The organism is Corynebacterium timonense (assembly GCF_900105305.1).
GTDB classification, from domain to species: domain Bacteria; phylum Actinomycetota; class Actinomycetes; order Mycobacteriales; family Mycobacteriaceae; genus Corynebacterium; species Corynebacterium timonense.
On the sequence record NZ_LT629765.1, the window covers coordinates 1254618 to 1311365 of the forward strand.

Below are 56748 nucleotides of genomic sequence, written 5' to 3' on the forward strand. Positions count from 1 at the left end.
GTCGAGAACGAGGGTGTCGGGGTCGAGGACGGCGACGCAGGCGAAGGCCAGGCGGCGCGTTTGCCCGCCCGAAAGAGTGGCAGGGTTGCGCTCGGACAGATTGGCGAGCCCCGTGACCTCCAGGAGTGCGCGGGCCCGCCGCTGCATCTCGGCGCGCCCGACGCCGCGCTGCTCCAAACCCACGCAGACCTCCTCGACGACGGTCTCGCGCAGGAAGCTCACGTGCGCGGCCGCGTCCTGGCGCAGCACGGCGACGCGCGGGACGCGCTCGTGCAGCGTGCGCGCGAGCAGGCTCAGGCCAGAGCCGGACTCGCCGACGACTTGGACAAGGCGCCCGGCGCGCTCCAGAGGCGTCAGGTCCACGCAACCACCGCCACGGCGCACACGGGGGCGAGCCAGCGCAGCGCCTTCTGGGCGGGGGAATCGGCCGCGGGCCGCAGCACCGTGCGCGAGCCGGGCAGGTCGTATCCGGCGGTTTCCAGGGCCATCCCCCGGCTCGCCCCGCCGGAAAGTAGCTCCGCGAGCACCGGCAGCACCACGTGCGGCACGACCGTGCGCACACCGATGCGGCGCCCGCGCAGCCGGTTGGCCTCCCGCACTACCGTGGCCGTGCGCGCGCCCTGAGGAAGCAGTTGCAGCGCCGACCCCGCGATGTAGGCCAGGCGGTTGCCCCCGGGCGCGACCTGCAGAGCCTTGACCAGCTCGGGGATGCGCACGAAGGCCATCGCGGCGATCACGCACGACATGAGCGCGACGAAGCGCACCGCAAGTTCCCCGGCGACGGCGAGGCCGTCGGCCGTCACAAGCGGCGCGATGCGCTCGCTGCCGTAGGGGGCATGGATAAGCGCCATGGACAGCCCCGCCGGCACGCTCAGCGCCGCCACGGCCGCGATCACGCTCGCGCTTTTGGCCTTGACGGTGCCTAGGGCAAGCGCCACGGCGGCCACCGCGGCGGAGAATGCGGGATGGTTGACGCCCATGACCGCGATCCAGCCCGAGGCCGCCAGCGACAACACCGTCAACGGGTTCACGGGGTGGGGCTTTCCTCCAGCGGGGCGAAGGAGCGCACCATCCGCTTCGGCATCGCCTTCAGCGCGCCGAAGACGATGAGCATGACCACGATCTTGTCCAGCGGGTCGGAGATGAAGGACTGGAAGGTCACCGACTCGAGCAGCGAGGCGCCCATCTCGCGGAAGAGCGTGACCACGGCGCCGGTGCCCACGCCCGCGGTTCCGCCGTAGACGAAGGCGGCCACCGGCGCGGCGACCATACCGCCCACGAGGCCGAGCAGCGCCCCGTAGAGCGCTACGAAACCGACGTTGCGGAAGGCGGCGAGCTTGTGGATGAACACCCCCGCCAAGAACCCGATCAGCGCGGCGCCGGCGGCAAACGGCAGCGCCGCCGGGTTGAGCAGGCCCCACACCACGTTGTTGAGCGCTCCCGTGGCCATCCCTGCGACCGGCCCGGCCAGCGCGGCGACGAGCACGGTGCCGATGGTGTCCAGGTACAGCGGAATGCCGATCGAGCCGACGATCTGGCCGACGACAGAGTTGATGATCATCGCGATGGGGATCAGGCCAATCGTGCGCGCGGGAAGAACGGGCAGGGTCGCGGCCAGCACGAGAATGGTCCCCACCCCGTAGCCGGCAAGCGTAATGAGGCCCTCGCGGGAGTCCGTCACCGACTCCCACCCGGTCGGGCGGACGACGACCAGGTAGAGCCAGGTGGCAACAATGATGGCCGCGCCGACGCTGACCAGCGCGGTGCGGGCGGGCGTCCACCGGTGCGCGGCAGAATTGGCATGTGACATCGGTCTACTCCTACAAACACGTCTACGGACACGTCGAACACCCGCCTATGTCACCTCGGCGGGCAGGAACGCCCACAGCCTAGCAGGGCCGGGCTAGTCCTCCGCCCGCGCGTGGCGCACGGCGTCGAGCCCCCCGGAGAAGAAGCGCGCGTGCACCTCGCAGGCGCGGCCGAAATCGGCCCACGCCGCGTCCACGTCAGCGCGCGTCACCACCTCCGCGTTCGGCTCCCGGCCCCACACGTCGCGCAGGTCGGCCACGGTGGTCCCGCGCATGAGCTCGGAGTCAGCATCGACGTCCACGGCGGTCACGGTGGCGTCGTACGGCACCGCCCCGAGCGCGACCTGGCACGTGAGCAGGTCGTGGATCTGCGCGCGGTAGCCCTCCCCGACCTCCTCGTGGAACTCGAAGTAGAAGCGCACGATGTCCGGCAAATGCTCAGCGATGGGGGCAGGGCCAAGCTTGTCGACGACCCCCTCAAGCGCCTCCGGTTCCAGCAGCATCTTCTCTGTCACCCCCAGCGAACACACGGTGACGGGAGACGTCGCGGCGGCGAAGACCTCCTTCGCCGCGTGCGGGTCAACCCACACGTTCCACTCGGCCGTTGGGGTGGTATTGCCGGGGTAATGGAACGCCCCGCCCATGACGGTAATGTGCGTCAGTTTGGCGAAGTGCTGCGGGTGCGCGCGGCGAAAGGCTGCGAGGTTGGTCAGCGGCCCGGTGACAATCAGGTGCAGGTCGTCGGTTCCGCGCTCGATGGCATCGACCCAGAGGGTGTCCCAATCGCTCTCCACGTAGCGCTCGGGCGCGCTGGCGTAGCCCAGGCCAGTCTCCCCGTGGGTCTCCGGGGTGGTGGTCAGCTCGTAGACGAGGGGCTCGGGCACGCCGGCGGCGATAGGGATGGTCCGCAGCCCGCAGAGCCCGAGCACCCACGCTGCGTTCACCGCGCATTGGGCGGCCTCGACGTTTCCGGAGGTCGTGGTCACGGCCTCCAGCTCGATGCGGCCCTCGTGGTGGGCGGCGGTGAGGTAGATGAGCGCCAGGGTGTCGTCGATACCCGGGTCGCAGTCGAAGAGGACGCGCATTCTTACTCCTTTGCAGCTTCAGCGCGGAGGGCGCTCGTTTCGGTACCGCGCGCAAGCCAAAGGGCCAGCGCACTGACGGCGATGACACCACAGGAACCGAAGGCCGCGGCGAATCCGACCGTCTCGGCGAGCATACCGGCAGCGATCGGGGCGACGATTGCGCCCGCGTCCTGCGTCATCTGGAACGTGGACAGCACCTTACCCGCCGAGCGGTCGTTGCCAATGATGTCCGCCAGCGTCGCCTGCTGAGCCGGGTTCATCAGCCCGCCGCCGATCCCCGCGAGGATAGAGGCGATGATGAGCGACCAAAAAGTTGTCGCAAAACCCATCAGACCGGTGAACACCGCAATGGCCACGAGGCCCGCGACGATGAGCGGCTTGCGCCCCACCTTATCGGCAAGCACCCCGGAAAACTGCAGTGTCACCGCGGTGCCGACGGCGAAGGCCGTCAGCGCCAGACCAGAGGCGGCCTCGCCGTGCGCGAACACGCTCGCCGCGAACAAGGGAAGCACGCCGACGCGTACCCCGAGGTTCGCCCACCCGTTGGTGAACCCAGACGCCAGCGCGGCCTGGTAGGTCGGCATCCCCAGCGCCTCCCGCAGCGGCATCGGGGGCAGCTGCGGCGGCAGGACCGCCCGCCGCGACGAGCGCGCAGTGCCCGCCCACACGACGACCACCGCGAGCACGAGGAGGATGCCGTAGATGGCGAAGGGAAGGCGAAAGCCCAAAAAGGACAGCGCCGCGCCGATGAGCGGGCCGAAGATGTTTCCCAGCAGGAACGACGAGGCGTACATCGCGTTGGCGCGGCCCCGAATCCGCGGGGGCGTCACGCGCACGATGAGCGCCTGGGCCGACAGCGTGAACATCGTCGAGCCGAAGCCGGCAATGAAGCGCAGCGCAAAGATGTGCCAGTACGCCTGGGCGAAGGCCACCATGAACGTCGACACAGCGACGATGAGCAGCCCCGCGAGGTAGACGGGACGCGAGCCGAGCTTGTCCACGAGCAGGCCAGCGCCGGGCGCGCCGATGAGCCTGGCCGCGGCGAAGACGGACACGACCGCGCCCGCCGCGGCCAGAGAGACGCCGAAACTCGCGCTGAACTGCGGAAGAATTGGGGCGATAAAGCCGTAACCCAACGCGATGACGAACGCGGCGGCCGCCAGCACGTGAATCGCGCCGGGGATGCGGGGCCGAGGGGCAACCGAAGATTCTGCAGTGTCCATGTCGCCTCTACCCTAGCCCCTGACCACAAGGAACCCATCTATAGAACACGTGTTCTATAGATTCGAACGCGATGTCGAATCTGCTTCCTATATTCATGGCCATGACACAGCACCTGATCCACACCATGTCCACCGCCCACGCCACGACCCTGAACGCCCTGCGCAGCATCATTCGGCACCCACGCTCCCTCGCCCGCCCACACGCCTCATGGCGCCCACCCACCACAGCGCTGCCCCCAGTCGCCGGCTCGGAGCGCCTCACCGTGTCCGTCACCCGACGCCGCGTCGGGCCCCGCGCCCGCGCCCGCATCCGCGGTTACGGCGAAACCCACACCCCCGCCTACATCATCGAGCTCCGCCTGACAGACGCCTCCGGCCTGCGCGCCGACCCCCACATCACCGAGGCGTGGGTGCGCGCCCTCGTCCCCGCCGACCACATCGCCGCCGTGCACGAGATCCCCGGCCCCCGCGCCACCAGCTACGTCTGGCTCACCGACGCCGCCTATACCCCCGTGCGCTCACCCTCCTCCATGTTCGAAGGGCTGCAGGCCGCGTAAGGCCGCTCGCGCCTACACTTCGTCGATGTCGGAGGGCTCGCGCGCAGGGTCGAGGTCGGTATCGGTGTCGCGGCTCGCGGAGGCGTCCTCGGGTAGATCGTCGTCCACGTCGGGGCCATCGTCCTCGCCGAAGATGTCGTAGACGTCGGGTTCGTCGACATCGTCCTCGACAGGCAGCAGCTGCGACTCCCAGTCCTCGGCCTGGTCGGCGGCGAGAGACAGGACGTCGAAAAGCCTGTCGAAGTCCTCGAACGTGCCCAAGTGGAGCACCTCGGCCTCCGAGACGGCCTCGTCGTGGATGGTCTCGAACAAGCGGGCGCGGTCCTCGTCCGTCAGCTCGGCGTCACCGTCGGACTCCCACAGCTCGCCGATGGCGTCGTCCATCAGCTCGTCGTAATTGTCCGACAGCGCTACGAACGACACCGCAGCACGCGGCGCCCCGTCGACGACCTCTACGAGGACCTGCAGCTCCGCACTCTCGCCGACCTCGGCGCGGACCAGCTGGCTGTTCACGGAGTCCTGGAAAAACTCGAGGTCGGCGATGCGCTCGTCGGTCCCCTCGAGCAGGTCGCGCAGGACGGTGACGACTTCGTCGGTGGCGATGTGCTCGGCGACGGTAGTCACCGCGGCCTCCGCCGAAAACACCACGGAGACGAGGACGGCCTCGAACTCGTCATCGTCTTCGTCCACGTCGGCCGCAGCGATGTAGACGTTGGCGGCCGGCAGGTGCGGGTCGATTTCGACAAACTGGATTTCCACGTCCGCCGTGATCGGGACGAACATGGTTTCGTCGTGCACTCGCGATTCGATTCCCTCACGGTCAAGCGCGGCGGCGATGTCCTCGAAAAAGCTCATGGCGCACCAAAGTCCTTCCAAGTGGTGGGGCTGACGGTCAGCGTTCGACCCGCCCCAGCCTAGCTACGAAGCCAATCTTTTGCTCGCACCGAAAGCTCGCACGGACAGCCTCCCCCAAGACTGCTCGACCACACCTAGTCTTCGTCTTCGTCCGAGAACGTGGCCAGCGACTCCACGAGGTCCTGGCGGTTATTGCCCCACTCACGCATATCAAACTGCTCCCACGCCCGGCGCTTGGCCGCTTTCGGGTCAAACTCCACCCAGAACTTCTCGCGGAACACCGCCGTCGCCCGGCCCGGTTTGTCGTCGCTGCGGAAGCCGTACACGGGCCACTCCTCGCCCGGCGCGCCGGAGTGGAAGAAGGAGCCCCAATGGTGCTGCATAATACGACTAATGTCGCCGAGCCCCTCGCGCGAGCTGAAACGGTCGATCTGCGAGGCACGCGTGGTCAGCGGGGCGTTAAACACCGCCTCGAGGTCCGAGGTGTGCATGGCCCCCAGCCCAAGTCGCCGCTTGGTCGCCGAGGCGTAGTCGAAGCGGTACATCCACGTCGAGGCCGCGCGCCGGTGCTCGGTGGCCAGCGTCACCGACGGCGCCCAGAACACGGCGTCCGCGATGAGCTCAGCAAAGTCCGCGCGCTCCTCGGCGCCGCCGTAGGCGCTGAGGACAACATCCGCATTGTCTTCGTCGAAAACGTTCAGCGCCCGGCGCGCGGCGCGGGTGCGCGACTTCGTCGTCTGGTACAGCACCTTGGCAAAGCTCGCCTCGTCAGAGTTGGTGCCGATGATGAGGGGAACAGGCGCTTGCGTTCCCTCCTCGAAGGCGTCGAGCGGGTGGACGGGCAACGTCGTGCCGTCCGCCGTGGGCATGAACGCGGTGTTGAACTGGGCGGCCTCCCGGCCGTTGAACAGCATGGATTGCCCCACCCGCACGAGCTGGCGAGCATCTTCGCGGCGCAGGTCGGCGAGGGTTGTGGTGCGGGGCATCCCCATGTCGTCGAGAAGCGTGCGCACCCACATCGCGGCCTGAAGGCGCGTGTGGACGCTAGCAACCGGCGCCGACTGCGCGATGCAGCGGTGGAAGAGCCCGCGCGCGGCGGGGGCGACCATCAGGTGCACGACGGCAGCCCCGCCCGCGGACTCCCCCATGATGGTCACGCTGCCGGGGTCACCGCCGAAGTTCGCGATGTTGTCCTGGACCCACCTCAGCGACAAGATCTGATCGAGCATCCCCGGGTTGGCCACGCAATCGCCGCCGAGTGAATGAAAATCCAGGTAGCCCAGCACCCCGAGCCGGAAATTCACCGAGACGTAGACGACATCCGTGGACACGGCCAGGTTGTGGCCCTGCAGGACGCGCTCGTGGCTAGCACCGGTAACAAAGGTGCCGCCGTGGAAGAACACAACGACCGGCAGCACGTCATCGGTGTCGGGGCGGACGATGTCGACGGTGAGGCAGTCCTCGGTGCCGATCACGGGGTCTTTCCAGCTGAAGGCCCCCTGCAGCGCCGGCTCCCCGTACTCTCTGGCGTCTCGCACCCCCGCCCACGGCTCAGGCGGGCGGGGCGCGCGGAAGCGGTGCTCCCCCGCGGTGTCGGCGCCGTAGGGGATGCCGCGCCAGGTGCGCACACCTGTGGTCTCGTCGACAATGCCGCGGACCTCCCCTGCCGCCGTGCGGGCGACGGGGCGAGAGGTTGACTCCATGCCGTCCACATTAGCGAGCAGTTACGATGTGGTCTCGGCAGAAAGCGCGCGGGAATCAAACCGCGCCGGCGGGCGCTACACACGTCAGGTACGCGCTGCCGCGGCCCTGCGCTCGGCAGCGAGCGGCCACTGAGGCGCCAAGAACGGGCGCCGGAGATAAGGAGAAGCGATGGTTTTCAGGTTTGGGACGCGGTCCGGCCCCGCCACGGCGGAGGGGGCGGAAACGCAGCGCATCATCACCGACGCGCTCAACTCGGACGCCGCTGCGCTCGAGGAGGAGGCCGGTCCGCTGGGTCGGGCGCTCATCGCGGCCGTCGATAAGGCGGCGCAGCTGCAGTCGGCCCCCATCCGCGCCTACGTCGAGTGGGTGCGCCGCTCGCACCCCGAGGCCACCCCCGCGCAGGTCCAGGCGATCGTGGACAAGCACTTCCGCACCGCCGTCTCCAGCACCGGGGCCGGCGTCGGGGCGGCCGCGGCCGTACCGGGCATCGGCTTCGTCACAGGGGGCGTGACGGTCGCCGGGGAGTCCGTCCTCTTCCTCGACATCGCGGCGTTCTACACCATGGCCAGCGCCCACCTGCGCGGGGTGGACATCACCGATCCTCAGCGCCGCCGGGCCGTCGTGCTCGTGGCCCTGACCGGGGCGAAAGGGGTTGCCGTCGTTGACGCGCTGCTTGGCGACGACACACGCGGCGTCCCCGCCGCAGCCACCCTGTCGCGCTTTTCCGGCCCGCGCCTGGCGGAGGCGAATAGCATTCTCACCCGCGTCGCTCTGAGGTCTCTGCGCAAGCGCCTCAGCCGGGCGTGGCTGGGCAAGATCCTCCCCCTCGGCATCGGCGTCGTCGCCGGGGTGGCCGCGAACCGGAAGCTCGCAGCGCGGATTATCGACACCGTCTCCCCCAGCCTGGGCCCACTGCCCCCGCGCTTCCTCGAGGCGCTGCCCGCGCCCGCTGCCGACGAGGAGGGCGCCGCCGGGCACCAGGGGCACGCCGAGACCGGCTCCCGCGGCTTCCTCCGCTTCGTGCGCAAGGCCGCGGGGAAGAACCGGGGGAAGGAACCTGGACAGGACGCGCCGCGCAAAGGGCTGATGCGCCGTTGACGCTAAACCCAGCCCCCGGCGCGTGCTGCTGGCCGAGGCGTTCGGGGCGAACCGTGCCCCGGCAACGCTCGCCTGCGTGACCGCCCTCGTCGCCGCCGTGGCCCAGGTCGCCCTGCCCTCGTTGACCGGGCGCGCCGTCGACGTCGCCTCCGGCGCGGCCGACGGCTCTATCACCCGAATAGCGTGGACCATGGTGGGCATCGCCCTGGCCACCTACGCTCTCAACTGGATGCGCCGCTACTCGGCCGGGTTGTTGGCCACGCGCAGCCAGCACGGCGTGCGCGTGGGTATCCTGCGCACCCTCCAGCGCCTCGACGGGCCGGGACAGGACGACATTGTCACCGGCCAGGTCGTCTCGCGCTCGATCACGGACCTCAACCAGTTCCACATGGTGCTGGCCACCCTGCCGCTTTTTGTCACCCGCACCGCGCAGCTGGCCTTCACCCTCGCCGTCATGTTCGCGATGGACGTCGGCTTAAGCCTGCTCGCGCTGGCGCTTCTGCCCCTCATTCTGTGGGAGGCGAACCGCTCGCGCCGCGCGTTGTACGCCGCGACCTGGGTGAACCAGCAGTCGGCGGCCGATCTCGCCGAGCACGTCGAGCACACGGTCTCGGGTGTAAGGGTGGTCAAGGCATTCGGGCGCGAGGAACGCGCCATCGACGAGCTCGACCGGCTGAGCCGCCACCTCTACGCCACGAAGATGCGCACGGCGAAGCTCACGGCGCGTTTCCAGCCTGTGCTCGCGCAGCTGCCGAAGATCGCTCTCGTGATCACCATCGTCGCCGGCGGTCTCACCGCGATGTCCGGGGCGATCTCCCTCGGCGGCTTCGTCGCGTTTACCACCTACCTCGTCTCCATGACGGGGCTGATGAGCATGCTCACCAACCAGTACGTGCGCCTGCAAATGGGGATGAGCTCCGTCGACCGCCTCGGGGAGGTCCTCACACTGCGCCCCGGTCGCACCGAGCCCGCCGACCCCGCCGCGGCGCCGGCCGGCCCGGTGGGGCTCCGCTTTCGCGACGTCACCTTCGACACCGGCGGCCATCGCGTCCTCGACGGCTTCGACCTCGAGGTCCACCCGGGCGAGTTCGTCGCCCTCGTCGGCCCCGCCGGCGCGGGCAAGTCCATGGCGGTGCAGCTCGCCGGGGGGTTCTACGAGCCCAGCGAGGGCAGCATCGCGCTTCTCGACGCCCACCTGCGCCCCACCGAGTACTCCCGCCTGCCTACGGCGGGCATCCGCGGCCAGGTCACCTGCGTCTTCGACGAATCCTTCCTCTTTTCTTCCACGGTGCGCGAGAACATCGCGATGGGCGCGCCCGGCGGCGAGGCCACGGACGAGCAGGTGCGCGAGGCGGCCCGCCTCGCCCGCGCCGACGAGTTCATCGAGCGCCTGCCGGAGGGCTACGACACCGTCGTCGGCGAGCGCGGCATGACCCTCTCGGGCGGGCAGCGCCAGCGCGTCGCGCTCGCCCGGGCGCTGCTGTCGCGCCCCGGCGTGCTCGTGCTTGACGACGCCACCAGCGCCATCGACGCCGAAAACGAGGCGACGATCCTGTCCAACCTGCGCGCCACCCTCGCCGACGTCGCCGTCATCGCGGTGGCGCACCGCCAGTCCACCGTCGACCACGCCGACCGCGTCGTGGTGGTCGAGTCCGGCCGCGCCGTCGTCGACGCGCCCCGCGACGAGGCCACCGCGAGCGCCGAGTACCGCGCCCTCATGTCCCCGGCTCACGCGCCCTCCCCCACCGCCGAGCCCTCCCGCGGCGCCCTCTGGCCGGACGTGGAGGCCCCCGAGCGCGAGCGCGTGCTGGCCTCCGCGCCGGGCATGGGCCGCGGCGGCGCCATCACCGCCACCCCGCAGCTGCGGCGCCAGGTGGCGGCACTGCCGGCCGCGACGGAGGAGCCCCGCGTCGACGCCGCACCGCTGCGCGCGCCGCGCCGCCCGTTCCGCATCGCCGAGCTGTTTGCCGACGTGAAATGGCTGATCACCGCGACCGCGGCGCTGCTTGTCGTGGGCGTGCTGGCGGACCTCGCCTTCCCCACGCTCGTGCGCACCAGCATCGACCTCGGCATCGAGCAGGGAGAGCCCGGCGTCGTCTGGCGTGTCGGCGCGCTCGCCCTCGCCGTGGTGGCCGCCGCGTGGGCGAGCGAGGCCGCCATGACCGTGCTCAGCGCCCGCTCCGGCGAGCGTCTGCTCTACGGTCTGCGGCTGCGCAGCTACGCGCACCTGCAGCACCTCGGGCTTGCCTACTTCGAGCGCCACCTGTCGGGGCGGATCATGACGCGGATGACCACGGACATCGACACCCTGTCCAGCTTCTTGCAGACCGGCCTCGCCCAGGCCATCGTCTCGGTGGCCACGCTCGTCGGCGTGTGCGTCATGCTCGTAGCCACTGACCCCCAGCTCACGCTTGTCGCGCTCGCCGCGGTGCCCGTCATCGTCGCTGCGACGGTGGTCTTCCGCATGCTGTCGAAGCGGTGGTATGCCGCCTCCCGCGCCCAGATCTCGGCCGTCAACGGCGAGTTCGCCGAGCTCATCGGCGGGATCCGCCCCACCCAGATGCACCTGGGGGAACAGGCGGCCCAGGCCGGCTTCGAGAGCGCTTCCGACACGTACCGGCGCTACCGGATGCGCTCGACGACCCTGCTGGCCACCTATTTTCCCGGCATGCAGGCCATCGCGCAGATCATGACAGCCGTGGTCGTTGCCGTCGGCGGCGCCAGGGTGGCCCAGGGCGACCTGTCCGTCGGCGTCCTCGTCGCCTTCACCATGTATTTAGGCCAGCTGTACGGCCCCATCCAGCAGCTCGGCCAGATCTTCGACTCCTGGCAGCAGGCGACGATCTCCTTTGGCCGCATCACCGAGCTGCTGGAAACGCGCGCGAGCGTCCCCGACACCGGGACGGACCCCGGCGCCGCCCGCGCCGCGGCGGGCGAGCTCGCTTTCGAGGACGTCACCTTCGGCTACGACCCGGCCCAGCCGGTGCTCAGCGGCGTCGACCTCACCCTGCGCGCCGGCGACACCGTGGCTCTGGTGGGCCCGACCGGGGCGGGCAAGTCGACCGTCGTCAAGCTTCTTGCTCGCTTGTACGACCCCCTGACCGGCACCGTGCGCGCCGCCGGTCACAACATCGCGGGCTTTCCGCTTGCCGAGTGGCGTCGCGCCGTCGCCCAGGTACCGCAGGAGACCTACCTCTTCCCCGGCACCGTGGCCGACAACATCGCCTACGGCGTCGACGACGCGAGCGACGCAGACGTCGAGGCGGCCGTGCGGCGCATCGGGGCGCTGGGGACCATCGCCACGATCCCCGGGGGCTTCAACCACCCCGTCGGCGAGCGCGGCCGGGGCTTAAGTTCCGGGCAGCGTCAGATCATCGCGCTCGCCCGCGCCGAAATGCTCGAGCCCGACCTCATGCTTCTCGACGAAGCCACCGCGACGCTCGACCCCGCCACGGAGAAGGCAGTCCTCGACGCGACCGACCACGCCACCGCGAAACGCACTGCCGTCGTGGTCGCTCACCGGCTTGCGACAGCGGCGCGGGCCGACCGCATCCTCGTCATTGATGAAGGACGTATTATAGAGGACGGTTCCCACGGGGCCCTCCTCGAGCGGGGCGGAGCGTACGCCCGGGCATGGTCCATCAACCGCTAATGGGGGTGGGCCGCGCGAGCACCGCACGAAAACCGGGAGTGAGTTAGCGCTCATTCCCGGACCGCAATTAGAGTCGACTAAGTTACCGCTTGACACCACCCGAGAAGAGAGGCGAGCACCTGCCGTGAGCAGCGACATAACCTTCGGCCAGAATGACTGGCTGGTAGACGAGATGTTCCAGCAGTACAAGGAGGATCCCGGCTCCGTAGACAAGGAGTGGCGCGACCTCTTCGACAAGGAAGGCTCGCCCGCCTCCGCCACGGGCTCTGCCGCGGCCCAGCCCGCCGGCGGGCGCGGCGCGGCAAACGACAAGGCAGCGGCGTCCGGCACGGCCCCTGCCCAGGCAAAAACCGATGCCGACCTCGCCGCCTCCACCGCCGCGCCGAGCCAGGACGGGCGCGAGACCAAGGTGGACCAGGCCGCCAAGAAGGCGGAGAAGAAGCGCCCGACCGCGGTGGCGAAGCCCAAGGTCTCCCCCATGGAGAAGGCCGCCTCCGCCACCGTCGAGCCGGGCGAGATCCAGCTCAAGGGCGCGCTTCGGGCGATTGCCAAGAACATGAACGAGTCTCTGAGCATCCCCACCGCGACCACGGTGCGGGACATGCCGGTCAAGCTCATGTTCGAAAACCGCGCCCTAGTCAACGACCACCTCAAGCGCACCCGCGGCGGCAAGATCTCCTTTACCCACATCCTGGGTTACGCGATCGTCCAGTCCACCAAGCTGCACCCGGACATGAACAAGAGCTACCGCGAGGACGGCAAGAAGTCCTTCGCTGTACAGCCGGAGCACATCAACCTCGGCCTCGCCATCGACCTGCCCCAGAAGGACGGCTCGCGTTCCCTCGTGGTCGCCGCCATCAAGGGCTGCGAGACCATGGCCTTCAACGAGTTCGTCGACGCCTACGAGGACATCGTCGACCGCGCCCGCGTGGGCAAGCTCTCCATCGAAGACTTCCAAGGCGTGACCATCCAGCTGACCAACCCGGGCGGCATTGGCACCCGCCACTCTATCCCGCGCCTGACCACCGGGCAGGGCACCATCGTCGGCGTGGGCGCCATGGACTACCCGGCGGAGTTCGCCGGCGCATCCGAGGACCGCCTCGCGGAGCTCGGCGTGGGCAAACTCGTCACCGTGACCTCCACCTACGACCACCGCGTCATCCAGGGCGCGGAGTCCGGCGAGTTCCTCCGCGACATCTCGCAGCTGCTTATCGACGACACCTTCTGGGACGAGATCTTCTCCTCCCTGGAGATCCCCTTCTCCCCGCTGCGCTGGGCACAGGACTTGCCCAACACGGGCATTAACAAGGACACCCGAGTCATGCAGCTCATCGAGGCGTACCGCTCGCGCGGCCACCTCGTCGCGGACACCAACCCGCTGCGCTGGGAGCAGCCCGGCCTGCCCAAACCCGACTCCCGTGACCTCCTCATGGAGACCCACGGCCTGACCATCTGGGACCTCGACCGCACCTTCCACGTCGGCGGCTTCGGCGGCAAGGAAACCATGACCCTGCGCGAGGTTCTCTCCCGCCTGCGCGCCGCCTACACGCTGCACGTCGGCGCCGAGTACACCCACATCCTCGACCGCGACGAGCGCGAGTGGCTGCGCGACCGCATGGAGGCCGGCATGCCCAAGCCGACCAACGCGGAGCAGAAGTACATCCTGCAGAAGCTCAACGCCGCCGAGGCGTTCGAGAGCTTCCTGCAGACGAAGTACCTGGGCCAGAAGCGCTTCTCCCTCGAGGGTGCGGAAACCCTCATCCCGCTCATGGACGCGGTCATCGACACTGCCGCCGGCCAGGGCCTCGACGAAGTCGTCATCGGCATGCCGCACCGCGGCCGCCTGAACGTGTTGTTCAACATCGTGGGCAAGCCGGTTGCCACGATCTTCAACGAGTTCGAGGGCAACATGCAGTCCGCCCAGCAGGGCGGCTCCGGCGACGTGAAGTACCACCTGGGCTTCCAGGGCGAGCACATCCAGATGTTCGGCGACGGCGAGATCAAGGTCTCGCTCGCGGCCAACCCCTCCCACCTCGAGGCCGTCGACCCCGTGCTCGTGGGCATCGCCCGCGCCAAGGACGACCACCTCAAGCACACAGAGGGCCGCACCGACCACCCGGTCATGCCGCTCATGCTGCACGGCGACGCCTCCTTCACCGGCCTCGGCGTTGTCCAGGAGACGCTCAACATCTCGAACCTCAAGGGCTACTCCGTCGGCGGCACCGTCCACATCGTGGTGAACAACCAGATCGGCTTCACCACCACGCCGGACTCCGGCCGCTCGACCTACTACGCCACGGACTTGGCCAAGGGCTTCGACTGCCCCGTCTTCCACGTCAACGGCGACGACCCGGAGGCCGCCGCGTGGGTCGCCCAGCTCGCCGCGGAGTACCGCCGTGAGTTTGGCAAGGACGTCTTCATCGACCTCATCTGCTACCGCCTGCGCGGCCACAACGAGGCCGACGACCCGACGGTGACCCAGCCGCGCATGTACGAGCAGATCCAGTCCCACCCCTCGGTGCGTACCCGCTACACCAACGACCTCATCGGCCGCGGCGATCTGACCAAGGAAGAAGCCGAGATCGCGGCGCGGGACTTCCACGACCAGCTCGACTCCGTCTTCTCCGACGTCAAGGCGAACGAGGGCAAGCCGAGCGAGCAGACCGGCATTACCGAGGCACAGAAGCTCACCCGCGGTCTGGACACCAACATCTCCGAAGAGACCTTCAAGCGGCTTGCCGCCACCTACGGCAACCTGCCGGAGGGCTTCACCCCGAACAAGCGCCTGAGCTCCGTGCTGAAAAAGCGCGGCGGTTCTTTCGAGGACGGCGACATCGATTGGGGCTGGGGCGAGCTGCTCGCCTTCGGTTCCCTGGCGGAGGAAGGCAAGTACGTCCGCCTCGCCGGCGAGGACTCGCAGCGCGGCACCTTCACCCAGCGCCACGCTGTCCTCTACGACCCGGAGACGAACGAGGCCTACAACCCCCTCGACGCCAACGCCGTCGACGCGGGAAACGACGGCCGCTTCGAGGTGTACAACTCCGCGCTGACGGAGTTCGCCGGCATGGGCTTCGAGTACGGCTACACTGTGGGCAACAACGACGCCGTCGTCGCCTGGGAGGCCCAGTTTGGTGACTTCGCCAACGGCGCCCAGACGATCATCGACGAGTACGTCTCCTCCGGTGAGACCAAGTGGGGCGAGCTGTCCTCCCTCATCGCCCTGCTGCCGCACGGCTACGAGGGCCAGGGCCCGGACCACTCCTCCGCGCGCATCGAGCGCTTCCTACAGCTCGTCGCCGAGGGGTCCATGACCATCGCCCAGCCGTCCACCCCGGCGAACCACTTCCATCTCCTGCGCCGCCAAGCGCTCGGCGAGATGAAGCGCCCGCTCATCGTCTTCACCCCGAAGTCGATGCTGCGCAACAAGGCCGCGACGTCCCAGCCGGCCGACTTCATCGAGGTCAACCGCTTCCAGTCCGTCATCGACGACCCGAACTTTGTCGAGCGCGGCAACAAGAAGATCTCCGGCGCCGACCACTCCAAGGTGAAGACGATCCTGCTGTGCTCCGGCAAGATCTACTGGGAGCTGGACAAGCGCCGCGAGAAGGATGGGCGCGACGACGTCGCCATCATCCGCGTGGAGATGCTCCACCCGATCCCCTTCAACCGCCTCTCCGACGCGTTTGCCAACTACCCCAACGCGACGCAGATCCGGTGGGTCCAGGACGAGCCGGCCAACCAGGGCGCGTGGCCGTTCTACAACGAGCACTTGCGCAACTTCGTCGAGGACATGCCCGAGATGGTGCGCGTGTCCCGCCGCTCGCAGTCCACGACGGCGACCGGCGTGGCCAAGGTCCACCAGATGGAGGAGAAGCAGCTGCTTGACGAGGCCTTCGCCGAGTAGTAGCCCAGCGAAAAGGGGCCGGCCCGCACTCGCGCGGGACGGCCCCTTTTTTTCGCTCTGTTGTTAACGCTTCACCGCGCCCCCCGGCCGGCCGCTACACCGCCGGCGGCTGGTTCGCCTCTGTGGCGGTGCCGACAGACGGGCGGTCAGAGACCCTGATGCCCATGTACTCCTGCAGCCACTCGGCCACGGCCTCCTGCGGCTCGGTCCCTCCCGCGACATTCTCGGCCATCTCCGCGACGTCATCGGTGTCCAAAGCGCGGGTGGCGGAGTTGATTCCCTGCCTCTCTCCCCTGGTGAATAGCGCCTTCTGAAAGACGGGGATGATGTTTTCGGGCAGGGCGCCCTCGTGCGAGCCACCGCAGCCCTCGGCGGGCGAGGGGTCGACCGTCATCACATGCCCGGGCATGACCCCCACAGCGGCAGCGTACGTCTCTTCCGAGGGAGTCGACTCCCCGTCCGCCTCGTCAGCCAGCTGGGCGCGAAGTTCCTCTGCGCCCCGGGCGTCGAAGTGCCGAAGCGCCGTACCGGTACAGGTAACGGCGAAGCTCACCTCGCCCCAGCCGAGTTCGTCGGCCGGCGTCAATGCGACCACATCCGCCTGACGCCCCTGCGAGAGCAGGAGCTGCTGGTAGATCTCCCCCAAGACGAGCTGTTCGGGAGAGCGTGGCTCGACCCCGATCGTGACGGCCGGGCGATCATCCGCCGCCGACACGACGGCGATACCGTCGGCGATGAGGCTGACGCCCACGGCGAAAACCACCGAGGCGGCAGCCACGCCCGCCGCGGCGAGCCACCGAGGCTGAGTCATAGGAGTCGTTCCTTTCGCGGGTGTTCTAATTCTCGTTCCCCGCGTCTCGTGGTGCGGCGGGGGTGCCAAAGCCCATCTGGGCGATGGCGTCGCGGGCCCGCGGGGCGGTCGAGGGCTCGCACAGCACGTCGTAGCGGCCAGCAACGATCGTGGTCGCCGAGGAGAAGTCGCGCTTGCCCCCGGACACGCCGTAGCTGATGGCGGCGAAAATCAGGCCGAAGATCGCGCCGATGAGCAGCGACCACAACAGAACCGCCCAGCCAGTGCCCGGGATGGAGAAGATGGCGAAGATCAGGCCGATCAAAAGACCCAGCCAGGCGCCCGCCAGGGCGCCGCCGCCGAGCACGCGCGGCCAGGTCAGTCGGCCGGTGACGCTTTCCACCTGGATGAGGTCGACGCCGACGATGGCGAGGTCCTCGACCGGGAACTCCTGGTCAGACAGGCCGTCGACGGCACGCTGTGCCTCGGCGTAAGTGGTAAAGCTCCCGACCGGCCAGCCGGCGGGGCGCTCAACCGCGACCTGGGGGGCATTGCCACGTGCGGATCCTGCGGGTTGTGTCATGAACGTTCACGTCCTTTGTCGTATCTTTGAGTGGTTTCCTGGGCGCATTCCCGGGCGCATTCCCGTCGCGCCCACCCCTCCACGATACTCGTGGTGGTGGCAGTCAGGGGCCGAGGGGCGGACGGGCCTATACTGTCGGTGATGTCTACGACCCCAGTAATCACCGAAGATCGGGTCCGCGAGGCACTCAGCCGCGTGGAGGACCCAGAAATTGGTAAGCCCATTACCGAGCTCGATATGGTCGAATCCGTCTCCGTTGACGGCAACGACGTGTCGGTCGGCGTGTACCTCACTATCGCGGGCTGCCCAATGCGCGACACGATTCAGTCGAACGTGCGCGCGGTACTCGAGGAGCTCGACGGCGTGGGCACCGTGACCGTGGACTTGCACACAATGAGCGACGAGCAGCGCCGCGCTCTTGCCATGAAGCTGCGCGGGGCGCAGTCCACGCCCGTCATCCCGTTCGCCGACCCTGACACGCGCACGCGCGTGTACGCCGTGGCCTCCGGCAAAGGCGGTGTGGGCAAATCCTCCGTCACCGTCAACCTCGCCACCGCGCTGGCGGCGCAAGGCCTGAGCGTGGGCATCCTCGACGCCGACATCTACGGCCACTCGGTGCCCGGGATGATGGGGGCTGCCGACGCCACGGCGACCGTCGTCGACGACATGATTATGCCGCCGATCGCCCACAACGTGCGCCACATCTCTGTGGGCCAGTTCGTCGAGGGCAACGCCCCGATCGTCTGGCGCGGTCCGATGCTCACCCGCGCGATCCAGCAGTTTCTTTCCGACGTCTACTGGGGCGACCTCGACGTCCTGTTCATGGACCTGCCGCCGGGAACCGGCGACGTCGCCATCACGGTGGCGCAGCTTGTGCCTAACGCCGAGCTCATCGTCGTCACCACCCCCCAGGCTGCGGCCGCCGAGGTCGCCGAGCGGGCCGGAACAATCTCCCAGCAGACGGGGCAGCGCATCGCGGGCGTCGTGGAAAACATGGCGGGCATGGTCATGCCCGACGGCTCCGTGGTGAATGTCTTCGGCGAGGGCGGCGGAGAGCACGTTGCCACGCGGCTCACCGCCCTGACGGACAACGACACGGTCCCCCTGCTCGGCTCCGTTCCCCTCGACCCCGTCCTGCGCGAGCACGGCGACGCCGGCACGCCCGTTGCGGTCTCCGACCCGCACTCGCCCGCCGGCGCGGCGCTCAACGAGATCGCCGCGAAGCTCAAGGTCCGCCGCGAGTCGCTGGCGGGCAAAAGCCTCAACCTCGGAGTCAGCCGCTAGGTGATATCCGCCCAAGAGAACCCCCCGCTGGGCGCCTCGCCACCGTCGTCACGCGGTTGCGAGGGCTGAGGCTGCGGGGGTGTCGGGGGCTTCGGCGCGGGGCGCGGACCCGACGGACGCTCCGGCGCGGGAGACGGAGCCGACACGGGCTCGTCGTCCGGGTCTTCGAACAACACTTTGGTGATCGCCCGCCGCGGGCCGAGGGCTGCGTACTCGGTAACCGTGCCGAAGGGCTTACGGAACTCCTCGAACTCCTCGAAGGCGCCGTCGAGCTCCATCTCCCGCTTCGCATTGTTGATGGCCTTACGCGCGGCGTAGATCGCTGCGCGAACGTCCCGCACCACCCCAGGAAGGCGCTCGGGGCCGATCACGATGAGGCCGATGATGAGGACGAAGAAGATTTCGCCCCACCCAATACTGGAAAACACGGCTTACACTCTACCTGTGACGGCCTACCCGTGACGGCCTACCCGTGACGGCGCAGCGCGCGAAGGGCGGCGCCGACGACGTCGTTGACGATCTCGGCGCCGCGGCTCGTGTCCCGCTGGGTCTCGTCGTCGGGCTCAAGTTCGCTGACGTGGCTGAGCCGCTCCACGAGGGTGCGGGGGGCGCGCAGTGTCTCGTCCCCCCGGCAGGTGCGCAGGCGCGCGGCCGCGGCGCGCTGGATGTCGATGTCGCGGCGGCATTCCGCGCACTCGGCGATGTGAGCGTGTGCGCGCCGCTCGGCGGACGGAGACAACTCCCCGTCGGCGAAGGCGGCGATCGCTTCCGTGCTGAGGTGCTCGGTGGAGAAAAAACGCGGTTGTCCCGCGCCCCCGGCTGACGCCCCCGTCTGCTCGGCCACGATGACAGCGCCTCCTTTCTCCACGGCGTACCTAAAGGCTTACGTAAGCCTTACTTTCTCTCCCTTTATACTCCGCTGGGCGGCGGAAGCGGGGCGGCGCGCTTAACGCACGCGGATGAGCTCGTGGGCGCTAACGTCCTCGCGGGCCTGAGCTTCGAGGTTTTCGCGCAGCTGAGTGCGGCCGCGATGGATCCTAGAGCGCACCGTGCCCATCTTCACGCCCAGCGTTTCGGCGATTTCCTCGTAGGTCATCCCGACGACGTCGCACAACACGACGGCGACGCGGAAGTCGGGGCTGAGGTCGTCGAGCGCCCGCTGCAGCGCCGGGTCCAAGTTGGAGGCGGTATAGGCCTGCTCCGGCGTCATGTCGGTGCCGGGGACGCGCTCGTAATCCTCGGGCAGGGCTTCCATGCGGATCTTCGCGCGGTGGCGAACCATATCCAAGAAGAGGTTGGTGGTGATCCGGTGCAGCCACCCCTCGAAGGTTCCCGGCTGGTAGTTCTTCAGGCTGCGGAACACGCGCATGAACGTCTCCTGCGTCAAGTCCTCCGCGTCGTGCTGGTTGCCCGACAGCCGGAACGCGAGGCGGTAGACGCTATCGGCGTGCTCGGCGACGAGCTCCGCCCACGAGGGCATCTCTGCCTCACCGGCGTCGAACGCGGCTGTCCCGCGCAGCGGGGCGTCGGAGCTGTCGGCGGCGTCAGCGGCGTCGGGGTGGTGCGGGGACGGGCGGCGGGCATCGTATGCTCGGTGTGCTCGGGGTGCTCGGGCGCGTGACATATAAATGATTCTCCCAAATTAGATGTGGCGGCGCCACAAAACCAACCGGCAAAACGCTGTCAACGCATAAAAATTCGTTCACAGTGGACAGCTGTGTCCGAACCGGGCCATCGCCGGGTTCCGTTCAGTATCCGGCCTATGATAGATGGCGTGACTGATTCGGCGTTTCGCACTATGAACGACTACATCGCCAAGCAGGCGACAACCGGCGCGGAGCAGGATGTCGCCCACGGACTCACTGTGGCGCTCACCCACGCGGAAGAGAACTTCCTGCCCGCCCCCGGCGCCGCCCTCGGCGCGCTCGTCGGCACCCTCGCCGCCGCGGGGGCGCCCGCGTATGGGGCCGTCGCCGTGACCCCCGCCGCGGGGGCGGTCGGTCTGCACATCCTCCGCGGCCTGCCCGAAAAGTCGACCCTGACGTGCATCGACCCGGAGGCCGAGCACCAATCCGCGGCGCGCGAGGCGTTCCGCGTGGCGGGCTTCGCGCCATCCCGCGCGCGCTTTCTCACCGCGCGGCCGTTAGACGTGATGAGCAGGCTCGCCCCCGCTTCGTACCACCTCGTTTACGCGGACGTCGCACCGGTCGAGTTGAGCTCGCTCGTGACCGCCGCCTGGCCGCTGCTCGCCCCAGGCGGGACCCTCGTCATCGCTGGCTCGCTTCTCGACGGCACAGTGGCCGACCCCACGCGCCGCGACCGCGACACGGAGGCGGCCAGGGCGGCCGAGGGGGACGTCGATAAGCTTGGCGAGTCCGAAGGCGCCGTGGTAACCCGCCTGCCGCTCGACGGCGGCGTCACCCTGGTCACGCGGCGCTAACTAGACCACCTGGTTCTTGCCCACGACAACAACGCCGTGCGGCGAAACCGTGTAGCGCTGGCGGTCGCGCTCAAGGTCCACGCCGATGATTTCGCCCTCGGAGACGTAGACGTTCTTGTCCAAGATGGCGCGGCGCACCACGGCACCTTTACCCACGCGCACACCCGGCATCAGCACCGAACCCTCGACGGAAGCCCCCTCCTCGACGCGCACGTCGGTGGACAGCACCGAGTTGCGCACCGTCGAGCCGGAGATGATCGAGCCCGAGCCGACGATGGACTCTTGGGCGATACCGCCCACGACGAACTTGGCGGGCGGGAGGTTGCCATCCTCCGTGGAGTGAATCGGCCACGCCTTGTTGTACAGGTTGAACACCGGGTGCGAGGAAATGAGGTCCATGTGGGCCTCGTAAAAGGAGTCAACCGTACCAACGTCGCGCCAGTAGCCCTTGTCGCGATCCGTCGCGCCCGGGACCTCGTTCCGGGAGAAGTCGTACACGTGGGCGTCGCCGAGGTTGACAAAGTACGGGATAATGTCTCCGCCCATGTCATGGTCCGAGTCCTCGTTCTGCTCGTCCTCGAGCAAGGCCTTGATCAGCGCCTCCGTAGAAAAGACGTAGTTGCCCATCGAAGCGTAGGTGACCTCGGGGTCGTCCGGAGTTCCCGGCGGGTCGGCCGGCTTCTCCAGGAACTCGGTCACCGTGCCATCGTCATCGGCCTGGATGCAGCCGAAAGCGCGCGCCTCCGAACGCGGCACGCGGATGCCCGCCACCGTCGCCCCCTTGCCCGAGCGGATGTGGTCCTCGACCATCTGGGAGGGGTCCATCCGGTAGACGTGGTCCGCGCCGAAGACGAGGACGTAATCGGGCATGTCGTCGTAGATGAGGTTGAGAGACTGGACGATCGCGTCCGCTGAGCCGTTGTACCACCGCTTGCCGCGGCGCTGCTGCGCGGGCACCGAGGCAATGTACTGCGGCGTCGGGCCCGACAGGTTCCAAGCGGTAGCCACGTGCCGGTCAAGCGAGTGGGACTTGTACTGTGTCAACACGGCGATGCGCATGTAGCCGGCGTTGACCAGGTTGGACAAGACGAAGTCAATCAGGCGGTAGTTGCCGCCGAACGGCACCGCAGGCTTGGCGCGGTCGGCGGTCAACGGAAACAGGCGCTTCCCCTCGCCGCCCGCGAGGACGATGGCAAGAACTCTCGGCTGGGTCTTCACACTCCGCCAGCCTATGCTGTTTTTTCCGGCAGCGCACGGGTTGTGCTCTGCCTTCGAGCACGTCTGCGGCGTGTCTCCGGCACGTCTGTGCCGCGTCAGTGCACCACCCGGCATTCCTCACTAGGCTCGGCGGGTATGAAAGTCGGAATGCTGACGAGAGAGTACCCCCCGGAGATCTACGGGGGCGCTGGCGTCCACGTCACCGAGCTCACGCGCTTCATGCGCACCATCGCCTCCGTGGAGGTCCACTGCATGGGCCAGCCGCGCGACGAAGCGGGCGTTGTCGTCCACGGAGCCGACCCCGCCCTCGACGACGCGAACGGGGCGCTGAAGACCCTGTCCACGGGCCTGCGCATGGCCCACGCGGCCGGCGGGCTCGATGTCGTCCATTCCCACACCTGGTACACGGGCCTCGGCGGCCACCTGGCGGGGCTGCTCCACGACATCCCGCACGTCGTCACCGCGCACTCTCTCGAACCCGACCGCCCCTGGAAGCGCGAGCAGCTCGGCGGCGGCTACGACGTGTCCTCGTGGTCGGAGAAGAACGCGATGGAGCACGCCGACGCCGTCATCGCGGTTTCATCCGGCATGAAGGAGTCCATCCTCGCCGCCTACCCGCGAATCCCCGAGGAAAAGGTGCACGTGGTCCTCAACGGGGTCGACACCGAGCGCTGGTACCCGGGGCACGGCACCATCACCGAGGAACTCGGGGTGGACGCGGACCGCCCAGTCGTCGCCTTCGTCGGCCGCATCACCCGCCAAAAAGGGGTCCCCCACCTACTGAAGGCCGCCCGGCTTTTCGACGCCGACATTCAGCTCATCCTCTGCGCGGGCGCCCCCGACACGCCCGAAATCGCAGCGGAAACCGAGGGCCTTGTGGACACGCTGCGGGCGGAGCGTGAGGGTGTGTTCTGGGTCCAGGAGATGCTTCCGCCCGAGAAGATCCGCGAGGTCTACTCCGCCGCCGACGTCTTCGTCTGCCCCTCGGTCTACGAGCCGCTGGGCATTGTCAACCTCGAAGCCATGGCGTGCGAAACCGCCGTCGTCGCCTCCCGCGTCGGCGGCATCCCCGAGGTCGTCGTCGATGGGGAGACCGGCACCTTGGTGGACTACGAGGCGAACGACCCAGACGCCTTCGAGCGCGGCCTCGCCGACGCCGTCAACGCCATCGCGGCGGACCGGGAGCGAGCCTCCCGCCTCGGCCGCGCGGGTCTTGAGCGGGCGCGTCAGGAGTTCTCGTGGGGCACGATCGCCCAGCAAACCGTCGACATTTATTCCAGCTTGATTTAGAGGTACTCACACATAATGAGCGTTTTCCGTCCCGAACTTCACATCACGGCAGAAAGTGGCATCCTCGAGGGCGCCGCCGGCATCCTGCGCCACTCCACCCCCGACGCGGACGACGACACGTGGCACGTGTTCTACCAGTACAAACCCTCCCCCGAGGAGGCCAGCCGCTGGGGTCACTCCTGCTCGGAACGCAACCCCTTCGATTGGGTCGAGTGCAACGACGCGATCGCCCCCGCGGCCGGAGAGATCGCCGTGCGCGCTGGTGCCGTCGTCGCCGCCCGCGGCGGCGTCGACCTGTACTTCACCTCCGTCACAGAGTCCAATACCTCGGTCCAGATCGCACACGCCGACGACCTCAACGAGCTATGCGACGACGTCAACGAGGACTACTCCGTGAGCGCGGCCTTCAGCCGGCGCGGCAACGTCGTCGCCGACGCAGCGAGCTTCACACGTTTCCGCTCCCCCTGCGTGGTCCCGGGGTGGGTCGACCACGATGACCGCGACCGCGGCCAGGAAGGCTGGCTCATGCTCGCCGTCACCGGCGCCGGCGATCACCCCGTGGTCGTGGTGCTCAGCTCCGGTGACGGCACGGCGTGGAAAGCGCTCGGCGCGCTCGAGTTCGACGGCGACCCCGGCTTCGACCCCGCCAACGAGTCCATCGTCGCCCCCCGCATCATCCGTCTGCGTGACGAAGTCGACGGGCAGATCTACGACGTCCTCCTCATCACCCTAGAGCGCGCCGGGCGCGACGAGACCGTCTACGTCACCGGCACGCTGCGCGGGCACTGTTTTGAGGTGCGCACCCCCGCGCTGCCCATCGACCGCGGCCACGACTTCTCGCGCCCTCGCACCACCAACTACACACACGACTCCACCGAAGTCTCCGCCCGCTTCGACCGCGCCTATATCTTCGGTGCCATGCGCACAGCGGGGCGCGGCGCGGACCTGACCCACGAGCGCAACTGGGAGTCCGAGGGCTGGGCCGGGACGCTCAGCCTGCCTCGCCGCGTGACTCTGCAGAACGGCCGCCTCTACCAGACGCCGGCGCCCGGCCTGCCCGACGCCGTCTCCGAGGCCCACAACGTGCGGCTCTGGACCGGCATCTGCGAGATCCCGGTCGGCTCCTCCGTCACCGCGGAGATCCTCGACGCCAGCGGCGAGCCCGCGGCCGTGGTCACGCACTCGGGCGACACCATCACCGTGGACCGCCTCGACGGATCCCCGGCGACGTCCGATCTACACGACGAGGACGAAGACAGCATCACCATCATCGTCGACGGCTCCACCCTCGAGGTCTTCGCGGGCGGCGGCGCCGTCACGATGTCCTCGCGGCTGTGGCCGGAGGGCGGGTGCTCGGGCATCCGGGTGCGCTCCGCGGGCGAAGCCCGCATCCACGGGGAATGGCGCCGAGGCGACTAACAGCGGGCGGGCGCTGAGGTGTTTAGGCCTTGCGGAAGCGCAGGAGCTGGGCTCGCGCCGTCACGTCCAAGTGGTCGGGCAGCTGCTCGACGCGCCGTGCCAGAACGGCCGGGTCAAGGTGGCGCGCCGAGGGGCTCATGCCCACCTGAGCGGCGATCGAGCTGCGATCCAGGCGGATCGGGAACTCCACCAGCTCCGGCTCCCCCACCTGCGTCAGGTGGCCCGCGGTCTGGTCCAGCAGGCGCCGCACTTTGTTCTTTTCCACGCCGAGGATGCCCAGCGGCTCGCGCAGCTCGTCGAGGTGGCCGCTGTCGGCGGCGAGGAAGATGGCCTCGCCGTCGTCGCTGAGCACACGCGCGAACTCCGCCGGGTTGCGGGGCGCGAAGATGACGGTGATGGCGTCGACTGAGCCGTCGCGAAGCGGCAGGCCCTCCCACACGTCGGCGACGATGGCTCCGATGCGGTCGTGGGCCTTGGCCAAGTGCTTGGCGGCCGGGGTGGAAATGTCGATGCCCACCCCGCGCGATCCCTCGATGCTGTCGAGGGTGTGCGCGAGGTAGTATCCGGTGCCGGCGCCGACCTCGAGGACCACCGGCTCGGCGGAGTGGGACGCGTCGACCGCATCGGCGACGCGCTCGGTGAGCGTCTCCACGAAGGGGGCGAAGTAGCCCCGGGACAGGAAGACCTCGCGGGAGCTGACCATGTCGGCGCTATCGCCCTCGTGGTGCAGCCCGCCGCCGCCGACGAGAGTGACGTAGCCTTGGCGGGCTACGTCGTACGAGTGCCCCGTTTCAGAGACGAGGCGGGAAAAGTCATCCTCCCCCCGCAGCGGGGACAGGTCGACGGGGTCGGCGAGGACGTCAACGATGTCTTTGAGCATGGAATGATCTTAGCGCGCCCTCCCCAGTGGCGGGGTCCTACGCTCCCGCAGCGTCGGTGAGAAGCTGGCCGAGTTCGGCCGCCTCTTCCTTCGTCATTTCGACGACGAGGCGGCCGCCGCCGTCAGAGGGAATCCGCATGACGATCTTCCTGCTCTCCTCGACCGCTTCCATCGGCCCGTTGCCGGTCCTCGGTTTCATCGCTGCCATACTGGCCCTCCTGCATGTTCCCCCGCGCGAGGGCGGGTTCGGCCCCTGCGGGTGATGTTTCTGTCTCGTGATATTCTACGCTCTTTCCCCCGGGCGCGGCCTCCGGCTGGGGCGCGCGTCCAACCCCGGCGGGGCTGACAGGCTGACCGGTCAGCTGAGCGATCAGGGCGTCGACCTGCTGCATGTCGTAGCCGCGGTGGACCACCTCGAAGGCGACGTCGCCGAGCCTGCCGTCCTCCACGGCGCGGCGGTTGCGTTCGATAACCTCAGGGCCGGGAGGCATCGGCTCGAGCGCCTCCCCGCGGCCGAAGATCTGCGCCGAGAGCGCGAAGCCGAGCGCAGCAACGAGGGCGATGACCACGATGAGCAGGATCCACGAAAGCATGGGCTAGATAGTATCGCGGCGCCAGGGCGGGCGTTGCTCGACCGCGCCCGCCCACCCCGCGCGCGCGAGCAGGGTGCGCGTGACCACGTCGGCCATGGGTGCCAGCTCTTCCAGGGTGCGGTTGCGGTGCATGCGGACACCGAGCCCGACCTGCGTCACGGCGTCGGGGCCGAAGCGCGTGGCGACGTCGACAAGCAAGCCCGATTCCACCCCGTAGCCTGCGACAAAGGGCAGCGTGAGGGCGCTCTCCCGGCGGATCGCGTACTCGCCGGCGAGCGGCTGGTCAATGTGGCTGAGCTCGGGGAAGAGCTGCCGGATAAGCGGCTTCGCCGTCAGCTCCGTGACCCGTCCGCCGCCGGACGTGCGGCCCTCGAAACCGCGCGAGTAGGAGGCCTTGACCAGGTGGGCTCCGTGGGCAATGGGGGCGGCGAGCTTGTCAACCCACTCCGGCCGGAGGGAGGTGACGTCGGCGTCGACGAAGACAACGACGTCGCCGCGCGCCGCCAGGACGCCGCGCCACAGGGCCTCCCCCTTGCCGGGGCGGGGCGCGATCTCGGGCGCGATCTCGCGCCAGTTGAGCACGCGGGCCCCCGCCGCACGGGCGGCGGGCGCGGTGGCGTCGGTCGAGTCTGAGTCGACGACGAGAACTTCCTCGGCACACGAGGCCAGGCAGGTCTCGACGACCCCGGCCACCGTACTTTCCTCGTTGAGCGCCGGGATGACCACCGAGACCCTCATGCCAGGCCCCGGACGGTGTTCGCGGGCGGCTCTTCGCCGGCGATGGCCGCCGTCATGGCGATGACGTCGAGGGTTTCGCGCACCTCGTGGACGCGGAAGGCGGCCACGCCCCGGGCGGCGCACCACGCGGTCGCGGCGAGCGTGCCGGCCACGCGTTCGCCCACGGGACGGTCCAGGGTTTCGCCGACGAAATCCTTGTTGCTCAGCGCCATGAGCACCGGCCACCCGGTGGCCACGAGACGGTCCACGTTGCGCAGAAGCTCGAGGCCGTGGAAGGTGTTTTTGCCGAAGTCGTGGGTGGGGTCGATGTAGACCCTCCCCTCTGGGACTCCGCAGTCGAGCGCGCGCTGTGCCAGCCGCGTCGTCTCCCGGATAACGTCGCCGACCACGTCATCGTAGTGGACACGATACGGCCGGGTACGCGGCGTCGCGCCGCCGGTATGGGAGCAGACGTAGCCGACCTGGTTGTGGCCGGCGACCTCGACGAGCTCCGGGTCGTAGCCGGCCCACGTGTCGTTGATGAGGTCCGCGCCGGCGTCGATCGCGCGTTGGGCGACCTCGGAGCGCCACGTGTCCACGGAGATGGAGACCTCGGGGTGGCGCTCACGCACTGCCCGGATCAGCGGGACGACGCGCTCGCTTTCCTCGGCGATGCCGACGCTGTCGCCGGGGCCCGCCTTGACGCCGCCGACGTCGATGATCGCGGCGCCCGCCGCCACCGCCTCGTCGGCGCGGGCGCGGGCGGCGTCGAGGCCGAAGGTGGCCCCCTTGTCGTAGAACGAGTCAGGCGTCCGGTTGACGATCGCCATGACCTGAGCGCGCATCTAGCGGAGGCCTCCTTCGCCCTTCCTGCCGCGGATGCGCTCGTCCGTCATGACTTTGTGCGCCCGCACGATGTGGTCGACGGCCTCCTCGATCGAGTCGGTGACCAAGAAGAGCTCGTCGTCGCCCTCGGAGATGAGACCGCGCGCGAGCTGTTGGCTCCGGATCCACTCGACGAGCCCACCCCAGAACTCGCAGCCGAGAAGGACCATCGGAAAGTTGGTCACCTTACCGGTTTGCACCATGACAAGCATCTCGAAGACCTCGTCGAGGGTGCCATAGCCGCCGGGCAGCGAGATGAAGGCCTGCGAGTACTTCAAGAACATGGTCTTGCGGGCGAAGAAGTAGCGGAAGTTCAGGCCCAGGTCGACCCAGTCGTTAAGCCCCTGCTCGAACGGGAGCTCGATGCCCAGGCCCACGGACATACCCCCGGCGTTGTGCGCGCCCCGGTTCGGGCCCTCCATGAGGCCCGGACCGCCGCCGGTGATGACGGCGTAGCCGGCCTCCACGAGCGCCTTGCCCAGCTCGCAGGACTGTTCGTACTCCGGGGTGCCTTCGCCGAGGCGGGCGGAGCCGAAGACGGTGACGGCCTTGGGCAGGTCCGACAGCGCGTCGAAGCCAGCGACGAACTCGGACTGGATGCGCATCACCCGCCACGGGTCGGCGTGCTTCCAGTCGTGGTCGGAGCTTCCGAGCGACTCGAGCAGGCGCTGGTCATAGGTCGACGCCTGCCTGTCCTCGCTGCGCAGCATGAGGGGGCCGCGCAGCTTTCGCTCGCGGTCGGGTCGGGGGGTTTTGTGGGGCGCCACGTGTCAGGCCTTCCAGTTGAGTGCGTTGTCTGTGTCTGTTGTCGGTGAACCAGCAGTTAGTTGGCCGAGTCAGAGTCACAGCCTGCTCGAGGGGCTGTGTCAGCCGCCAGGTAGGCGTCGAGGGTCCGCCGCACGGTGCGGATCTGCTCTACCGGGCACTGCTCGTCCTTCTTGTGGGCGTAGCCCGGGTCGCCGGGCCCATAATTAACAGCCGGAATGCCCAGGTTAGAGAAGCGGGCCACATCCGTCCATCCGAACTTCGCACGGAACGTCCCCCCAACCGCCCTGACCAGGCCCGCGGCGACGGGGTCGTCGAGTCCCGGCAGCGCGGCGGGAGCGACGTCGTCCCACACGAGCTCGAGGTCCTCGTCCAACGCGAGCACCTGCTCGAGGTGCTCCTTCGCTGCCTCCACGCTGCGGTCCGGCGCGTAGCGGAAGTTGATCACCAGCTGCGCTTCGTCGGGGATGGTGTTGGTGGCCACGAAGCCACTCATGCCCACGACGTTGAGCCCCTCGCGGTACTCGCACCCGGCGATGGTGACGCTGCGCGGCTCGTAGCGCGCCACGCGGCTCAGCACTCCGGCGAGGCGATGCGCCGCGTTCACTCCCAGCCAGCTGCGCGCCGAATGGGCGCGGGTGCCGTGCGCGTTGATAAGGACGCGGATCGTGCCCTGGCAGCCTGCCTCGATGACGGCGCCCGAAGGCTCCCCGAGCAGGGCGATGTCGCCAGCGAGCAGCTCGGGGCGGTCGCGCTCCAAGTGGAACAGGCCGTTATACTTCGTGGCCACCTCCTCGCCTTCGTAGGCAATGAGCGTGAGGTCAAACGGCGAGCTCTGGGACGTCGCAAAGCGAGCGAACGCCCCGAGGTAGCACGCCAGGCCGGACTTCATGTCCACCGACCCGCAGCCGTACAGCACCCCATCGCTCATGCGGTGCGGGGTGTTGTCGGCCAGGGGCACCGTGTCCACGTGGCCGGCGAGCACCACGCGCTGCTCCTTGCCCGCGTTCGTGCGCGCGACGACCGTGTTGGCGGAGCGGATGAGCTCGATGCCGTCGATCCGGCTGAGCGCCTCGTGGATCGCGTCGGCGATCGCCCCCTCGTGGTGGGACGGAGACTCGATGTCAATGAGTGCCGCCGTCAGGTCGACGGGGTCTGCAAACAGGTCAAGGGAAGCCACGGGGCCATCCTATCGGGCGGCGTGCGCCGACACGGCGGGCGGTTATGATGTCCCCATGGCGGGGATGACACTCGGAGCGCGCGCGACCGGCATTGCAAACATCGCATCCGACGGGACGGTGCTGGACACGTGGTACCCCTCCCCCACCCTCGTCACCGGCGAGGAGGAGCTCAGCTCGCTTGTCGACGGCACACATCGCGTCTCCGCCCGCGAACTGTCCGACAGGTTCCTCAACCTCGTCGGCATGGACCGAGACCGCCTCGTCGAGCTCGTGCCGGTGCGCACCACCATCTCCGACCTGTCGCAGCCCCCACTCGATACCCACGACGTCTACCTGCGCCTCCACCTGCTTTCCCACCGGTTGGTGAGGCCTCTCGAGCTCAACCTCACCGACTGCCTGACGCACCTTGTGCCCGTGGTGTGGACCAACAAGGGCCCCTGCCTGCCGGATAACTTCGAGTTCATCCGGGTCAACCTGCGCGCCCGCGGGCAGATCCACGTCTACGGCATCGAGCGCCTGCCGCGCATGGTCGACTACGTCGTCCCCTCCGGCGTGTCCATTGCGGAGGCCGAGCGCGTCCGGCTGGGCGCCTACCTCGCGCCGGGCACCTCGGTGTTGCGCGAGGGCTACGTCTCGTGGAATTCCGGCTCACTCGGCCCGGCGCGCATCGAGGGGCGGCTGTCGTCCGCCGTCACCATCGGCGAGGGCACCGAGCTGGGCGTGTCCTCAACGCTCATCGCGCGGCACGGCGAGGGGCGCAACCGGACGCCGCTGAGGGTGGGAAGCGGCTGCCGCCTGCACCCGTCGGCGGGCGTCATCGGGGTGGAGTTGGGGGACCGCTGCGAGATCGGCGTCAACGTCATGCTCGAGCCGGACACGGCGGTCGCTGACTCGCGATCCGGGAACGTGGTCCCAGCCAGTGAGATCGCAGGTCATGGCGATATAAGCATCACCTACGAGCCCCACTCGCCCTGCCCCGTGGTCCGCCCGCGCTAAAGCCGCAGGCCGCGGGCGGCGACGAAAACGCCACCCGAGTCGGATCAGCCGCACACAGTGTTTAAAGTAAAGCCATGTCTCACACCGTCCCACCCCCTGCGCAGGGCAGCGGGCTGCGCCGCGAGCTGAAGACCCGCCACCTGACGATGATGGGCCTCGGCTCCGCCATCGGCGCAGGTCTTTTCCTCGGCACCGGCGTCGGTATCCAAGCCGCCGGGCCCGCCGTCATCCTCGCCTACCTCGTCGCGGGCGCCATCACCGTCTGCGTGATGCAGATGCTCGCGGAGATGGTCGCCGCACGCCCCTCCTCCGGCACCTTTTCCACCTACGCCGAGCAGGCGTTCGGGCCCTGGGCCGGGTTCGCCGTGGGGTGGCTGTACTGGTTCATGATGATCATGATCATGGCCGTGGAAATCACGGGCGCCTCCGCCATCATCGCGACCTGGTTTGGCATCTCCCCGTGGATCCCGGCGCTCGCCGCCATCGTGGTGTTTACCGCAATCAATCTCGCCGCCGTGCGCAACTACGGCGAGTTCGAGTTCTGGTTCGCGCTGATCAAGGTCGCCGTCATCGTCGCCTTCCTCGTCCTGGGCGCCCTGCTGTGGCTCGGCCTACTGCCCGGCGCCGACTTCGTCGGCCTGTCCAACGTTGCCGAGGTCGGCTTCATGCCCAACGGCTGGGGCGGGGTCGCCACCGCCCTGCTCGCCGTGGCCTTCGCCTTCGGCGGCATTGAGATGGTCACCATCGCCGCGGCGGAGTCCGAGGAGCCGGAAACCGCCGTGCACTCGGCCATCCGCTCGATCATCTGGCGCATCAGCATCTTCTACGTCGGCTCCGTCATCCTCATCGCGCTGCTGCTGCCCTACGAGCAGATCGACGGCGCCACAGACGCCTCCGAGTCACCCTTTACAGCGGTGCTGCACTTGGCCAACATCCCTGGCGCGGTCGGCATCATGGAGGCCGTCATCGTCGTAGCGCTATTGTCGGCGTGCAATACGCAGATTTACGGCTCCTCCCGCTTCCTGCACAACCTCGCCGAGCGTGGAGACGCCCCGGCGTTCTTCCGCGCCACCGACGCCCGCGGCGTGCCGCTGCGCGGCGTCATCGTCTCCGTCGTCTTCGGATTCGTCGCCGTCGCCCTGCAGTACTGGAACCCGCCGGGACTTCTGCCCTTCCTGCTCAACGCCGTGGGCGGCTGCCTCGTGGTCATCTGGTTCGTCATTGCCTTCTCGTTCATCCGCCTGCACCCGCGGCTCGCAACCAACGGCGAGCTCACCCATGTGCGCATGTGGGCGCCCTCCGTATTGCCCTGGGTCACCGTCGCGGTGGCCGCGGCCATCGTCGCGCTCATGGCCACCACCCCCGACGGGCGCTTCCAGATCCTCGCCGTCGCCGTCGTCGTCGGCGTGATCACCCTGATCGGTGTCCTCTACACCTCCACCAGCACCTTCCGTCGCAACGCCGCCGACGCCGAAGAAAGGAACGTTCGATGAGCACTTCCGTGCCCGCCACCCCAGACAACGGGGATCTCGGCACTGGCCTGAAATCGCGTCACCTCACCCTCATGGGCCTCGGCATGGCCGTCGGCGCAGGGCTTTTCCTCGGCGTCGGCGTGGGCATTCGCGCGGCCGGGCCCGCCATCCTCATCGCCTACCTCATCGCCGGTCTCGTGGTCATCGCGGTTATGCGCATGCTCGGCGAGATGGCCGCCGCGCGCCCCTCCCCCGGCTCCTTTGCCACCTACGGGCGCCAAGCCTTCGGCAACTGGGCCGGGTTCTTGCTGGGCTGGCTGTATTGGTTCCTCCTCATCATGGTCGGCGGCGCGGAGATCACAGGCGCCTCGGCGATCATGGCGGGGTGGTTCGGGGTGCCGCAATGGGTACCCGCGCTCGTCGCGGTCACCGTGTTCGCGGCCATCAACCTGGCGCAGGTGAAAGGCTTCGGCGAGTTCGAGTACTGGTTCGCCATGATCAAGATCGTCGTCATCGTCGGCTTCCTCATCATCGGCGCGGCGCTGTTCTTGGGACTGCTCCCGGGCACCGACTTCGTCGGATTCGACAACGTGCGCGAGTCCGGCTTCGCCCCCAACGGCATCACCGGCATCGCCGCTGGCCTCCTCGCCGTGGCCTTCGCCTTCGGCGGGATCGAGGTGGTCACCATCGCGGCCGCCGAGTCCTCCAACCCCGCCAGCGCGGTCAGGCGGGCGGTGAACTCCATCGTCTGGCGCATCGCGATTTTCTACATCGGCTCCGTCATCATCATTATTCTGCTGCTGCCGTACAGCACCATCGACGACGCGGATTCCGCGGCCGACTCCCCCTTCACGCAGGTACTCCAGATGGCGAACATTCCGGGCGTGGTCGGGTTCATGGAGGCCGTCATCGTGCTCGCGCTGCTCTCCGCGTTCAACGCGCAGATCTACGGCACCTCTCGCATGGCCTTCCAGCTGGCCAAAGACGGGGACGCCCCGCGCTGGCTGCGCGCGACAAACGCGAACGCGGTGCCCACCAACGCCGTCATCCTCTCGGTCGTCTTCGCCTTCGCGGCCGTCGGCCTGCAGATGTGGAACCCGCCCGGCCTGCTCGACTTCCTCATGAACGCCGTCGGCGGCTGCCTCATCGTCACCTGGATCATGATCACCCTGAGCTACATCAAGCTCCACCCGCAGCTGCGGGCCCGCGGCGAGAACACCGCGCTGCAGGTCCGCGGCGACACGTGGGTGCCGTGGGTGACCCTCGCGGCGCTCATCGGGCTCACCCTGCTCATGCTGAGCGACGCCGCGTCCCGCGCCCAGATCGTCGCCGTCCTCATCGTCTCTGCCGTCATTGTGGCCCTGTCCTTCGTCCGGCACGGCAGGTCGGCGACACGGACGGAAACTGCTCACAAGGATGCTTTAAGCTAGGCGCTATGACTTCAGCGAACGCGCGTGGCATTGCCACGGTGACTTACGACGGTACTGTCCTCGACGTGTGGTTCCCGGCTCCCAAGCTGGGCGAGCCGGTCTCCCACACCGGCACCGAGCGGCTGGAGGAGCCGGACGCCCGCTTTGCCCACCTCGTCGGCCCCGACGAGGACCGCGGTGTGGCCCGTGTCGCGGTGGAAACCTCGATCGAGGACCTTTCCGCACCGGCGGTCGACGCCTACGACGTCTATCTGCGGCTGCACCTGCTCTCCCACCGCCTCGTCGCGCCCCACGGCGCGAACATGGACGGCGTGTTCGGGCTCCTGGCCAACGTGGTGTGGACGAACTACGGCCCCTGCGCCGTCTCGGACTTCCAGATGACCCGCGGCCGCCTCGCCGCCCGCGGCCCCGTCGTCGTCTTCTCCGTCGACAAGTTCCCCCGCATGGTCGACTATGTCGTGCCCTCCGGCGTGCGCATCGGCGACGCCGACCGAGTCCGCCTCGGCGCCCACCTGGCCGAGGGCACCACCGTGATGCACGAGGGCTTCGTGAACTTCAACGCTGGTACCCTCGGCGCCTCCATGGTCGAGGGCCGCATCTCCGCCGGCGTCACCGTGGGCGACGGCACCGATATCGGCGGCGGCGCCTCCATCATGGGCACGCTGTCCGGCGGAGGCAAGGAAACCATCACCCTTGGCGAGCGCTGCCTCCTCGGCGCCAACGCAGGAGTGGGTATTTCGCTTGGCGACGACTGCATTGTCGAAGCCGGCCTCTACGTCACCGCTGGCACCAAGGTCACGCTCACCGCGCCCGTCGCGGAAGCTTTGGGCCACAGCGCGGGCGCGACCGTCAAGGCTCGAGAGCTTTCCGGGGCGAACGGCCTGCAGTTCCGCCGCAACTCGCTGACTGGTGCGGTCGAGGCCGTCGCGGCCGCGGGCATCGAGCTCAACGAGGACCTGCATAAGAACTAACCGTGCCGCCCGCGGCAGCCGAAGGTCGCGCGCCTACACCACGCGGTGGAGGGGCGCGACCTTCGGCTTTCCAAAGGCCCAGAACTTATTGATGATGAAGTTCGCGGGCGTAGCAATCACGGTCGCCAACGCCTGGGCCCAGTACGACTTGGTGCGAAAGCCCGTCGAGTCGTCGAAGATCTCGCTCGGCAGCGCGATCGGCGATGTCGGGTTCATAAACAACGTGAGGAAGGCCAGCGAGATCAAGAAGGAGCCGAGCCCCGCGGCGAGGAAGGGAACGAACCCCTGCAGCCACGCCCGCTTGGGCACGTCGCGGAAGGTCCACGACCGGTTGAGCTGGTAGTTCCATAGGTTCGCCGTGAGAAACGAGATGGTGGCCAGCACGTGGTACCAGCGCACGTTCCACCGGGTGCCGAGGAGGTTGAAAAAGACGTCGGCTTCATGCGTCGAAAAGCCGTTCTCGAGCAGCTTCTTGGCCACGTAGAAGACCACGAGGTTCACCACGACGCCCGACCCGCCGACGATGCCGAAGCGCAGGAACTCGCGGAGCCCCGCTCGCAGGCGCATCGTCAGGGCAGTGCTCCCTCCGTGCATTCGCGGCGGGGTGGTGCGGGTCGGCGTCATTGGTGTCCTTCCCTGTCGGCGGGTTCATCGGGTGTTAACCCGCATATCCTAGCCCCCGCTGCTCCCGTTATCCCAAAAGACGCGTCGCTGCTTCCTGAATCTTCGTATCGGTCGCCGTCAGCGCGACGCGCACGTGGTTGCGCCCCGCTGGGCCGTAAAAATCGCCCGGGGCTGCGAGGATGCCGCGCTCCGCGAGCCAGGCGAGGCTCTCGCGCGCGTCCGCGCCCTCACGGCGTGCCCACAGGTACAGGCCCGCCTCCGAATCGTCGACGGCGAAGCCTGCGGACAGCAGGGCCTTGAGAAGCACGGCGCGGCGGGTGGCGTAGGTCGCGCGCTGCAGCTGCTCATGGCTATCCTGGTTCAGCGCCGCAACCATCGCGTGTTGGACCGGCCCGGGGACGATGAGACCCGCGTGCTTGCGCACAAGGAGCAGCTCTTGGACCAGCTTTTCGTCGCCCGCGATGAAGCCGGCGCGGTAGGACGCCATGTTCGACGTCTTGGACAGCGAGTGGATGGCCAGCACGTTCGAGTTATCGCCGTCGGTGACCCTGGGATCGAGGAGCGAGACGGGCTCCGTCGACCACGGCAAGCCCATGTAGCACTCGTCGGATGCGATGATCGCGCCGGTCTCGCGAGCGAAGGCAACCCACCGGCGCATCTCCTCGACGGAGCGCACCCGCCCCGTCGGGTTCGACGGTGAATTCACGAAGACGAGCGACGCCCCGGCGACCGGCTCGTCCGAGCGCACGACCTCGCAGCCAGCGATGAGGGCGCCGACCTCGTAGGTGGGGTACGCCACCTCGGGGATAACCACGGTTGCCCCGCGCAGACCGAGGGTGGTCGGCAGCCAGGCGATCGCTTCCTTCGTGCCCACCACCGGCAGGACGGACTCCGGCGACAACCCGCCGGCGTTGTAGCGCCGCGCCAAGGCGTCGACAATGGCGCGGCGCAGCTCGGGCGTGCCCGCCGTCTGCGGGTACCCAGGTGCGGCCGCGTTTTCGGAGAGCGCGAGCTGGATCGCGGGATCGACGGCATCGACGGGCGTGCCCACGGACAGGTCAATGAGACCGCCCGGGTGGCGCGACGCCGCCTCCTTGACGTCGGCAATGGTGTCCCACGGGAAGTCGGGCAGACGGTGTCCCAGCGGTGTGCGGTCGATCAACGCAATACTCCTCCCGTCGAATGTGGCCTAGACCTAGTCCTAGTCCTGGTTCTGGGGCGGCAGGGCGGCGACGAAGGGGTGGTCGAAGTCCTGCGGGCCCGTCTTGGCAGCGCCGCCCGGAGATCCCAGGTCGTCGAAGAAACCGACGTTGGCGTCGTAGTACTCGCTCCACTCGTCCGGGGTGTCGTCCTCGTAGAAGATGGCCTCGACGGGGCAGGCGGGCTCGCACGCGCCGCAGTCGACGCACTCGTCGGGGTGAATATAAAGCATGCGCTTGCCTTCGTAGATGCAGTCCACGGGGCACTCTTCTACGCAGCCGCGGTCCATCACGTCCACACAGGGCTGGGCAATCACGTAAGTCATGGGGCCATTATGTCACTTGGGCCGAACAAGAGGCCAAACGGCTCCTGCGGAGCCGGCGAGGAGAAGCAGCATCGTCAGCAGGCTGTGCGGCACGAGGCTCGCCCCCGTTCCCGGCACCGCGAACATGAGGAGGAACAGCGTACCCATCCACACGAAGAAGGGAACGAGCGCCACCGCGGGGTTGGGCGACCACAGGCGCGCGGTCCGCGTCAAAACCGCGTTGAACAGCGCCGCGATGACGACCGACAGCGGGAACGGCACCCCGAAGATCGTCGCCTGGAGGTAGACAACCTCCAGCAGCGCGGAAAGGGCCGCGCCCACGCTGAGCCAGACGAGGCCGCCAACCGCCTCGCCGCGGCTGAAGTCGTCGCGCACGACAGGCTCAATCACCGCTCGACCCCCTCAAGCAGGCCGCCGCCAGGCACGAGCGGAACGCCCGCTCCGCTGCGGTAGTGTTCGCGGCGCGTGATCACCTGGGTTATCAGGTTCGACAACGCGTACGCCGTGAGGTCACCCTCTGCCAGCACCGCCTCCGGGTTCGTCTCCGACGCGGAGCCGTCGGCGACCCAAATCTGAGTCGCGTGGGCGCGCATCGCCGCAACCTTCGCGGCGTAGGTGGCCTCGTCGAGGTCCACCCACGTATCGGTGGCGTCGACGGCGTCGAGCTCGCCGGGCTCGGGCAGCCGCCAACCCCGCGGCGCCCGCGCGGGCAGCCCGCCTTCCAGCTCGGAGCGCAACCGGGCCGCCCACACCAGCCGCGGCACGCCGGTTGCCTCCGCCGCGGCGTGCGCGACCTCGTGGGCACGGATGTGATCCGGGTGGCCGTAGCCGCCGTGCGGGTCATAGGTGATCACAAGGTGGGGGCGCTGCGCGGCGAAGATGTCGGCGAGAGCATCCACTGCCACCTGCCCGCTGTTCACAAAAGCGCGCGGGTCGCGGCTCGCCTCCGAGCCGGCCATCCCGCTGTCGCGGAAGCGCCCGGCGCCGCCGAGGAAGACCCCGCGCACCCCCAGTGCCGCGAGCGCGGCGTGAAGCTCGTGGATGCGGAAGCCGCCGAGCTGGTCGGCACAGTCGGCGACGAGCTGGGAATACGTCGGGCCGATCACCTCGCCTTCCTCGCCGAGGGTGCACGTGACCACGAGCACGTCAGCCCCTCGACGGGACAGGTCGGCGAGCGCGCCGCCGGTGGAGATCGATTCGTCGTCGGGGTGGGCGTGCACCGCCACCACCCGGTAACCCTCGAGATCGCGCTGCAGGTCGCGCTGCCTGTGGTCCACGTTCATGTCTGTTCTCTCGCTCTCGCTCTCTCTAGTTGGGTGCCTGCTCCGGATCCGGTGCGCCCATGCGCCACTGCGCGGCGGTGGCCAGCCCCCCAGGCCACTGCTCCAGGTCCGGCGACGGGCCCACGATACCGCCGGTGAGACCGTGGATGCGCCGCTCGTGGAGCACCGGGACCCACACCGCCGCCGCGTCGAGCGCCTCGGCCACGGCGGCCCTCGCCGGCGCGCCCCGCAGCCGGCCCGCCAGGATGTCGTCCGCCACGGCCTCCGTCTCACTGGTGCACAGGCCCGACAGGTTGCCCGCCCGGTGCGTCTCCGGCTGGCAGTACAGGCGCCCCGCCAGCGCCGGCGCGGTGCCAGTGTTCGTCGCCCAGCCCACGACGACGTCGACGACGCCCGACGGCAGCGACTCAGCGGTCAGGCTGCGGGTGTCGGTGGAGACGACCTGCGCGTCGACCCCGCGGGACGCGAGGATGTCCACGAGCGAACGGGCCGCCGCCGCCGCTTCCGCGTCGGAGGGGTCAGCGCCCACCCGCACCGGGTGGTGGGACCGCACGAGGCCCGGCAGGATCGCCGGTTCCTCCTGCGAGACCGGCCTGTGCTCGGCGACGGGCAGGTCGGAGGTGCGGCCGGCGGCGACCCGGGCGAGGAGGGGGACGTCGATAAGCGAGCGAAGCTCCTCGCGCGCCTCGAGCGTGCCCAGAAGCTGCGAGGACACCGACAGGGTGACGCCGAGGGTGCGGGGCCCGTCGACGAAGCGCGTCTGCACGCCGGGGACGAGGGACAGGACGGTGCCGGTGGTTTCCTTCGGCGCCTTGTCCACGAACGCGAGCTGCCCCACGCGCAGCTGGTCGGCCAGCTGCGTGGTCTCGCGCACGCTGGCGAGGGTGAGGATGTCGATGTGCGCGGGGTCGGGGCCCCAGTAGCGGTCGTTGCGGTTGAGCGTGAGCGTGCCGCGGCCGCGGTCGACGTTAGCCACCATGTAGCGGCCCGCCGAGGCCGGGATTGTCTCGCTCAACGCTGTCGCGAAGTCGGAGGCGTCCACGGCCAGCACGTGGGACGGGAGGAGAAAATCGAACAGCGCTGTCCACTCCCGCACGGGGGCGCGAAAGTCGACGTCGACCGTCTTGCCCCTCTCCCCCAGCACGCGCACCTGCGCGATCGCCCGGTAGCCGGCCGGGTCCACGACCCCCGGGGTCGAGGACATGCCCCGCCACAGGTAGACAAAATCAGCGCCGGTGATGGGAGTGCCGTCCGACCACTGCGCCTCATCGGCGATGACGTAGCGCACGGTCATCGCGATCCCCGGCGCGGGGGTCGTGGGCAGGACCGTGGCCGCCTCCAGCACGTCGGGGTCGCGCACCCCGTCCACGAAGGCGCTCGGAAGCACAAGCTTAGCGACGTCGCGCACCACCTCAGATTCGTCATCCACAAGGTGGGGGTTAAGCCCGTTGCGCAGCCGATCGACCCCCACCTGCACTTGGGTGCGGGTGCGCAGGGTGGGCGTGTCCGTTGGGGTGCCCGTCTCGGTCTCGGTCTTTGCGGCCGTGTCTCCCTCCTCCGCCAACGGCGGCGGGCCCGGCGCCGCCAAGCAGGCGGCGACGCCAGCGACGAGGAGGCACGCGGCGAGGGCCGCCGCGACGGGGCGCAGGGGTGTCATTCCCCGAGATGTTACTTGTTCATCTGCTTCGCGCGGGAACGGGCACGGCCGCGCTCGGTGGAGTTGAGGATGATCTTGCGCACGCGCATCGCCTCGGGCGCGACCTCCACACACTCGTCCTCGTCGCAGAACTCGATCGCTTCATCGAGGGAGAGGGTGCGGGCCTTCGCCAGCGTCACCGTGGCGTCGGCGGTGGCCGAACGCATGTTGGTGAGCTTCTTTTCCTTGGTGATGTTGATGTCCATGTCCTCGTCGCGGGTGTTCGCACCGACGACCATGCCTTCATAGGTTTCCGCGCCCGGCTCCACAAAGAAATCGCCGCGGTCGGCGAGCTGCTGCAGTGCGTAGGCGGTGACCTGCCCGGAGCGGTCGGCGACGAGGGAGCCCGTCGGGCGCCCCTTGATCTCGCCAGCCCACGGGCGGTGCTCGATCGAGTACGAGTTGGCGATGCCCGCGCCGCGGGTCTCGGTGAGGAAGGTGGTGCGGAAGCCGATCAGGCCTCGGGCGGGCACGTCGAACTCCATGCGCACCCAGTCGCCGGAGCCGGCGTTACTCATCGCGGTCATCTGGCCCTTGCGGGTGGCCATGAGCTGCGTGACCGCGCCCTGGTGCTCGGCCGGAACGTCGATGATCATGTGGTCGTAGGGCTCGAAGGTTTTGCCGTCAACCTCCTTCGTCACCACCTGCGGCTTGCCCACCGTGAGCTCAAAGCCCTCGCGGCGCATGGTCTCGATGAGCACGGTCAGCGCCATCTCGCCGCGGCCCTGGACCTCCCAGGCGTCCGGGCGATCCGTCGGCAGCACCTTGATGGAGACGTTACCGATGAGCTCCTGCTCCAGACGCGCCTTGATCAGCCGGGCCGTGAGCTTGTCGCCACCATTGCGGCCAGCCATCGGCGACGTGTTCACACCGATGGTCATGGAGATCGCAGGGTCGTCGACGGTGATACGCGGCAGGGCCTCGACGTTGTCGACGTCCGCGAGGGTGTCGCCGATCATGATCTCGTCAATGCCGGACACTGCCGCAATGTCGCCCGCGACGACCTCGCCGGTCGCCGGCACGCGGTCCAGCCCCTCAGTTACGAGCAGCTCGGCGATCTTGACGTTTTTGACCTGCTGCTCACCGTCAGCGTCGTAGTGCACCCACGCGACGGTATCGCCCTTTTTCACCGAGCCGCGGTAGACGCGGATCAGCGCGATGCGACCCAGGAAGGACGAGGAGTCCAGGTTGGTCACCTGCGCCTGGAAAGGAGCGTCCAGGTCGGCGGAGGGCTCGGGGAGGACGTCGTAGATGACGTCGAAAAGCGGCTGCAGATCGTCGTTGTCCGGCAGCTGCCCGTTGCCCGGGTTGCTCAGGCTGGCGCGGCCGGCGCGGCCGGAGGTGTACAGGACGGGCAGCTCGAGGAGGTTCTCCGCGGCCTCGGCGGCCTCTGGGTCCTCAAGCCCCGCGCCGAGTTCGAGGAGAAGGTCCTGTGCTTCCTCGACGACCTCGTCAATGCGCGCGTCGGGCCGGTCGGTCTTGTTCACGCAGATAATGACGGGTTTTTTCGCCTCGAGCGCCTTGCCCAGCACGAAGCGGGTCTGAGGCAGGGGCCCTTCCGAGGCGTCGATGAGCAGGACGACGCCGTCGACCATGGACAGGCCGCGCTCGACCTCTCCGCCGAAGTCCGCGTGGCCGGGGGTGTCGATGACGTTGATGACGAGGTCGCCACCATCTTTGCCCTTCCCGGCGCGGCGGATCGCCGTGTTTTTGGCGAGGATGGTGATGCCGCGCTCGGATTCGAGCTCGCCCGAGTCCATGACACGATCGCCGTGCTCGCCGTGGTCGCCGAACACGCCGGACTGTTCCAGCATGGCGTTGACGAGGGTGGTCTTGCCGTGGTCGACGTGCGCCACGATGGCGACGTTGCGAAATTCAGGGTGCGACACTGACTCCGTACTCCTTTGGAGGTGGGGTGTAAAGAACGCTTAAACCCTACCCCTCGTACAGCAATAACGCATTGTCGTCGGTGGTAGCCGCCGAGAACGTCTCCCACTATTCCGCTTGACGCACAGACTGAAGAGACTATCGTGACAGTAGGTACACAAGTCAACTCCTGTCTACATTTTCTGCCCACAAAGGATTCCACCGTGCCCCACCACCATGCGCGCCGCGCGCCTCGCCTCCTCGCGGGCGCAACCGCCCTCGCCCTCGCCGCGGCCGGTACCCCGAGTGCGGCCGCCCACTCCACTACTCCCCTCCTCGACGAGCTCGGCCGCCCTACCCAGCCGGTGATCGACGCCGTGCACCACTTCGCCGACCAGCCCTTCGTGCCGGGCCCCGTGGCCGACGCGCTGCGCGCCGCGGTGGACTTCTACGGCGGCGGGGGCGAGACCGGCGGGCCCGCCCTCCCAGGGGACGCCCCGACGTTCAGCCAGTTCTTCTGGCCGACCGTCTCACCCAACTGCATAGGCCCCGGCCTCCACTCCACGGCCTCCGCCATCGCCGTGCCGGGCCCCGCCGAGATCCCGGCACCCGGAGCCCCGGCCGGTCACGCCGCCTTCGTCTTTACGGCGCTGGGCACCCCGCCCGCGGCCGAGCACCAGGGCGGGATGGACGTGTACTGGGTCAACGTATCCAGCGGCCGAACGGGCGTAACGCCCTTAGGTAACAATGGGATAAACCCAACAGGACCGGCAACCTTGTCCGGGACCGCAGACACCGGCCCCGGCCACGTGCTCGCCGCCGTGGCAGGCAACGTCCGCACGACCGGCAACACCTGTCTTTTTGCCCCGACCGTAGCTAGTTTCATCGTGAGGTAATCATGAGCACTGACCTTCACCCCGTGAAGCAGGAGACTTTTGACACGACGTCGAACACCAACACCGACCCGAAGGGCTTCCTTCGCGAGGTGGACACCTTCCAGGTGACCGACTTCGGCCTCTATATGGCACGCGGGGCCAACCACCCGAAGTTCGGGTACCTCGAAAGCTGGCTGCTTCCCGAGCTGGGTCTGCGCGCGAACATCTTCCACTTCCGCGAGGGCGTCGAGGCGGAGCAGGACTTCTACTTCGACGTCGCCGACATTGACGTCGACGGCGGGGTGTGGCGCACCCGCGACCTGTACGTCGACCTCGTCTCCCTGACCGGCAACCCGATTGACGTCCTCGACATCGACGAGCTCGCCGCCGCGACGTCCGCGGGCCTCATCACCGCCGAAGAGGCCGAGAAGGCCATCGACGTCACCCTCAACGCGGTCGAGGGGATCACGCGTCACGACGACGACGCCATGCGCTGGCTGCGCACCCTCGGCATCGACCTCACCTGGGCGGACAGCGTCGAGCTCGCCCCCGCCGGCTAACGCCGGCCCACTTTCCCGGCACCCCCGCATCTCGGGTGCCGGGATTTTTGTTCCCACACTGGGACGTGATTCAAATTATTTACTGATTTCAGTGTGACACACGGCATAGATGGGTTAAGTTCTAATGAACCACTCACCGAGAAAGGATCACACTATGAAGATTCGCCTCCGGACTGCCGCCCTCGTGGGCATCTCCGCGCTGTCTTTGACCCTCGCCTCCTGCTCCGACGACTCCTCCGCAGAAGGCAATTCCGCCGAGGGGACGACGGCCGGCTCCAACGCCAGCGAATCAAACGAGGCAAACAACGGCTCTGGCTCGCAGGCCGGCGGCGTCGAGATCAAAGCCGCGGGTGACTACAACCCGATGGAGCGCGACCAGATTCAGGACGGCGGGGAGCTCACCCTGGCGATCACCGAGATCGCCGAGCAACAGAACGTCTTCCACGCAAACATGAACCTCTACACGCGCAACGTGTGGACGAAGTACAACCCGCAGCTTTCGCTTTTCGACGGCGACGGCACCTGGCACCCCAACCCCGCCTACCTCACCGAGGTCAACGACGAGGAGGTCGACGGGAAGACGCAGGTCACCTACACGATCCACCCGGACGCGACGTACAACGACGGCACCGCCATCGACTGGACGGCCTTCGAGAACACGTGGAAGTTCAACAACGGCACGATGGAGGGCGTGCAGGTCAACTCAACCGATGGGTACGAGTTGATCGAATCCGTGGAAAAGGGCGCCGACGACAAGACCGCTGTGGTCACCTTCAAGCAGGCGTACCCGTGGTGGCAGGGCCTGTTCGGCGAGCTCGTCCCGCCACAGATCCAGGACGCCGACACGTTCATGAATGCCTACATCAAGCAGCTGCACCCGGAGTGGGGAGCAGGTCCCATGAAGGTGGACAGCTTTGACCCCAACGGCGGCACCGTGACCTTCGTTCGCAACGAGAAGTGGTGGGGTGAGCCGGCGAAGCTCGAGAAAATCACGCTGCGGGCGATGGAGGACCAGGCGTCGCTCAACGCCTTCCGCGCCGGCGAGATCGACGCGACCGGGGTGGCCACCCGCGACCGCTACAACACCGCCAAGGAGATGGGTGACCAAGTGGACATCCGCGCCGCACTGCGCCCGTCGAACTACCTGCTCACCATCAACGCGACCGCGCCGGGGCTCGAAGACCCGAAGGTGCGCGAAGCTATTATGCGCGGCATCGACCGCGAGCAGCTCGCGGCGATCCGCTTCCAGGGCCTTGACTACACCGAGGAACTCCCCGGCTCCTTCAGCCTGTTCCAGACCCAAGAAGGCTACGAGGACAACTTCGGCGCCGTTGTCCAGTACGACCAGGAAAAGTCGAAGCAGTTGCTGGAAGAGGCCGGCTACACCCAGGGCAGCGACGGCATCTACGCCAAGGATGGCCAGCCCCTGTCGGTGCGCTACGTCACCCTCGGCGATTCCCCGATGGTCCAGGCCACGACGTCGGCCGTTCAGGCAATGCTCAAGCAGGTCGGCGTCGACGTCACAATCGAAGAACGCCCGTCCTCGGACTTCTCCGAGGTCACGGCTAACCGGGACTTCGACCTGTTCATGATGGGCTTCAGCAGCTCCGACCCGTTCGGAGTGGCGTACTTCGGGCAGATTTACGCGTCCGACTCCGAGCTGAACAAGTCGGGCACGGGCTCCCCGGAGATGGACCAGAAGATCGAGGAACTCCAGCAGATCTCCGACCCGGACGAGCAGATCAAGCGCTCCAACGAGCTGGAGAAGGAGGCCTTTGGCGAGTTCGGCATCATGCCGTACGCCAACGGCCCCGACATGGTGGCCACGAAGAAGGGGCTGGCGAACTTCGGCGCCATGTCCTTCGGAGTGCTTCCGCTCGAAAACGTCGGCTGGGCGAAATAGAACACTTCCGCCGCGGGAGTGCGCGGATAACTGTCACCTGAGCCCGAGAACCGCCCGCACCGCTCTCCGGGCGGTTCTTCTTTCTCCGAGCCCGTCGTCGCATGTCCCCGGCCCGTCTCCATCCCCGCAACCGTACTGCTACGTGAGAACCCACAATGTTCCGATACCTCCTCCGAAAACTTCTCAGTTGGACAGTCATCGTCTTTCTCGCCACGAACCTGACGTTCTTCCTCGCGAGCTTTTTTCTCGACCCCCGCTCGAACTACGCGGGCCGTCGCCCTCCCCTTTCCGCGGAAGAGATCGACAGTCTGCTCACTCCCCTCAACCTCAGCCCGGGCACCCCAATTCTTGAACGGTGGTGGACGTGGCTCACCGGTATCCTCACGCGCTGGGATTGGGGGCTGTCCCCGCTCGGCGACTCGGTGAACGAGCAAATTTCCTTCCGCATCTGGGTGTCAGCGCAGTTGACGCTCCTGGCCACCCTTCTTTCCATCGTCATCGGCGTGGCCATCGGTGTCTACACGGCGTCGCGTCAGTACAAGCGCGCGGACCGTGCCTGGCAAGCGGTTTCCATCATCACGATGAATACTCACGTTGTCGTCGCGTCGATCGCCGTCGTGTGGCTGGGTTTGAAGATCAACGAATGGACCGGCACGCGCGTCTTCTACGTCACAGGGTCAGCGTCCCCGGACACCGAGGGATTTTTCAACCGCATTGTCGACTCTGCCCAGCACCTCATCCTGCCGACGGTCTCGCTGCTCATCATCTCCTACGCCGGTTATCATTTCCTTCAGCGCACCCTGTTGCTGGACAACCTCAACGCCGACTACGTCCGGACCGCCCGCGCGAAGGGCCTAACAAAAGCTCAAGCAGTACGAAAGCACGCGTTGCGCACATCGCTGATCCCCGTGGCGACGTCGGTGGCCTTCTCCGTTCCCGGCATTTTCACTGGGGCCGTCATGACCGAGCAGATCTTTGCGTGGCAGGGAATGGGCCAGTACTTTTTGCAGACCATTTCGCGCAACGACGTCCACGGAACCGTCGCGGTCGCCGCCTTCGGAGCCGCGATGACCGCAGTCTCGGCCATTTTGGCTGATCTTTTCGTTGTCGCCCTCGACCCGCGCGTCCGCGTCAGCTAAAGGAGGGACACCACATGGCTGACAAGCATTCGCTCTCAGAGCCCACGACCCCACCCACCGATTACGCGCCCACCGCCGCGCTCCCCGTCAACGACATGACTCCGCAATCGGAGACGGGCGCGCAGGCCTACGGCATCGCCTCCGACGAAACCCAGCGCACCGCTCCCCCGCTCCGGGGCACGCGCAAGCTCACGATCTACCGGCGACGCTTTATGCGCAACAAAATGGCAGTTGTTGGCCTGATCATCTTCGCGCTGCTCGTCATGCTGGCCCTGACCGGTCAGATCATTAGCCCCTGGGCCTTCGACGAGCCGGACTTTCTCAACCTGTCCACTGCGCCGTCGACCGAGCACTGGTTCGGCACGACAGACTCGGGCCACGACCTGTTCACCCAAGCATCCCACGGGCTGGGCAGGTCGTTGACCATCGCCATCCCGGTCTCGCTCCTCATTTCGGTCCTGTCCGCCCTCATCGGCGCGGGAGCCGCCCTCTACGGAGGATGGATGGAAAAGACGGTTCTGGCCGTCATCCATTTCATGCTGGCGGTTCCCACCTTCCTCATGATCGCCCTGCTGGTCTCCGGGTCCGGGGGCGACTGGAAGGTGCTCACCGTCGTGCTGGTCCTGTTCGGCTGGATGTACCCCGCTCGCGTGATCTGGTCGCTGTCACTGTCGGTGCGAGAAAACGATTACGTTCGCGCAGCACATTTCATGGGGGTTTCGCGTTCGCGCACCCTGATCCGACACATCCTGCCTAATATCGCGTCGTTGTTGATCATCCAGTTCATGATGGGGCTCGTCGCCACGATCATGTCGGAGACAGCACTGTCGTTTTTAGGGCTGGGTGTGAAGCTTCCCGACGTCTCTTTGGGCACCCTCTTGCAGGTCGGCACATCGACGTTGGGCACCGCGCCGTGGCAATTCTACGTCCCCGCCGCGATCTTGACGCTGCTCACCATCTCGATGGCGTTTATCGCCGACGGCCTGCGCGACGCACTCGATCCGAACTCGAATTCCGGAGGTAAAGCATGACACCCGACCACCCCGTCTTGAAAGTCCGCGACCTCACGGTGTCCTTTCCCTCGGAGGCCGGGACGGTCAGCGCGGTCCGCGGCGTGGACTTTGACCTGTACCCGGGACGAACCCTGAGCATTGTCGGCGAATCCGGCTCCGGAAAGTCGGTCACGTCGATGGCGGTGATGGGCCTTCTGCCTGAGTACGCGAAGGTCAGCGGCTCCGTCGAGTTCAACGGTGAGGAGCTTCTCGGGAAATCCGATAAGGCGATGTCCGCCATCCGCGGAGCTGGCATCAGCATGATCTTCCAGGACCCGCTGTCCGCGCTGACCCCCGTCTTCGACATTGGCACCCAGCTGGTGGAGGCGATCCAGGCGCACCAAAAGATTTCCACCGCGCAGGCGCTCGACCGCGCCGCCGAGCTGCTCGAACTGGTGGGTATCCCGGAGCCCCGGAAGCGCTTGAAGTCCTTCCCCCACGAGTTCTCGGGCGGGATGCGCCAGCGTGTGGTGATCGCCATCGCGATTGCTAACAACCCGAGCGTCATCATTGCGGACGAGCCGACGACGGCACTCGATGTGACGATCCAGGCGCAGATTCTGGATCTGATCAAACTGGCTCAGCGGGAAACAGGCGCAGCCTGCATTATGATCACCCACGATATGGGCGTGGTTGCCAACATCGCCGACGACGTGTTGGTGATGTACGGCGGTCGCCCCGTGGAGCTTGCAGATGTGCACACCCTGTTCTCGTCCCCGCGAATGCCGTATTCGATCGGCCTGCTGGGGTCCACGCCGCGGGTGGACCAGCCCTCCGCTGAGCCGCTGACCTTCATTGAGGGGTCCCCTCCACGGCTGATCAATGTCCAGAACCGCTGCCAGTTCGCGCCGCGCTGCCCGATTGCTATCGACGCCTGCCTCGCGGGCGAGCCCCCGCTCGTGGCGCTCGACGACAACCCCGCCCACCACGTGGCCTGCATCCGCGAAAAGGAGATCGTCGGCGGCACGATCAACGGCCGGCCTCTCTACCCCGCGCCGCGCCTGCCGGAGGACGCCCTCGCCGGGATTCCCCGCAACGAACGCGAAGTCACTCTTGAAGTGGAAAACCTCACCAAGGTGTTCCCGCTGACCAAGGGTGCCCTGGTCAAGCGCAAAGTGGGCGAGGTCCACGCGGTAAAGAACATCTCCTTCGATCTGCGCGCGGGCGAGTGCATGGCGATTGTCGGCGAATCAGGGTCGGGCAAGACGACCACACTGTTGGAGGTGATGAACCTCGATCCCCCAGAGGGAAGCCGAATTGTCCTGTGCGGCAAGGATGCGGCGAAGTTCAGCCGGGAGGAGCGCCAGCGCGCCCGCCGAGACGTGCAGATGGTGTTCCAAGACCCCATGAGCTCCCTCAACCCACGGATGACGGTCAAAGAGATCCTGCTCGAGCCCCTCGAGGCACTCGGGTACAACGATGACAAAGACGAACGTGTCGCGGAACTCATGCGCACCGTCGGTTTGGATGAATCCCATATCGACCGCTTTCCGGGCCATTTTTCGGGCGGGCAACGCCAGCGCATCGGCCTGGCACGAGCCCTGGCCACCAACCCGAAGATCATCGTGCTCGACGAGCCCGTATCCGCACTCGACGTCTCCATCCAAGCGGGCGTAATCAACCTGCTGGAGTCGCTCAAACGCGAGCTCGGCCTGTCGTACCTGTTCGTTGCCCACGACCTCTCGGTGGTGCGCCATCTGTCGGACCGGGTGGCCGTGATGTACAAGGGCGACTTTGTGGAGTTCGGCGAGGCCGACGAGATCTTCGACAACCCCCAGCACCCCTACACCCGGGCGCTGCTGTCGGCGATTCCGATCCCCGATCCCAACATCGAACGCAACCGTGAACGGTCGCTGTACACCCCGGAGGACACCGCTTAGGACACACGCCGCGCGAACAACGGCGCACTGCACCGCGTCCAGCGGGAGTGCGCACCGCTCGCGCACCTGTCTGTTCCCGCGGCCGCAGACATCCTGGGGCGCCGCGGGGGCGTCGATACGCGCCGCGAAACGCCTCGACGGCGGGTTGCAACGAGGCCGGCGACGCGACAACCCGGACCCCGGGGCGGCGCCTCACCCGGCGAGCAGATAACTAGCTGAGCTCGATGTTGAGCCCAGGCACGGAGTTGATGAGGTTGCGCGTGTACTCGTGCTGCGGGTCGTCGAAGACCTGGTCCGCGGGCCCCTGCTCCACCACCTTGCCCTGCCGCATGACCACGATGTCGTCGGCGGTCTGGCGCACCACGGCGAGGTCGTGGGTGATGAAGAGGTACGACAGCGCAAGCTCCTCCTGCAGGTCCGTAAGCAGGGTGAGGATCTGGTTCTGCACCAGCACGTCGAGCGCCGAGACGGCCTCGTCAAGGACGATGACCTCGGGCCCGAGCGCCATGGCGCGCGCGATGGCGATGCGCTGGCACTGGCCGCCGGACAGCTCGTTCGGGTAGCGGCGCATGGCGGAACGCGGCATCTGCACCATGTCGAGAAGCTCCGCGACGCGGGCCTCGCGCTCCTTGCGGTTGCCCACCTTGTGCAGCGTCAGCGGCTCTTCGATGCAGCGATAGATGGAATACATCGGGTCGAGCGAGCCGTAGGGGTTTTGGAAGACGACCTGCATCTTGCGGCGCATGTCAAAGAGCTCGCGCCCCTTTAACGAGGACACGTCGCGGCCTTCGAAGAGGACCTGGCCACTCGTGGGTTCGAGGAGGGACAGAACCATGTTCGCCACGGTCGACTTGCCGGAGCCAGACTCCCCCACGAGGGCCAGCGTCGAGCCGCGGCGGAGGTCGAACGTGACGTCGTCGACGGCGCGCAGAGACTTCTTGTCCCCGCGCTGGCCGCGCACGTCGAACTCTTTCACCAGGTTTTTCACACTCACAACAGCGTCGGTGGTGCTGCGTTCCCGGGCAAAGGCCTCGGAGGAGGCGAGCCCCCGCGCCTTCGCCGACTGGATGCGGGCCGAGGCGAGCGATGGGGCGGCCTTGACCAGCCGTTGGGTGTACGGGTGACCCGGGTTGCGCAGAATCTTTAAGCTCGGCCCCTTCTCCACGATGCGCCCGCGGTGCATGACCACGAGGAAATCGGCGCGTTCGGCGGCCAGGCCGAGGTCGTGGGTAATAAACAGCAGGGCTGTGCCCAGCTGCTCGGTGAGCTCGTCGAGGTGGTCCAGGATCTTCTTCTGCACCGTCACGTCGAGCGCGGAGGTGGGCTCGTCGGCGATGAGCAGCTTCGGCCGGGCGGCCAGGCCAATCGCGATGAGCGCGCGCTGGCGCATACCGCCGGAGAACTCGTGGGGGAACTGCTTGGCGCGCCGCTCCGCGTCCGGCAGTCCAGCCTCCTCGAGCACCTGGGTGACACGTTCGTGGCGCGCGGAGCCCTCCACCACGTTGTTGGCGCGCAGAGCTTCTTCCACCTGCGTGCCGATGCGCCACACCGGGTTGAGGTTGCTCATCGGGTCCTGGGGCACAAGGCCGATCTGGCTGCCACGGATGTCGCGCCATTCCTTTTCGCCGAGGCCCGTCAGCTCCTCGCCGTCGAGCTTGATCGACCCGCTGGTCACCTTCCCCGTGCCGGGCAGCAGGCCGAGGATCGACATGGCGGCGGTGGACTTGCCGGAGCCGGACTCCCCGACGATGGCGACGGACTGGCCAGGATAGATGGTCAGGTCGAAGTCGCGGACGGCCTCGACCGTGCCGGTCGTGGACTCGAAGGTGATCTTCAGGTCCTCGATCTCGAGCAGGGGCTTGTCATTCATCGCTTTCTCACTCATCGCTTCCGCGCCTTCGGGTCAAGGGCGTCGCGGACCGCGTCGCCCATCATGATGAAGCTCAGCACCGTCAGGGCTAGAGCAATTGCCGGGTAGAACAGCACCATCGGTTGCGTGCGCAGCGAGGCCTGCGCCGCGGAAATGTCGCCGCCCCAGGACACAACGGTCGAGGGAAGCCCGATGCCCAGGAAGGACAGCGTCGCCTCGGCCACGATAAACGTGCCCAACGCGACCGTGGCGTAGACGATGATGGGCGCGGCCGCGTTCGGGATGATGTGGGAGCCGATGATGCGCAGGTCAGAGGCACCAAGCGCGCGGGCGGCGGTGACGAACTCGTCGTTTTTCACCGCGAGCACCGCGCCGCGGGTGATGCGCGCGATCTGGGTCCAGCCGAACATCGACAGGGCGAACACGACCATCCACACCGAGCGGTCGTTCTGGAACATCGACATCACCACGATGGCCGCGAGGACCAAGGGGACCGCGAAGAAGATATCCGTCAGACGCGACAGGATGGTGTCCCACAGACCTCCGTAGAACCCGGCGATCGCGCCGATGAGGCCGCCGACGAGTGTCACCAGCAGCGTCGTCAGCACGCCCACCGTCACCGAGGCACGGGCGCCGTACACGGTGCGCGAGTAGATGTCGCAGCCCTGCCGGTCAAAACCGAAGGGGTGGCCGTTGCTCGGGCCGTTCAGCGAGTTCGCCAGATCGCAGGCGCGGGGGTCAACACTGGTGAACAGGCCCGGTGCGATGGCCAGCGCGAGGGCGAAGAAGATGAGCACCGCGGAGACCCAGAACAGCGGGCGGCGGCGCAGGTAACGCCACGCCTCGCCCCATTGGCTCAGCGGCGCAGACGAATCGGGGACTGCGTCGACGGCGCCCAGTCCGATCTCGTCGGAGTCCGCGATGAAGTACTGCTGACCGCGGCGGGCGTCGACGTCGTGAAGCGAAGCGGGGGTGGTGGCGGGAGTGGTGTCGGGGGTGGTGTCAGACATAGCGGATCCTTGGGTCGAGAACGGCGTACAGGAGGTCGACGATGAGGTTGGCCACGATGTAGACGATGACGAGCACGGTGGTAAACGACACCACGGTCGCCGGCTCGCCCTTGATGATGGCCTGATAAATCGTGCCGCCGACGCCGTTGATGCCGAAGATGCCCTCGGTGACAATCGCCCCGCCCATAAGCGCGCCGAGGTCCGCGCCGAGGAAAGTGACCACGGGGATGAGCGAGTTGCGCAGGACGTGCCGCGTCATCACCTGTCCCCCGCCCAGGCCCTTCGCCCGGGCGGTGCGCACGTAGTCCGCCCGCATGTTCTCGCTCACCGACTGCCTAGTCAACCGGACCACGTAGGCGCACGAGAGCGCGCCGAGCACGACTGCCGGCATGAGGAGAGCCTCGACGCTTTCGTTGCGGCCCACCGTCACGGGCAACAGGCCCCATTGGACGCCCACGACGTACTGCAAGACGAAGCCGATGACGAAGGAGGGCACCGCGATGACCACGAGGGAGGCGACCAGGATGGTCGAGTCGAAGATGCCGCCGCGGCGCACACCGGCGATCACGCCGAAGATGATGCCAAAAACCGCCTCGAAGGCGAGGGCCATGAGCCCGAGTTTCACCGTCACCGGGAACGCTTGCGCCATGACGGAGGAGACGGGTTGGCCGGAGAACGTGGTGCCAAAGTCTCCGGTAAAGATCCCCTTGAGGTAGAGCAAGTACTGGACAATGAACGGTTTGTCGAGGTTGTATTCGGCCTCGATGCGTGCGCGCGCTGCGTCCGACAGACCGCGGTCGCCGCCGAGGGCGGCAACGGGGTCGCCCGGCATGAGGAACACCAGCGCGTACAAAAGCAGCGTGGCGCCGAAAAACACCGGGATCATCTGGAGCAGCCGTCGCCCGATATAGCGCAACATGTTTGCGGGCTCTCCTTAACCTTAATAAGCGTGAGTGTGGGGGTGTGGGGTGGACAACGCCAAACACCCCACCGGCGGGCCGGAGGGGTGAGAGAGGTTGATTAGGCCACGAGATTAGTTCTTCGTGATCTCGTAGTAGACGGGCTGCGACTTCCAGCTAAAGGTGACGTTGTCCACCTGCTCGGAGGAGCCGCCCGTGACGTTGGAGTACCACAGCGGGATGGCGGGCAGGTCCTGGAGCAGGATCTCCTGCGCCTGGTTGTAGAGCGGGGTGGCCTCCTCCGCGCTCGCTGCGCTCGCTGCATCGTTCAACAGAGCGTCGAAGTCGGGATTGGAGTAGTCACCGTCGTTGGAGCTGGCATCCGTGGCGTAGAGCGGGGTGAGGAAGTTGCTCAGCAGCGGGAAGTCACCCTGCCAGCCGGTACGGAACGCCCCGGCGATGGTGCGGCCGGTCACCTCGTCGCGCAACGACTTGAAGTCCGGGTAGGGGTTGCCCACCGCGTCGATCTCCAGGGTGTTGCGGATCTGGTTCGCCACGGCGTCGACCCATGCCTGGTGGCCGCCATCGGCGTTGTAGGAGATGGTGAACTCGCCGGTGAACGGCGAGATAGCGTCCGCTTCCTCCCAGAGACGCTTGGCCTCCTCGGGGTCGTACTCGAGGACCTCGGCGCCCTCGAGGCTGTCCGAGTGGCCCGGGATGACCGGGGACGTGAAGTCGGTGGCCGGGGTGCGGGTGCCCTCGAAAATGGTGTCGGTAATCTGCTGGCGGTCGATCGCGCGCGAGATCGCCTGGCGGCGCAGCTTGCCTTCCTCGCCGGAGAAGTGCTCGAGGTTTTCCGGGATGGTGAAGGACTGGAAGATCGCTGCCGGCTGGTTGACGGCACGCTCTCCCAACTCGTCTTCGAAGGTGGCAAACGCGGAGTCCGGGATGGCGTCCAGCACGTCGAGGTTTCCGGCCAAAAGGTCGGCGTAGGCGGCGTCCTGCTGGGCGTAAAAGACGAAGGTGATGCCGTCGTTGTTCACCTTGCGCTCACCGTTGTACTCCTCGTTGGGGACGATGGTCGCGTCTTGGTTGTGGTTCCACTCGGTGAGGGTGTACGGCCCGTTGCTTACCGGATTCTCGCCGTAGGCGGCGATGTCGTCGTACGCAGAGGGGTGCAACGGGAAGAAGGCGGAGTAGCCGAGCTGCTCGGGGAAGTCAGCCTCCGGCTGCTCGAGCTCAATGGTGAAGGTCCGCTCGTCGACAACCTGCAGACCCTCCATCGCTTCCTTGCCTTCCTCGAAGCCGAGGATCGGCGCGTAGAAAGAGGCGGCGAGCAGGGCTTCCTTCATGGTGTAGTTCCACGCGTCGACAAAGTGATCGGCCGTCACCTGGGTGCCGTCGGACCACATCGCGTCCTCGCGCAGGGTGACGCGGTAGGTCTTCTCGCCCTCCAGCTCGATCGACTCGGCGAGGTCGTTGTGGGACACGCCCTCGCTGTCGTAGTACTTCAGGCCGGCGTAGATCATGTCAACGATGCGCCCGCCACCGTTCTCATTGGTGTTGCCCGGGACTAGGGGGTTTTGCGGCTCGGTGCCGTAGACGGTGACGTAGTTGCTGCCGCCGCCGTTGCCTCCTTCGCCGCCGTCGCCGCCCTGTGCCTCCTCGGACCCAGAGTCGCCGCAAGCGACGAGGCCAAGTGTCAGGCCGCTGGCTGCGATAACTGCTGCTGCTTTAGTGAAGCGCACAGCTCCTCCTTTGCTGCTCGCGCGTCGGTGCGCGGTGGTGTAGTCGGGAAACAAACCTGAGTGTGTCAAAACGCACACCTGAGTTTCGCTATATTTCACCACACATGATGGGGAAAGAAGACATTTTCTGTTAACTTTCTGTGCGCACACGCTCTTCCCGCAGGCATAGCGGTCACAACGGGGGTAGCGGCGCTCCCCCCCCCGCCCGCCGGGCCCCGCGGCCTCAGCGGAGGCAGCGCGCAGCGGGCGCGGCGCCGGGTACGGCGTCGATACGCGCGGCCGACGTCACACGTTCAGACGTGTTCTTCCCCTCTCCGCGCGCTAAAGTAAGTCCTTGTTCTTCCCGGGTGCCCCACCCCTGACCGAAAGGTGCCTCCCATGCCCGGTGGTCTCCTTGCTCTGCTTGACGACGTCGCACTTATCGCGCGCAGCGCCGCCTCATCTGTCGACGACGTCGCCGCGATGGCAGCGAAAACCTCCACCAAGGCCGCCGGTGTCGTCATCGACGACGCCGCCGTGACCCCCCAATACGTCGCGGGCGTCACCCCGGCGCGCGAGCTGCCGATGATCTGGCGCATCACAAAGGGGTCGTTGCGCAACAAGCTACTCATCATCCTGCCGCTCGCGCTGCTCCTCAACGCCGTCGCGCCGTGGGCGCTGGTGCCTATCCTCATGGTCGGCGGCGCCTACCTGTGCTTCGAGGGCGCCGAAAAGATCGCCCACAAACTCTCGCCGCGCTCGGCGCACGAGGACGAAGAGCACGCGGTAAACAAGTCCCCTGAGGACGAGGACGCACTGGTCACAAGCGCTATCACCACCGACCTCATTCTGTCCGCGGAGATCATGATCATCGCCCTCGACGAGGTCAAGGACCAGCCTATCGTGATGGAGGCTGCCGTCCTGATCGCCGTGGCGCTCGTGATCACGCTCGCCGTCTACGGCGCGGTGGCGCTCCTGGTGAAAATCGACGACATCGGCCACGGCATGATCCGCCGTGGACGCGGCTCGGGCGTCGGTCGCGCCCTAGTCAAGGGCATGCCGTACGTTCTTTCCGCGATCGGTGTCGTCGGCACCGTGGCCATGCTCTGGGTCGGCGGGCACCTTATTATTCGCGGCCTCCACGAGGTTGTCGGCTGGCACTGGCCGCACGACCTGATCGAACGCGGCGTCGAGGCCGTCGGCGGCGGCATCGCGGGCTGGCTCGTCGACACGGGCGTCTCCCTCGTGGCGGGGCTGATCGTCGGGTTCCTCATCCTCGGGGTGGTTGCCGCGGTGAAGAAGGCGGCTGGGGCGAGGGTCGCCGAGAAGCAGAGTGCGTAACAGAGCTCTCCCCTGCCGGCCCGCGCGACGCCGTCGCCGCCGGCGTTGACCTGCGGACGTTCCCCCCTCACGCGGTGGCGGAACCGAGGCCAGCTCCGCGCGAGCCGGGAATCACTATGGTGGGTGGTGTACCGGACACAGCCTGCGGCAGGCGACTCGGCTACGACTGGGGGATACGACCGGACGTAGCCGCGCCGCCTGCCGCGGGGAGCACTACGTAAGGAACTGATTATGTCTGACGCACTGCGCACTGACCACGGCCCCGGCCCCTTTGTCATGAACGTGGAAAAAGCGACCGTTGACAACGACGCCTTCCGCGACACCCTGTGGACGGGCACGAACCTCCAGCTGACCGTCATGTCCATCCCGCCGGGGGGCGAGATCGGCGCCGAGATCCACGACGGCCACGACCAGTTCCTGCGCCTCGAGGCCGGGAAGCTGCGCGCCCAGATCGGCACCAGCGAGAACGACCTCGAGGTTGACCAGGTCGTCGAGGACGACGACGCGATCTTCGTCCCCGCCGGCAAGTGGCACAACTTCGTCAACGAGTTCGATGAAACGGCCAAGCTGTACTCCATCTACGCGCCGCCGGAGCACACGCCGGGCACCTTCCACCAGGAGAAGGCCGACGCGGACGCCGACGAGCAGGAAACTTCCGGCGTCTAGCTACCCCCTGATCCCCCGCTCCCCGAGTCCCT

Annotated in this window: 51 protein-coding genes (1 of these 51 cut by a window edge); 20 read left to right on the plus strand and 31 right to left on the minus strand. The window is 67.7% G+C overall.

The window, feature by feature from the left end; all coding sequences use genetic code 11:
* The 5 genes from BLT81_RS05915 to BLT81_RS05935 form a co-directional block, all read right to left on the minus strand.
* Positions 1 to 363: the 5' portion of an ATP-binding cassette domain-containing protein gene (locus tag BLT81_RS05915; RefSeq protein ID WP_019194042.1), read on the minus strand. 786 nt of this gene lie to the left of the window's left edge; 363 of the gene's 1149 nt are visible here — the first part of the coding sequence; its start codon is at positions 361 to 363; its stop codon lies beyond the left edge, outside the window.
* A complete protein-coding gene (locus tag BLT81_RS05920) occupies positions 354 to 1031 on the minus strand; it encodes an energy-coupling factor transporter transmembrane component T family protein (RefSeq protein WP_019194043.1) in 678 nt (225 codons plus the stop codon). The genes BLT81_RS05915 and BLT81_RS05920 overlap by 10 nt, the downstream gene beginning before the upstream one ends.
* The gene (locus BLT81_RS05925; protein WP_019194044.1) at positions 1028 to 1810 is read right to left on the minus strand and encodes a hypothetical protein; all 783 of its coding nucleotides are present in this window, start codon (positions 1808 to 1810) and stop codon (positions 1028 to 1030) included. Before BLT81_RS05925 ends, BLT81_RS05920 begins: the two co-directional genes overlap by 4 nt.
* Positions 1811 to 1903: 93 nt before the next feature.
* A complete protein-coding gene (locus BLT81_RS05930) occupies positions 1904 to 2893 on the minus strand; it encodes a nucleoside hydrolase (protein ID WP_019194045.1) in 990 nt (329 codons plus the stop codon).
* A gap of 2 nt (positions 2894 to 2895) precedes the next feature.
* A complete protein-coding gene (locus BLT81_RS05935; protein WP_019194046.1) occupies positions 2896 to 4116 on the minus strand; it encodes an MFS transporter in 1221 nt (406 codons plus the stop codon).
* Positions 4117 to 4217: 101 nt separating this feature from the next.
* Here BLT81_RS05935 and BLT81_RS05940 point away from each other — a divergent pair, with 101 nt between their 5' ends.
* A complete protein-coding gene (locus tag BLT81_RS05940) occupies positions 4218 to 4673 on the plus strand; it encodes a hypothetical protein (protein ID WP_040421317.1) in 456 nt (151 codons plus the stop codon).
* A 12-nt stretch (positions 4674 to 4685) separates the two neighbouring features.
* Here BLT81_RS05940 and BLT81_RS05945 read toward each other — a convergent pair whose 3' ends face one another.
* On the minus strand, positions 4686 to 5528 hold the full coding sequence (locus BLT81_RS05945; RefSeq protein WP_019194048.1) for a hypothetical protein: 843 nt from the start codon (positions 5526 to 5528) through the stop codon (positions 4686 to 4688).
* Between the two features lie 134 nt (positions 5529 to 5662).
* Positions 5663 to 7231, minus strand: a complete 1569-nt coding sequence (locus BLT81_RS05950) for a carboxylesterase/lipase family protein (protein ID WP_019194049.1) — start codon at positions 7229 to 7231, stop codon at positions 5663 to 5665.
* Between the two features lie 169 nt (positions 7232 to 7400).
* Between BLT81_RS05950 and BLT81_RS05955 the strand changes: the two genes are divergently transcribed.
* The 3 genes from BLT81_RS05955 to BLT81_RS05965 all read left to right on the plus strand — a co-directional run bounded on the left by BLT81_RS05955 (position 7401) and on the right by BLT81_RS05965 (position 15886).
* Positions 7401 to 8330 carry a hypothetical protein gene (locus tag BLT81_RS05955; protein ID WP_019194050.1) on the plus strand — a complete coding sequence of 310 codons (930 nt, stop codon included), beginning with the start codon at positions 7401 to 7403 and terminating at the stop codon, positions 8328 to 8330.
* 22 nt (positions 8331 to 8352) lie between these two features.
* Positions 8353 to 11982, plus strand: a complete 3630-nt coding sequence (locus BLT81_RS05960) for an ABC transporter ATP-binding protein (RefSeq protein ID WP_019194051.1) — start codon at positions 8353 to 8355, stop codon at positions 11980 to 11982.
* Positions 11983 to 12106: 124 nt separating this feature from the next.
* Entirely contained in the window at positions 12107 to 15886 is a 3780-nt protein-coding gene (locus tag BLT81_RS05965; protein ID WP_019194052.1) for a multifunctional oxoglutarate decarboxylase/oxoglutarate dehydrogenase thiamine pyrophosphate-binding subunit/dihydrolipoyllysine-residue succinyltransferase subunit, read from the plus strand.
* 94 nt (positions 15887 to 15980) lie between these two features.
* Here the strand turns inward: BLT81_RS05965 and BLT81_RS05970 are convergent, their stop codons facing one another.
* Positions 15981 to 16697, minus strand: a complete 717-nt coding sequence (locus tag BLT81_RS05970; RefSeq protein WP_019194053.1) for a type 2 periplasmic-binding domain-containing protein — start codon at positions 16695 to 16697, stop codon at positions 15981 to 15983.
* Between the two features lie 25 nt (positions 16698 to 16722).
* The gene (locus BLT81_RS05975) at positions 16723 to 17259 is read right to left on the minus strand and encodes a YflT domain-containing protein (RefSeq protein ID WP_019194054.1); all 537 of its coding nucleotides are present in this window, start codon (positions 17257 to 17259) and stop codon (positions 16723 to 16725) included.
* 141 nt (positions 17260 to 17400) lie between these two features.
* On the opposite strand from BLT81_RS05975, the gene BLT81_RS05980 reads away from it, so the two are divergent.
* On the plus strand, positions 17401 to 18543 hold the full coding sequence (locus BLT81_RS05980) for an Mrp/NBP35 family ATP-binding protein (protein WP_040421249.1): 1143 nt from the start codon (positions 17401 to 17403) through the stop codon (positions 18541 to 18543).
* Here the strand turns inward: BLT81_RS05980 and tatB are convergent.
* From tatB to sigE, 3 genes are all read right to left on the minus strand, one after another.
* Entirely contained in the window at positions 18540 to 18971 is a 432-nt protein-coding gene (gene tatB, locus BLT81_RS05985) for a Sec-independent protein translocase protein TatB (protein WP_019194056.1), read from the minus strand. The genes BLT81_RS05980 and tatB overlap by 4 nt on opposite strands.
* A gap of 38 nt (positions 18972 to 19009) precedes the next feature.
* Positions 19010 to 19387, minus strand: coding sequence for an anti-sigma factor family protein (locus tag BLT81_RS13210; RefSeq protein ID WP_051011454.1), 378 nt, complete (start codon positions 19385 to 19387; stop codon positions 19010 to 19012).
* 102 nt (positions 19388 to 19489) lie between these two features.
* Positions 19490 to 20167 (minus strand): RNA polymerase sigma factor SigE, encoded by a 678-nt coding sequence (sigE, locus tag BLT81_RS05995; RefSeq protein WP_081582907.1) that lies wholly within the window; start codon positions 20165 to 20167, stop codon positions 19490 to 19492.
* A gap of 138 nt (positions 20168 to 20305) precedes the next feature.
* Between sigE and BLT81_RS06000 the strand changes: the two genes are divergently transcribed.
* Entirely contained in the window at positions 20306 to 20983 is a 678-nt protein-coding gene (locus tag BLT81_RS06000) for an O-methyltransferase (RefSeq protein ID WP_040421250.1), read from the plus strand.
* On the opposite strand, the gene glgC is transcribed toward BLT81_RS06000, so the two are convergent.
* Complete coding sequence (gene glgC / locus BLT81_RS06005) at positions 20984 to 22201, minus strand: glucose-1-phosphate adenylyltransferase (protein ID WP_019194059.1); 1218 nt, start codon at positions 22199 to 22201, stop codon at positions 20984 to 20986.
* 135 nt (positions 22202 to 22336) lie between these two features.
* On the opposite strand from glgC, the gene glgA reads away from it, so the two are divergent.
* Complete coding sequence (gene glgA, locus BLT81_RS06010) at positions 22337 to 23491, plus strand: glycogen synthase (protein WP_040421252.1); 1155 nt, start codon at positions 22337 to 22339, stop codon at positions 23489 to 23491.
* A 15-nt stretch (positions 23492 to 23506) separates the two neighbouring features.
* Positions 23507 to 24910 carry a GH32 C-terminal domain-containing protein gene (locus BLT81_RS06015; protein WP_019194061.1) on the plus strand — a complete coding sequence of 468 codons (1404 nt, stop codon included), beginning with the start codon at positions 23507 to 23509 and terminating at the stop codon, positions 24908 to 24910.
* 22 nt (positions 24911 to 24932) lie between these two features.
* On the opposite strand, the gene BLT81_RS06020 is transcribed toward BLT81_RS06015, so the two are convergent.
* Genes BLT81_RS06020 through dapE form a run of 7 tightly spaced genes read right to left on the minus strand, consistent with a single transcriptional unit; the run spans position 24933 to position 29930 of the window.
* Complete coding sequence (locus BLT81_RS06020; protein WP_019194062.1) at positions 24933 to 25790, minus strand: methyltransferase domain-containing protein; 858 nt, start codon at positions 25788 to 25790, stop codon at positions 24933 to 24935.
* A 37-nt stretch (positions 25791 to 25827) separates the two neighbouring features.
* A complete protein-coding gene (locus tag BLT81_RS06025; RefSeq protein WP_231286593.1) occupies positions 25828 to 25989 on the minus strand; it encodes a DUF3117 domain-containing protein in 162 nt (53 codons plus the stop codon).
* On the minus strand, positions 25913 to 26383 hold the full coding sequence (locus tag BLT81_RS13090; protein WP_019194064.1) for a hypothetical protein: 471 nt from the start codon (positions 26381 to 26383) through the stop codon (positions 25913 to 25915). The genes BLT81_RS06025 and BLT81_RS13090 overlap by 77 nt, the downstream gene beginning before the upstream one ends.
* Positions 26384 to 26386: 3 nt before the next feature.
* Positions 26387 to 27121: a glucosyl-3-phosphoglycerate synthase gene (locus BLT81_RS06035; RefSeq protein WP_040421253.1), complete on the minus strand. Its 735-nt coding sequence runs from the start codon at positions 27119 to 27121 to the stop codon at positions 26387 to 26389.
* Positions 27118 to 27945, minus strand: coding sequence for a dihydropteroate synthase (gene folP / locus BLT81_RS06040; protein WP_019194066.1), 828 nt, complete (start codon positions 27943 to 27945; stop codon positions 27118 to 27120). The genes BLT81_RS06035 and folP overlap by 4 nt, the downstream gene beginning before the upstream one ends.
* Complete coding sequence (locus BLT81_RS06045; protein ID WP_019194067.1) at positions 27946 to 28752, minus strand: LOG family protein; 807 nt, start codon at positions 28750 to 28752, stop codon at positions 27946 to 27948.
* Positions 28753 to 28808: 56 nt separating this feature from the next.
* A complete protein-coding gene (gene dapE, locus BLT81_RS06050; RefSeq protein ID WP_019194068.1) occupies positions 28809 to 29930 on the minus strand; it encodes a succinyl-diaminopimelate desuccinylase in 1122 nt (373 codons plus the stop codon).
* Between the two features lie 64 nt (positions 29931 to 29994).
* Here dapE and BLT81_RS06055 point away from each other — a divergent pair, with 64 nt between their 5' ends.
* The 4 genes from BLT81_RS06055 (at position 29995) to dapD (ending at position 34800) form a co-directional block, all read left to right on the plus strand.
* Entirely contained in the window at positions 29995 to 30927 is a 933-nt protein-coding gene (locus BLT81_RS06055; RefSeq protein WP_019194069.1) for a 2,3,4,5-tetrahydropyridine-2,6-dicarboxylate N-succinyltransferase, read from the plus strand.
* Between the two features lie 74 nt (positions 30928 to 31001).
* Entirely contained in the window at positions 31002 to 32420 is a 1419-nt protein-coding gene (locus BLT81_RS06060) for an amino acid permease (protein ID WP_019194070.1), read from the plus strand.
* On the plus strand, positions 32417 to 33829 hold the full coding sequence (locus tag BLT81_RS06065; protein WP_019194071.1) for an amino acid permease: 1413 nt from the start codon (positions 32417 to 32419) through the stop codon (positions 33827 to 33829). The genes BLT81_RS06060 and BLT81_RS06065 overlap by 4 nt, the downstream gene beginning before the upstream one ends.
* 5 nt (positions 33830 to 33834) lie before the next feature.
* Positions 33835 to 34800: a 2,3,4,5-tetrahydropyridine-2,6-dicarboxylate N-succinyltransferase gene (dapD, locus tag BLT81_RS06070; protein WP_019194072.1), complete on the plus strand. Its 966-nt coding sequence runs from the start codon at positions 33835 to 33837 to the stop codon at positions 34798 to 34800.
* A 33-nt stretch (positions 34801 to 34833) separates the two neighbouring features.
* Here the strand turns inward: dapD and BLT81_RS06075 are convergent, their stop codons facing one another.
* From BLT81_RS06075 to typA, 7 genes are all read right to left on the minus strand, one after another.
* A complete protein-coding gene (locus BLT81_RS06075) occupies positions 34834 to 35424 on the minus strand; it encodes a GtrA family protein (RefSeq protein ID WP_081582909.1) in 591 nt (196 codons plus the stop codon).
* Positions 35425 to 35491: 67 nt separating this feature from the next.
* Entirely contained in the window at positions 35492 to 36583 is a 1092-nt protein-coding gene (dapC, locus tag BLT81_RS06080) for a succinyldiaminopimelate transaminase (RefSeq protein WP_040421327.1), read from the minus strand.
* A 42-nt stretch (positions 36584 to 36625) separates the two neighbouring features.
* Complete coding sequence (fdxA, locus tag BLT81_RS06085; protein WP_040421257.1) at positions 36626 to 36949, minus strand: ferredoxin; 324 nt, start codon at positions 36947 to 36949, stop codon at positions 36626 to 36628.
* 12 nt (positions 36950 to 36961) lie between these two features.
* Positions 36962 to 37339, minus strand: a complete 378-nt coding sequence (locus BLT81_RS06090; RefSeq protein WP_019194076.1) for a hypothetical protein — start codon at positions 37337 to 37339, stop codon at positions 36962 to 36964.
* The gene (mshB, locus tag BLT81_RS06095; protein WP_019194077.1) at positions 37336 to 38232 is read right to left on the minus strand and encodes an N-acetyl-1-D-myo-inositol-2-amino-2-deoxy-alpha-D-glucopyranoside deacetylase; all 897 of its coding nucleotides are present in this window, start codon (positions 38230 to 38232) and stop codon (positions 37336 to 37338) included. Before mshB ends, BLT81_RS06090 begins: the two co-directional genes overlap by 4 nt.
* Positions 38233 to 38257: 25 nt before the next feature.
* Positions 38258 to 39889: an ABC transporter family substrate-binding protein gene (locus BLT81_RS06100; RefSeq protein ID WP_019194078.1), complete on the minus strand. Its 1632-nt coding sequence runs from the start codon at positions 39887 to 39889 to the stop codon at positions 38258 to 38260.
* Positions 39890 to 39900: 11 nt separating this feature from the next.
* Positions 39901 to 41817, minus strand: coding sequence for a translational GTPase TypA (typA, locus tag BLT81_RS06105; protein WP_019194079.1), 1917 nt, complete (start codon positions 41815 to 41817; stop codon positions 39901 to 39903).
* Between the two features lie 201 nt (positions 41818 to 42018).
* Here typA and BLT81_RS06110 point away from each other — a divergent pair, with 201 nt between their 5' ends.
* The 6 genes from BLT81_RS06110 (at position 42019) to BLT81_RS06135 (ending at position 49203) form a co-directional block, all read left to right on the plus strand.
* Entirely contained in the window at positions 42019 to 42690 is a 672-nt protein-coding gene (locus BLT81_RS06110) for an Rv1157c family protein (protein ID WP_019194080.1), read from the plus strand.
* A 2-nt stretch (positions 42691 to 42692) separates the two neighbouring features.
* A complete protein-coding gene (locus BLT81_RS06115) occupies positions 42693 to 43229 on the plus strand; it encodes a ribonuclease FAU-1 family protein (protein ID WP_019194081.1) in 537 nt (178 codons plus the stop codon).
* Between the two features lie 154 nt (positions 43230 to 43383).
* Positions 43384 to 45132, plus strand: coding sequence for an ABC transporter family substrate-binding protein (locus tag BLT81_RS06120; protein ID WP_019194082.1), 1749 nt, complete (start codon positions 43384 to 43386; stop codon positions 45130 to 45132).
* 155 nt (positions 45133 to 45287) lie between these two features.
* Positions 45288 to 46271, plus strand: coding sequence for an ABC transporter permease (locus BLT81_RS06125; RefSeq protein ID WP_019194083.1), 984 nt, complete (start codon positions 45288 to 45290; stop codon positions 46269 to 46271).
* A 14-nt stretch (positions 46272 to 46285) separates the two neighbouring features.
* Complete coding sequence (locus tag BLT81_RS06130; protein WP_019194084.1) at positions 46286 to 47302, plus strand: ABC transporter permease; 1017 nt, start codon at positions 46286 to 46288, stop codon at positions 47300 to 47302.
* On the plus strand, positions 47299 to 49203 hold the full coding sequence (locus BLT81_RS06135) for an ABC transporter ATP-binding protein (RefSeq protein ID WP_019194085.1): 1905 nt from the start codon (positions 47299 to 47301) through the stop codon (positions 49201 to 49203). Before BLT81_RS06130 ends, BLT81_RS06135 begins: the two co-directional genes overlap by 4 nt.
* Positions 49204 to 49414: 211 nt before the next feature.
* Here BLT81_RS06135 and BLT81_RS06140 read toward each other — a convergent pair whose 3' ends face one another.
* The 4 genes from BLT81_RS06140 to BLT81_RS06155 all read right to left on the minus strand — a co-directional run bounded on the left by BLT81_RS06140 (position 49415) and on the right by BLT81_RS06155 (position 54730).
* Positions 49415 to 51088, minus strand: a complete 1674-nt coding sequence (locus tag BLT81_RS06140) for a dipeptide ABC transporter ATP-binding protein (protein ID WP_019194086.1) — start codon at positions 51086 to 51088, stop codon at positions 49415 to 49417.
* A complete protein-coding gene (locus tag BLT81_RS06145; RefSeq protein ID WP_019194087.1) occupies positions 51085 to 52083 on the minus strand; it encodes an ABC transporter permease in 999 nt (332 codons plus the stop codon). The genes BLT81_RS06140 and BLT81_RS06145 overlap by 4 nt, the downstream gene beginning before the upstream one ends.
* Positions 52076 to 53002: an ABC transporter permease gene (locus tag BLT81_RS06150; protein WP_019194088.1), complete on the minus strand. Its 927-nt coding sequence runs from the start codon at positions 53000 to 53002 to the stop codon at positions 52076 to 52078. Before BLT81_RS06150 ends, BLT81_RS06145 begins: the two co-directional genes overlap by 8 nt.
* A 114-nt stretch (positions 53003 to 53116) precedes the next feature.
* Positions 53117 to 54730 (minus strand): peptide ABC transporter substrate-binding protein, encoded by a 1614-nt coding sequence (locus BLT81_RS06155; RefSeq protein WP_019194089.1) that lies wholly within the window; start codon positions 54728 to 54730, stop codon positions 53117 to 53119.
* A gap of 378 nt (positions 54731 to 55108) precedes the next feature.
* Between BLT81_RS06155 and BLT81_RS06160 the strand changes: the two genes are divergently transcribed.
* A complete protein-coding gene (locus BLT81_RS06160; RefSeq protein WP_019194090.1) occupies positions 55109 to 56050 on the plus strand; it encodes a DUF808 domain-containing protein in 942 nt (313 codons plus the stop codon).
* Positions 56051 to 56281: 231 nt separating this feature from the next.
* Positions 56282 to 56716: a cupin domain-containing protein gene (locus tag BLT81_RS06165; protein WP_019194091.1), complete on the plus strand. Its 435-nt coding sequence runs from the start codon at positions 56282 to 56284 to the stop codon at positions 56714 to 56716.
* Positions 56717 to 56748 lie beyond the last annotated feature (32 nt).

What these genes read in the sequence shown, in the direction of transcription:
- BLT81_RS05925 (WP_019194044.1), bottom strand. Translation starts at nt 1,810, where the DNA reads ATGTCACATGCCAATTCTGCCGCGCACCGGTGGACGCCCGCCCGCACC.
- BLT81_RS06165 (WP_019194091.1), top strand. Translation starts at nt 56,282, where the DNA reads ATGTCTGACGCACTGCGCACTGACCACGGCCCCGGCCCCTTTGTCATG.
- BLT81_RS06035 (WP_040421253.1), bottom strand. Translation starts at nt 27,121, where the DNA reads ATGAGGGTCTCGGTGGTCATCCCGGCGCTCAACGAGGAAAGTACGGTG.
- BLT81_RS06160 (WP_019194090.1), top strand. Translation starts at nt 55,109, where the DNA reads ATGCCCGGTGGTCTCCTTGCTCTGCTTGACGACGTCGCACTTATCGCG.
- BLT81_RS06135 (WP_019194085.1), top strand. Translation starts at nt 47,299, where the DNA reads ATGACACCCGACCACCCCGTCTTGAAAGTCCGCGACCTCACGGTGTCC.
- fdxA (WP_040421257.1), bottom strand. Translation starts at nt 36,949, where the DNA reads ATGACTTACGTGATTGCCCAGCCCTGTGTGGACGTGATGGACCGCGGC.
- BLT81_RS05950 (WP_019194049.1), bottom strand. Translation starts at nt 7,231, where the DNA reads ATGGAGTCAACCTCTCGCCCCGTCGCCCGCACGGCGGCAGGGGAGGTC.
- BLT81_RS05935 (WP_019194046.1), bottom strand. Translation starts at nt 4,116, where the DNA reads ATGGACACTGCAGAATCTTCGGTTGCCCCTCGGCCCCGCATCCCCGGC.
- BLT81_RS06100 (WP_019194078.1), bottom strand. Translation starts at nt 39,889, where the DNA reads ATGACACCCCTGCGCCCCGTCGCGGCGGCCCTCGCCGCGTGCCTCCTC.
- BLT81_RS06065 (WP_019194071.1), top strand. Translation starts at nt 32,417, where the DNA reads ATGAGCACTTCCGTGCCCGCCACCCCAGACAACGGGGATCTCGGCACT.
- BLT81_RS06020 (WP_019194062.1), bottom strand. Translation starts at nt 25,790, where the DNA reads ATGCTCAAAGACATCGTTGACGTCCTCGCCGACCCCGTCGACCTGTCC.
- BLT81_RS06130 (WP_019194084.1), top strand. Translation starts at nt 46,286, where the DNA reads ATGGCTGACAAGCATTCGCTCTCAGAGCCCACGACCCCACCCACCGAT.
- BLT81_RS06060 (WP_019194070.1), top strand. Translation starts at nt 31,002, where the DNA reads ATGTCTCACACCGTCCCACCCCCTGCGCAGGGCAGCGGGCTGCGCCGC.
- BLT81_RS06015 (WP_019194061.1), top strand. Translation starts at nt 23,507, where the DNA reads ATGAGCGTTTTCCGTCCCGAACTTCACATCACGGCAGAAAGTGGCATC.
- mshB (WP_019194077.1), bottom strand. Translation starts at nt 38,232, where the DNA reads ATGAACGTGGACCACAGGCAGCGCGACCTGCAGCGCGATCTCGAGGGT.
- glgA (WP_040421252.1), top strand. Translation starts at nt 22,337, where the DNA reads ATGAAAGTCGGAATGCTGACGAGAGAGTACCCCCCGGAGATCTACGGG.
- BLT81_RS05945 (WP_019194048.1), bottom strand. Translation starts at nt 5,528, where the DNA reads ATGAGCTTTTTCGAGGACATCGCCGCCGCGCTTGACCGTGAGGGAATC.
- BLT81_RS06075 (WP_081582909.1), bottom strand. Translation starts at nt 35,424, where the DNA reads ATGACGCCGACCCGCACCACCCCGCCGCGAATGCACGGAGGGAGCACT.
- BLT81_RS06140 (WP_019194086.1), bottom strand. Translation starts at nt 51,088, where the DNA reads ATGAGTGAGAAAGCGATGAATGACAAGCCCCTGCTCGAGATCGAGGAC.
- BLT81_RS06145 (WP_019194087.1), bottom strand. Translation starts at nt 52,083, where the DNA reads ATGTCTGACACCACCCCCGACACCACTCCCGCCACCACCCCCGCTTCG.
- sigE (WP_081582907.1), bottom strand. Translation starts at nt 20,167, where the DNA reads ATGTCACGCGCCCGAGCACCCCGAGCACACCGAGCATACGATGCCCGC.
- BLT81_RS13090 (WP_019194064.1), bottom strand. Translation starts at nt 26,383, where the DNA reads ATGCTTTCGTGGATCCTGCTCATCGTGGTCATCGCCCTCGTTGCTGCG.
- BLT81_RS05940 (WP_040421317.1), top strand. Translation starts at nt 4,218, where the DNA reads ATGACACAGCACCTGATCCACACCATGTCCACCGCCCACGCCACGACC.
- BLT81_RS06125 (WP_019194083.1), top strand. Translation starts at nt 45,288, where the DNA reads ATGTTCCGATACCTCCTCCGAAAACTTCTCAGTTGGACAGTCATCGTC.
- BLT81_RS06120 (WP_019194082.1), top strand. Translation starts at nt 43,384, where the DNA reads ATGAAGATTCGCCTCCGGACTGCCGCCCTCGTGGGCATCTCCGCGCTG.
- BLT81_RS05975 (WP_019194054.1), bottom strand. Translation starts at nt 17,259, where the DNA reads ATGACACAACCCGCAGGATCCGCACGTGGCAATGCCCCCCAGGTCGCG.
- folP (WP_019194066.1), bottom strand. Translation starts at nt 27,945, where the DNA reads ATGCGCGCTCAGGTCATGGCGATCGTCAACCGGACGCCTGACTCGTTC.
- BLT81_RS05980 (WP_040421249.1), top strand. Translation starts at nt 17,401, where the DNA reads ATGTCTACGACCCCAGTAATCACCGAAGATCGGGTCCGCGAGGCACTC.
- BLT81_RS06115 (WP_019194081.1), top strand. Translation starts at nt 42,693, where the DNA reads ATGAGCACTGACCTTCACCCCGTGAAGCAGGAGACTTTTGACACGACG.
- BLT81_RS06025 (WP_231286593.1), bottom strand. Translation starts at nt 25,989, where the DNA reads ATGAAACCGAGGACCGGCAACGGGCCGATGGAAGCGGTCGAGGAGAGC.
- BLT81_RS05970 (WP_019194053.1), bottom strand. Translation starts at nt 16,697, where the DNA reads ATGACTCAGCCTCGGTGGCTCGCCGCGGCGGGCGTGGCTGCCGCCTCG.
- BLT81_RS06150 (WP_019194088.1), bottom strand. Translation starts at nt 53,002, where the DNA reads ATGTTGCGCTATATCGGGCGACGGCTGCTCCAGATGATCCCGGTGTTT.
- BLT81_RS05930 (WP_019194045.1), bottom strand. Translation starts at nt 2,893, where the DNA reads ATGCGCGTCCTCTTCGACTGCGACCCGGGTATCGACGACACCCTGGCG.
- BLT81_RS05955 (WP_019194050.1), top strand. Translation starts at nt 7,401, where the DNA reads ATGGTTTTCAGGTTTGGGACGCGGTCCGGCCCCGCCACGGCGGAGGGG.
- BLT81_RS06055 (WP_019194069.1), top strand. Translation starts at nt 29,995, where the DNA reads ATGACACTCGGAGCGCGCGCGACCGGCATTGCAAACATCGCATCCGAC.
- dapD (WP_019194072.1), top strand. Translation starts at nt 33,835, where the DNA reads ATGACTTCAGCGAACGCGCGTGGCATTGCCACGGTGACTTACGACGGT.
- BLT81_RS06000 (WP_040421250.1), top strand. Translation starts at nt 20,306, where the DNA reads ATGATAGATGGCGTGACTGATTCGGCGTTTCGCACTATGAACGACTAC.